Source organism: Streptomyces rectiviolaceus, assembly GCF_039533825.1.
Lineage (GTDB): Bacteria > Actinomycetota > Actinomycetes > Streptomycetales > Streptomycetaceae > Streptomyces > Streptomyces rectiviolaceus.
This window is the reverse complement of record NZ_BAAAUG010000183.1, coordinates 1-57,671: the sequence shown is the minus strand read 5'-3', so window position 1 is coordinate 57,671 and position 57,671 is coordinate 1. Positions and strand designations below refer to the sequence as shown.

Here is a 57,671-nt window from a genome sequence, read left to right as displayed (position 1 = left end):
ACCGCCTCACTCACCGTAGAGCGCCTCGATCTCGCCCGCGTACGCCGTCGCCACCGCATGCCGCTTGATCTTCAGTGAGGGCGTGAGCAGCCCGTTGTCCTCGGTGAACTCGCCCTCCACAAGGGAGAACCTGCGGATCGACTCGGCCCGTGAGACCGCCGTGTTGGCGTAGTCCACGGCCTTCTGGATCTCCGCGGTCATCTTCGGGTCCCGGCACAGTTCGGCGAGCGGGGTGTCCTTGGGGCGCTTGCGCACGGCGAGCCAGTGCTCGACGGCCTCCGGGTCCAGCGTGATGAGCGCGGCGACGTACGAACGGTTGTCGCCGACGACGATGCACTGCCCGACCAGGGCCCGGCCGCGCAGCCGGTCCTCCAGGATCGCCGGGGAGACGTTCTTGCCCCCGGACGTGACGATGATGTCCTTCTTGCGCCCGGTGATCGTGAGGTAGCCGTCGTCGTCGAGCGCCCCCAGGTCACCGGTCGCGAACCACTCGTCCCGCAGCACGGCGTCCGTCGCGGCCGGATTGTTCCAGTACGAGCCGAAGACGATGCCGCCCTTGATGAGCACCTCGCCGTCGTCCGCGATGCGTACGGCGGTGCCGGGCACCGGAAGACCCACCGTGCCGGGCCGGGGCTTCAGCGGCGGCGTGATGGTCGCGGCGGCCGTGGTCTCCGTCAGGCCGTAGCCCTCGTAGATGATGATCCCGGCGGCGTAGAAGAACAGGTTGAGGCGGCGGTCGAGGGGCGAGCCACCGCTGATCGCGTAGCGCAGCCTGCCGCCGACCTCCTTGCGGATCCGGCGGTAGACGAGCAGTTCGTACAGCGCCCAGCCGAGGTAGAGCCCGACCGAGGGGCCGGGGCCGCGCTTGTCGAGGAACTTGTTCAGATACGCCTCTCCGAACCGCACCGCGATCCCCTCGGCCCGGTCGAAGGACGCCCCGCGCCCGATCTTCTCCGCGGTCGCGCGCCCCGTGTCGTGGATCTTCTCGAAGAGGTACGGGACGCCGACGACGAACGTCGGCCTGAACGCGCGCAGTTCGGGCCTCAGCTCGTCAGGCTTGATGCTCGGGCAGTGGCCGAGCTCGATGCGGGCGAGCATGCAGGCGATCTGGATGGTGCGGCCCAGGATGTGGGCGAGCGGCAGGAAGAGCAGCGTGGAGGCGACCTGGCCCGTGATCTCCTTGAAGACGGGGTGCAGCAGGTCGACCGTGTTCGCGGCCTCGGCGTGCAGGTTGCCGTGGGTGAGGACGCAGCCCTTGGGCTTGCCGGTCGTGCCCGATGTGTAGCAGATGGTGGCGACGGAGTCCGGGGTGAGTGCGGACCTGCGCTTGGTCACTTCCTCGTCGGACAACTCCTTGCCCTGAGCCGCGAGTTCGAGCAGGGCGCCGTCGTCCACGCACAGGACGCGCGGTGGCTCGGCGAGGTCCCCGACCGCCGCTTCCGCCGTCGCGACGTTCTCCGCCGTCTCCGCGATCAGCAGCGTCGCGCCGGAGTCCCGCACGATCCACTCGATCTGCTCCGCGGCCGACGTCGCGTACACGGGCACGGTCTGCCCGCCCGCCGCCCAGATCGCGAAGTCCAGTACGGCCCACTCGTACCGCGTACGGGACATCAGCGCGACCCGGCCGCCCGGCTCGAGCCCGGCGGCGATCAGACCCTTGGCCGTGGCGGTGACTTCGCGCGCGAAGGCCGCCGCGGTGACCTGACGCCACTGGCCGCCCTGCTTGCGGCGCAGGACGACCGCGTCGGGCGCCTCGGCGGCGTTGGTGAAAGGAATGTCGGCGGTGCTGCCCGCTGTGGCCTTCGCCGCGAGCCGGGCGGTGCGCGCCTCGCGCACGGTTCCGCGCTCGTCCCGGACGAGCTCCACCGCGGCGCGCTCGCCCAGCTCGCTGTGGCGTTGCGCCCGTTTCAGATCCTTGCGTACGCCCATGACGGCTCCCGGCTCCCGGCTACCAGCTGACGTGCAGAGGTCATGCAGAGGTGATGCGGTGCGTACTTACTGGGAGGTCAACTTACTCAAGCGTAGGGAAAGTTCAATGGGGCGGGCAGCGAAGAAATCAGCGAGCGGCCGTCACGTCGGATCGGACCTCTCGGCCGGCACCCAGACTTCCCCCTCGAGCACCCGCCCCATCCCCACCCACACCATGTTCATCAGGCGCAGGGTGACACCCTCCGGCGACTGGCCGGGATGGCCGCTCATCCAGTCCGTGAGCGAGTCCGCGGCACCGACCAGCGCGTGTGCGACGAAGTCGGCGTCCTCATCGTCGAGTCGGGCGCCACCGGCGCTCTCCGCGATGCCGTCCCAGACCAGGCCCGCGACCTGAGCCATCACCGCGCGTCGCGCGTCGGCCACGGCGGAGGCGATCGCCTCGCTCAGCTCCGAGGCCTGGCGGTGCAGGACGACCCAGCTGTCGCGGTGCTCGGCGACGAAGGCGAAGAACGCCGAGAGGCCCGCGTGCAGGCGCAGTTCGGGTGCGCCGCCACCGGCCTGCGCCGCGCCCTGGAAGGCGGCGACCAGGCGGTCGGCCTCGCGCCGCAGGCAGGCGAGGAAGAGCCCCTCCTTGGAGTCCAGGTAGAGATAGACCATCGGCTTGGAGATCCCGGCCAGTTCGGCGATCTCGTCCACGGACGCGGCGTGGTAGCCGCGCTTGGCGAAGACCGTCACCGCCACATCGATGATCTGCTGCTCGCGCTCCTGGCGCGGAACGCGCCGACGCCGTCCCTCAGTTCTCCCGTTGACCGTCACCCTTGCAGCCTCCCAGACTCGGGGCTACCTTACCCCGTAGTAAGTTTACTGTTGAGTAAGGAGATTGCCATGACGGACGGCATCGGCGGCGCTGACGGCCTGGCCGGCCTCGACTTCGCGAGCGTCACCCCCGAGGAGTTCGCGAAGATCGTGAAGGGCCTGTCCGGCAAGGAGATCACCGAGATCGCCCAGGACGCGGAGCTGCGCGCCCGCGTCCTGCAAGAGGTGTTCGGGCGGATGGGCCGGCAGTTCAAGCCGGAGGCCGCGGGCACCGTCGAGGCCCTGATCCGCTGGAAGATCACGGGAGTCGACGAGGCGGTCTACGAGACGGAGATCTCGGAGGGCACCTGCACCGTCCGCGAGGGCCGGTCGGACGCCGAGCCGCGCGTCACGCTCGTCATGGCCGACGCCGAGTTCCTCAAGCTGGTCTCCGGCAACTCCAGCCCCGTGACGATGTTCATGATGCGCAAGCTCAAGATCGTGGGCGATGTGGCGTTCGCCGCGGGTCTGACCCGCTATTTCGACATCCCGAAGGCCTGAACCGACACGACCCCTCACACCGACTTCCGGAAGGGAACACGCCATGGCCTTCTCGTTCGAACTGACCGAGGAACAGCGGGACCTGCGCGGCTGGGTGCACGGCTTCGCGGCCGATGTGGTGCGGCCCGCGGCCGCCGAGTGGGACGAGCGCGAGGAGACGCCCTGGCCCGTCATCCAGGAGGCCGCCAAGATCGGCCTGTACGGATTCGAGTCCCTGGCCGATCTGTTCGGCGACCCCAGCGGCATCTCGCTGCAGATCGCCAACGAGGAGCTGTTCTGGGGCGACGCGGGCATCGGGATGGCCCTGTTCGGCACGTCGCTCGCGGTGGCCGGGATCTTCTCGGCGGGCACCCCCGACCAGCTCGCCGAGTGGGTGCCGCAGTGCTTCGGCGACGAGGACGATCCCAAGGTCGCGGCGTTCTGCGTCTCCGAGCCCGACGCCGGCTCGGACGTGTCGGCGATGCGCACGCGCGCGACGTACGACGAGGCACGCGACGAGTGGACCCTGTCGGGCCAGAAGGCGTGGATCACGAACGGCGGCATCGCCGAGGTCCACGTGGTCGTCGCGTCCGTCGATCCCGCCCTTGGCTCGCGGGGGCAGGCCGCGTTCATCGTGCCGCCCGGCACGCGGGGCCTCGAAGGCGCCAAGAAGATAAAGAAGTTGGGGCTGCGGGCCTCGCACACCGCGGATGTGTTCCTGGACGACGTACGCGTGCCGGGGCACTGCCTGCTCGGCGGCAAGGAGCGGCTCGACGCCCGGCTCGCCCGCGCGCGGGAAGGGACGAAGGCGGGTTCGGGAGGCCGCGGGCAGGCCGCCATGGCGACCTTCGAGGTGAGCCGCCCGACGGTGGGGGCGCAGGCCCTCGGCATCGCGCGGGCCGCGTACGAGTACGCGCTCGACTACGCGGGCTCCCGGGTCGCCTTCGGCCGCCCCATCATCGAGAACCAGTCCATCGCCTTCGCGCTCGCCGATCTGCGGACCGAGATCGAGGCGGTGCGGCTGCTGATCTGGCAGGCGTCGTGGATGGCGCGGAACGACAAGGCGTTCGACGCGGGGCAGGGCTCGATGTCCAAGCTGCGGGCCGGGGAGCTGGCTGTTTCGGCGACCGAGAAGGCGGTGCAGGTGCTGGGGGGTGCCGGGTACAGCCGGGAGCATCCGGTGGAGCGGATGTACCGGGACGCGAAGATCTACACGATTTTCGAGGGGACGAGTGAGATCCAGCGTCTCGTGATCGCGAGGGCGATTTCCGGTCGGCAGATTCGCTGAGCGGGGCAGGTCGCAGGCCGCAGGGCCGCAGGCCGCAGGCCAGAAGCCGTGCGCACCGCAGGTCACCGGCTTCGCCGAGTTCGTCCTCGATCGCCGGACGGGCTGAATCGCCGGACGGGCTGAATCCCTTAAGCCGCCGCTGACCGGCGCCGATAAAAGATCATGACGTCGACGCAACTCTCCCTCCGCGAGCCCGACGCCGTCCTCGGGCTGCTCAACAGCAGACGCGACGCCACGCGCGGTCTCCGGCGCGGCGTCCTGTGTCTGCTGCCGGCCTGCGTCATCGCGTTCGCCGGGTTCCAGCGTCGGTGGATGTCCGACGACGGGCACATCTACGTCCGTACGGTCCGCCAGATCCTGGCCGGCAACGGCCCCGTCTTCAACGCGGGCGAGCGCGCCGAGTCCTCCACCGGCACCCTCTGGCAGTGGCTGCTCGTGCTCGCGGGGCTGCCGGGCATCGACATCGCGAGGGCCGCGATGTACGGCGGGCTGCTGCTGACCGCCGCCGGGTTCGCGTTCGCCTCGCTCGGGGCGCTGCGGCTGTACGCGGACAAGGCCGCCCTCCCCCTCGGCTGCCTCGTCCTGCTCGCTCTGCCGCCCGTCTGGGACTTCGCCACCTCCGGCCTGGAGACCGGCCTCGCCACCTGCTGGATCGCGGGGGCCTGGCTGCTGCTCGTCACGCGGGCGCATTCGCTCGCCACCTGCGTGGTCATCGGACTCGGCCCCCTCGTACGGCCCGACCTGGCGCTCGTGTCCGCCGTCTTCCTCGGCGCGCAGTGGCTGATGGCGCGGCCCTCGCGCCGGAGCGCCATCGGCGGGCTCGGGGCCGCCCTCGCGCTGCCGGTCGCGTACGAGATCTTCCGGGTCGGGTACTACGGACAGCTGATGCCGCTGCCCGGCGTGACCAAGGAGGCGTCGCAGAGCCTGTGGGGGCGCGGGTTCGGCTACCTCGCGGACTTCGCGGGGCCCTATCTCCTCTGGGTGCCCGCGCTGTTCCTGCTCGCGGCCCTGCTGCCCGCGACGGCGATCCGACGGGACGCCGCTTCCCTCGTCCCCGCGCTCGCTCCCGTCGTCGCGGGGCTCCTGTGCTGGGTCTACGTCATCAAGGTGGGTGGCGACTTCATGCACGGCCGGATGTTCCTGCCGGGTCTCCTTCTCATGGTCCTGCCGGTCTTCCTGGTGCCCGTCACGCGCGCGTGGACCATCGCCGCGGTGGGCGTCGGGATCTGGGCCCTGACCTGCGCGAGCTGGCTGCGGATCCCGTACGAGGGGCGGATCGGTCCCGGTGGCGTCGCGGACGAGCGCGGTGTGTACGTCCAGCAGAACGCGGCCCCCCACCCCCTCCACCACGACTTCGCGGGCTACCCGAGCAACGTCGCGTACGCACGTCTCGTACGCGAAGCCGATCGCGCGGGCACGCCGAGCCTGTTCCTCGCAAGGACCCCGGCCACCGCCAACACCCCCACCGTCACCGGCGTCTACAGCACGCTCGGCTTCAGCGGCACGGTGGTTCCCCTGGACGGCGCCGCCCTCGACCCGATCGGCCTCGCCTACCCGCTGGCCGCCCACTCCGAGCGCATCAACGGCCGAGTGGGCCACGACAAGCGGCTCCCGGACACCTGGATCTTCGCCGACCGCGGCCGCGGGCCCCTCCCCGAAGGCCTCTACCGNNNTCCCCGAAGGCCTCGACCCGGCGGGTGTCGCCGCCGCCCGGCGGGCGCTCGGCTGCGGGCCGCTGGCCGAGCTGCGGGCGGCGACGCGGGATCCGATGACGCCGGGGCGGTTCCTGCGCAACGTCACCGGGGTGTGGGAGCGGACGTCGTTCCGCTTCCCGAACGATCCGGTGCGGGCCGAGCGAAAGCTCTGCGGCGGCTAGCCGGGGAGGGCGGTCGGCGGCTGGATCACGCCGGTCCTGTGCGGCCCGTCGAACGTCAACTTCCGCTGCATCCATGGGTCTTGAATGTTGAGCGATCACGTCTGATGCTGGCGGTTCTTGTTGCCTTACGTTCGGAGTTGCAGCATGAGCGCACATCTGCCGAGCCGCCGGTCGTTCCTCGCCACCGGCACCGCACTGGTCGGCTGGGCCGCGTTCGCCGCGCAGAAGCAGGCATTCGCGGCGGAGGGAGCGGCAGGGGGAAAGGCCCCCGAGTGGAACGCGAACCCGCGCGTGTTCCAGGTCAACAGAGAACCGGCGAGGACCAGACTCGTCCCGTACGCCTCCACCGCCGACGCCCTGCGCGGCGAGCTCACCAAGTCGCCGTACCACCGCTCCCTGAACGGCAAGTGGCGCTTCCACTGGTCGAGGAACCCCGAGCAGCGGCCCACCGGATTCGAGGCTGACGACTACGACGTCAGCGGCTGGGACCACATCCCCGTGCCCTCCAACTGGGAGATCGAGGGCTATCCGGAGCCGATCTACCTCAACATCAAGTATCCGTGGGAGGGCTACGAGAAGCCCGACTTCCCCGACGTACCCAAGGACTTCAACCCCGTCGGCTCCTACCGCCGCACCTTCACCGTCCCGGACGACTGGTCCGGGCGGCGCACGCTGATCTCCTTCCAGGGTGTGAAGTCGGCCTTCTTCGTCTGGGTCAACGGCAAGAAGGTCGGCTACAGCGAGGACAGCTACACCCCGGCCGAGTTCGACATCAGCCCCTACCTCCGCCCCGGCGCCAACTCCCTCTCGGTGGAGGTCTACCGCTGGTCCGACGGCAGCTGGCTGGAGGACCAGGACATGATCGACCTGTCCGGGATCTTCCGGGACGTGTATCTCTACGCGATCCCCCTCGTGCACGTCCACGACCTCTTCGTACGGACGGATCTGGACTCGGCGTTCCGCGACGCGACGCTGTCCGTCACCACCGTCGTACGCGACCGGACCGGCAAGGCGGCCAAGGGTGAACGCCGCGTCGAGGCCCAGCTCTACGACGCGAAGGGCCGTCCGGTCCTGCGCAGGCCGCTGACCGGCGAGCCCGTCTTCGACGAGCCGCTCACCCTGAAGGCCGACGTCAAGGCGCCCGACCTCTGGTCCGCCGAGGACCCGAATCTCTACACCCTCGTCGTCACCCTCACCGACGGCAAGGGCCGCAGCACCGACATCCAGCGCACCCGCGTCGGCTTCCGCCAGGTCGATTTCGGTCCTGGCAAGTGGACGGTCAACGGCAAGCACGTCATGTTCCACGGCACCAACCGGCACGAGTCGACGCCCGAGCACGGGCAGGCCGTCCCCGAGTCGGTCATGGTCGAGGACGTCCTGCTGATGAAGCGGCACAACATCAACGCCGTACGCACCTCGCACTACCCCAACCACCCGCGCTGGCTGGAGCTGTGCGACGAGTACGGCCTGTACGCCATCGACGAGACCAACCTGGAGACGCACGGCGTGCGCGACCGGCTCCCCGCCTCGCTGCCCGAGTGGACCGACGCCTGTGTGGACCGCATCCGCTCGATGGTCGAGCGCGACAAGAACCACGCGTGCGTGGTGGCCTGGTCACTGGGCAACGAGGCCGGCGACGGCGACAACTTCAAGACGATGGCTGACTGGGTGCGCGCCCGCGACGACTCCCGGCCCGTGCACTACGAAGGCATGAACTCCGTCGCCGACGTGCACAGCGAGATGTACACGAAGCCCGCGGACGTCGAGAAGTACGGCAAGTCCGCCAACCCCAAGCCGTACATGCTCTGCGAGTACACGCACGCGATGGGCAACAGCAACGGCAACCTCCCCGAGTACTGGGAGATCTTCGAGAAGTACCCGAATCTGCACGGCGGTTTCGTCTGGGACTGGGTCGACCAGAACATCCGCCGTCCCATCCCCGGCGACGCCAAGCACAGCTATCTGTCGTACGGCGGAGACTGGCACCCCGGCTATCCGACGGACGGCAACTTCAGCTGCAACGGCCTTGTGGCGTCGACCCGTTCGCCCCACCCCGGCCTCATGGAGATCAAGAAGGTCTACCAGCCGCTGTCCGTCACCGCCGATGACCTCGGGGCGGGGACCGTCAAGGTGCGCAACAAGCACCTCTTCAGCGGCCTTGACGCGTACGAGCTGCGCTGGAGCGTGACGCGGAACGGCGAGAGGGTCCAGCACGGCACGCTCCGCGCGCCCGATGTGGCGCCCGGCACCTCCAGGGCCGTGCGCCTCCCGTACAAGAAGCCGGGCACCCTCGAACCCGGCGCCGAGTACTGGCTCGACGTCACCTTCGCCCTGCGCGACAAGACCCGTTGGGCCCCGGCGGGGCACATCGTCGCCGCCGAGCAGCTCCCCATGGACTGGCGCGTCCCCACGCCCGCCGACCCGGCTCCCGGGACGCTGCCCGCCCTCGAACTCTCCGAGAGCGGCACCGAAGTGATGGTCACCGGCCGCGAGGTCGAGGTCGTCCTGTCCAAGGCGTCCGGCACGCTCTCCTCGTACAAGGTCAAGGGGAAGCTGCTCCTGGCGGGCGGCCCTGTGCCCAACTTCTGGCGCGGTCCCACCGACAACGACATCGGCCGCAAGTACCACGAGGAGGCGGCCACTTGGCGTGACGCGGGCGCCAAGGCGAAGGTCACCGAGGTCAAGGCCGCGCAGCCGTCGCCCGGTGAGGTCACGATCGAGGTGACCGCCACGCTGCCGACCTCGCCGTCGCCGTCCGCCTGGCACACGGTGTTCACGGTGCGCGGCGACGGCGAGGTGCGGGTCAGGCACACCCTGAAGGCGGCGGCGGGCCTGCCCGATCTGCCCGTGGTGGGCGCGCTCCTGACCGCGCCCGCCGGTTTCGAGCGGATCGACTGGTACGGGCGAGGGCCGCACGAGAACTACCAGGACCGCAAGTCGTCGGCGTTCGTGGGCCGTTACCGCTCGACGGTGGACGACCAGGTCGCTCCGTACGTCCGTCCGCAGCAGACCGGCAACATGACGGACGTACGGAACCTTTCGCTCGCCGACCGGGCGGGCGACGGCCTGACCGTGCTCGCCGACCCGGCCGACGGTGAGCCGCTCCTGGAGACCAGCGCGCTGCACCACACGCCGTCCGACCTGGACGGACCGAAGCACCCGTACGAGGTGAAGCGGCGCGACGAGACGATCCTCGGGGTCAACCACCGGCAGATGGGCGTCGGCGGAAACGACTCCTGGGGCGCGCCTCCGCTGGAGGCGTATCTGCTGCACTCCGGGCGGACCTACACGTACGCCTACCGGCTACGGGCGCTCAGCCGGGCTTGATCTCCCCGTCTCCACTGCCTCCGCCGCTGTCTTCGCCGCTGCCTCCTGTGAGGCGGTCCGCCTGGCGGACGGCAGTGGCGAGGTCACGCAGGGCAGCGTCTTCGCTACCCTCCCCCAACTCCTCGGTGCGCCTGGCCAGTTCGGGCAGTGAGGGCGCGCCGGGGAGGGGCTGCCAGGTGGAGTAGTCGCTGGTGGAGGAGTCGCTGGTGGACATCGGCTCGGGGGCGGTGGTCGTCGTCGTGCCGGTGTCGGGCCGCACGGCGGGGTCGCCGGGCTCGGTCCGCGCGGAGGACCCTTGCCGCAGCGCGTCCGCGAAGTACGCGGCCACTGCCGCGGTCCGCAGCCCGCGATCCGCGTTCCACAGGCCGCCGTCCAAGTCCCCCGACTCGATCTGGTTCGACTTCTCGTGCGGGACACGGTTGTCGGGGTCGAGCCAGCGGACGTTGGCGGTCGCCACGTGCCCGCTCGCGCCGGGCCTCATCCGGACGGCATACAGCGCGGTCACGGTGTGTCCGGGACCGACCTCTCCCCCGTCCACACTGTCGTCACGGAAGTCGTCGTCGGCGACCGCGCGGTTGTCGTAGCCGATGAGCCGGAACTGCTTGACGGTCTGCGGGTCGAAGGCGACCTGTGCCTTCGCGTCGCGGGCGCGCAGTTCGATGTGGGCCGGGAGCTGCTCGCAGAAGACCTTCCGGGCCTCCTCGCTGTCCGACACGTAGGTGGTGTGGCCGTCTCCCTTGTCGGCGAGGCGTTCCATCAACGCGTCCCCGTAGTCGCTGCCGACGCCCACCCCGAAGAGGGTGATGCCGTGTTCGCGGCGGGCGTCGGAGATGCGCTCCAGGATGCCGTCGGCGCTGGTCTCCCCGGTATTGGCGAGGGCGTCGGAGAGGAGCACGACGCGGTTGGTGGCTCCTTCACGCTGGCCGCGTACGGCGGTGTCGTATCCGGTCCGGATCCCGGCCTCGAGGTTGGTGGACTGGGTCGGCTCCATGGCGGTGACGGCCGAGTGCACCTTGTCACGGTGATCCCCGATGCGGGTCATCGGCAGCACCGTCTTCGCGCTGTCGCTGAAGGTGACGAGCGCGATGGAGTCGTCGTCGCGCAGCTTGTCGGTCATGATCGCGAGCGATTCCTTGACCAGGTCGAGGCGGCCGGGCTCCGCCATCGAACCCGAGACGTCGATCACGAAGGTGAGGGCGGCGGGCGGGCGTTCACCCTCCGGGTCCGCGCGGGTCGCGAGCCCCACCCGCATCAGGGACCAGCCCTCAGCGTCAGTGCGCCCACCATCCACACTCACCGAGAAACCGTCGCCCTCGGGCCGGGGATAGTCCTGCCGGAAACTGTTCACGAACTCCTCGGGCCGCACGGTCGCCGGGTCCGGGAGGCGCCCTTCGGCGAGAGTACGACGGGCGAAGCCGTAGGAGGCGGTGTCCACGTCCAGGGCGAAGGTGGAGAGGTAGTCGGGTGGCGGCGCGAAGCCGCGCTCCTTGCCGTCCTGTTGCTCGCCGGGCGCCGAGGGGGCAGCGGGCGCGGGCAACGGCCCGGTCGCGGAGCCACCGCCCCTGCGGCTCTTGTCCGCGCCTGAGGCGTCACGGGCGTTGCCCCCTCCGCCGCTGCAGCCGGTGAGCAACAGCCCAGTCGCCACAGCGGCGGCGACCAACCCCCGCCGTATCTTCCGGATCCCCATGATGGTCCCCCTTGGTTCGTCAGCACTCGTGACTGTGACGCCGGGGCCATGCCGAGGGATCGCTCCGGGATGTTGCGGAAGGGTCTCGATGTGGCTACGGCGGGCCGTCACGACGAGCTCCGGCAGAAGGTGTTCAGGTCCGTCATCACACAGGTACCCGTCATCACACAGGGATCCGGCGGTGCCAGGTGGAGGCAGTAGTCGGGTGGAGGCAACAGTCAGGTGGAGGCAAGAGTGAAGCGTCCTGACAGGTCGCGCGGTGCACGTCTGACCGCGCATGGCGCCGTCTCCACATCCCTGGCCCTGTGCAGTGATCGCGCGCTGGGCAAGCTCGTGGACGCGGCCGTGCCGATCGGTTCCGGCATCGGCGGGAAGTCGGCCCTGCTGGAGGTCGACGGAACCCCGGTCTTCGTGAAGCGCGTGCCCCTCACCGACCCGGAGCAGCAATCGGGCAACGTCCGGTCCACGGCGAACTTGTTCGATCTGCCGGTCTTCTGCCAGTACGGCATCGGAGGCCCGGGCTTCGGGGCCTGGAGAGAGCTCGCCGTGCACACCATGACGACGGACTGGGTGCTCTCCGGGGAATACGGGGGCTTCCCGCTGATGTACCACTGGCGGGTGCTGCCGGACTCGACGCCGCTGCCCGATGAACTGGCCGATGTGGAACGGGCCGTTGCCTACTGGGGCGGCGGATCGCAGGTGCTCCGCCGGATCGAGGCTCTCCGCCAGGCGTCCGCGAGCGTCGCACTGTTCCTGGAGTACATCCCGCAGAACCTGCACCAGTGGCTTGGTGAGCAGATGGGCGCCGGCGACGGGGCCGCCGACCAGGCCTGCGCCATGGTGGAAAGGGAACTGGAAACCGGCACCTCATTCATGAACAGCCGTGGCCTCCTGCACTTCGACGCCCACTTCGAGAACATCCTGACCGACGGTCAGCGTCTCTACTTCGCGGACTACGGCCTTGCGATCTCCTCCCGATTCGAGCTGTCGCAGGAAGAGTTCGCCTTCTTCGACCGGCATCGGGCCTACGACCGCTGTTACTCGGTCTCCTACCTGGTGAACTGGCTGGTCACCGCCCTCTACGGGTACGGGAGAGAGGACCGCGAGGCGCAGGTGCGCGCGTATGCCCACGGTGAGCGCCCCACGGGAGCCCCAGAGGCGGCCGCGGCAATCCTCACCCGCCATGCGGCGCTCACCGCGGTGATGGCGGACTTCTTCCGCGAGCTCCAGCGTGAGAGCAGGGAGACCCCGTACCCCCTGGAGGAGATCCGCCGAGTCGGCGGGACGCTCCTTTGACGCGCCGGGGGCGGGGGCTTTGCTGGGCCTGTGGCTTTGCTTGGGACCGGGGCCGCCCGGTTGTCCTGAGGTTGGCGGTTCCGGGCCGGGTGTAAAGGGCGCTCCTGCGTCGCGTCGGCTGCGCCGATTCCGCTGCGCTTCACCCTTGACACCCGTCACTCCACCGCGCGAGGGAAGACGACCGGACGGCCCGAGGGGCGGGACTCTCGACCACTGCCGGGGGGTCGTTCGGTCTTCCTGCCGGGTGCGGACTAGTTCGTCGCAGGGCGCCGTCACGGGCAGGGGTGCGCGGCCGCTCCGGGTGTGGGTGCCGGTCTCGTCAAGCGGCTGTCGGCCGGATCTTCCGGGGTGGCCGTCACGGGTGAGGGGTGCGCGCGGTCAGCGCACCTACTTTCGTGAAGTTGCCTTCTGGCAGAAGGGGGGCGCGCGGGTTTCGCGATGCGCCTTCTCGGCATTAGGTGCCGGGCCCCCCTCGGGGTCAACTGGACCTCAGCTGACCACGTCCTTGCGCGCGAACCCCCGGAACGCCAACGCGAACAGCACCAGCGCGTACGTCACCGAGACAGCGGAGCCCTGGATCATCCCGCCCCATTCCATCTTCGGCTGAATGGCGTCCGCCCACGCGAACTGCCAGTGCGCCGGCAGGAAGTCGCGCCAGCTGCCCAGGGCCGTCACCGCGTCCAGGACGTTGCCGACGATGGTCAGGCCGACCGCGCCGCCCACCGCTCCCAGTGGCGCGTCCGTCTTTGTCGAGAGCCAGAACGCGAGCGCGGCCGTGACCAGTTGGGAGACGAAGATGTACGCCACGACGATCACGAGGCGTTGGGCCGCCGTGCCGGCGGGGAGCGCTCCGCCCGTCGGGATCTGCAGTGGTCCCCAGCCGTACGCCACTGTCCCGACCGCCAGGGCGATCAGGGGGAGCAGGATCATCGCCGCCGCGCTGAGGCCGAGGGCGACGGCAAGCTTCGACCACAGGAGGCGGGCCCGGGGGACTGGGGCCGCCAGGAGATAGCGCAGTGAGGACCAGCTCGCCTCCGAGGCCACCGTGTCCCCGCAGAACAGTGCGACCGGGATGACCAGGAGGAAGCCCGCAGACACGAAAAGGCACGTTGCCGCGAAGTTGCCGCCGGACGCCGTGGCCGTGTCCATCAGTGTCACCCTGCCGCTGCGGCCCTCCGGGGACCCGGCGATGGTGAAGGCGAGGACAAGGACGAAGGGCAGCAGGCCCATCACCCCGCCCATCACCAGGGTCCGGCGCCGCTTCAGCTGGCGGACCGCCTCGACCCGCAGCGGCAGCGTGCGGCCCGGGCGGTATCCGGGGGCCGTGGCGCGTTCCGTGCCCGGCTCCGTGGCTGTGGCGGTCATGCGGTGCCTCCGTCGATCAGGGTCAGGAATGCGTCCTCGAGGCGGCGGTGCGGGCCCATGGACTCCACCGGCAGCTCCAGGCGCACCAGTTCGGGCAGCAGCCGTGCGGCGCTGCCTGCCTCCGTGCCGTCGAGCCGTACGAGAACGCCGGCGTCCGCGCGGACCGCCGACGCCACGCCGGGCAGCGCGGCCACCTTGTCGACCATGGGGTCGGGGATGTTGTCCGCGAGGCCCACCAGGAGCGTGTCGCCGGAGCCGATGATCTCCTGGACCGGGCCCGCCTGGATCAGGCGGCCGCGGTCCATGACCACCAGGTGCGTGCAGGACTGCTCGACCTCGGCGAGGAGGTGGCTGGAGACGATGACCGTGCGGCCGCCCTCCGCGTACCGGATCATCACCTCGCGCATCTCGCGGATCTGTGGCGGGTCCAGGCCGTTCGTCGGTTCGTCGAGGATCAACAGGTCCGGCATGCCGAGCATGGCCTGGGCGATCGCGAGCCGCTGCCGCATGCCCTGCGAGTACGTCCGCACCGCGCGGGCAAGCGCGTCGCCGAGCCCGGCGATCTCCAACGCCTCGTCCATGCGGGCGTCTTCGGCGGGGCGCCCGGTGGCCTTCCAGTACAGCTCCAGGTTCTCGCGCCCGGAGAGGTGCGGCAGGAAGCCCGCGCCCTCGACGAACGCGCCGACCCGGGAGAGGACCGGAGCGCCGGGCCGGATCGCCTGCCCGAAGACGCGGATCTCGCCCGCGTCGGGCCGGATGAGGCCCATGAGCATGCGCAGGGTCGTCGTCTTGCCCGCGCCGTTCGGGCCCAGGAGGCCGAGCACCTGCCCCTTCTCGACGCTGAAGGAGACGTCACGGACCGCGTAACGGTCCACCGACTTCGCGTACCGCTTGCTCAAGTCCGTGATCTGAAGGGGTACTTCCGCCAGTTCCGGGTCCGGCGAGGGCGCCGTCGTCCGGCGCCGCGCGGTGATCAGGAGCAGCACCGCGATCACCGCTCCGGACGCGGGAAGCCACCACACCCAGGCGGGCAGCGGCGTCGCCGCCGTCTTCACGCCGGGCGCCGTGGGGACCGACAGGTCGCCCTTCACCGACACGGTGTACGTGGCGGGGTGCGTCGGAGAGGCATAGCCCAGGTCCGTCGAGGCGAGGACGAGGCGAAGCCGGTGGCCCTTCTGCACGTCGTGGTCGACGGCGGGCAGGGTGAGGGTGACGTCCTTGCCCGCCTTCGCGCCCTCCACCCGGACCGGCGAGACCAGCTGCGAGGGCAGCACCTTCTGCCCGCCGCCGGGGCCCACGTCGTACACCTTCCCGAAGAGCACGGCGTCCTCGCTGTCGGACTTGACGTGCACCCGCACCTTCGGTGATCCGGTGACCCGCAGGTCGTCCTTGAGCGGCGCCGACTGGAACGCGGCGTGCTGGCCGGGGAAGTCGAGGGAGACGCCGACGCCGAGCGAGGACAGCTGGTTGAGTCCGCCGCCACCGGCGCCCGGGAGCGCGGAGATGGCGGGCGGCGCGGCGCCCGCGGGGTTCTCGACGCGCTGCGGGTCGCGCCCGCTGAGCGCGATCTTCCGCTGTCCGCTCTCCAGACCGGGGTACTGATCGCCGCTCGCGCCGCGCAGCTGCGCGGCGCCGTCGGTGGAGTCGATGCCGCCGGTGCGGGTGACCCGGAACGCGGGGCCGGTGTCCGCGCCCTTGTCGTCCTTCAGATAGCGGTCGAACCACGATCCGATGCGGCCGTTGATCCGGCCGGTCTCGACGTCGCCGCCGTCGTGGCCGCCCGAGATCCAGTCGACGGAGACGGGCGCGTGGTTGCCGCGGATCGCCTTGGCCGTGGCGTCGGCCTGGCCGAGCGGGAAGAGGGAGTCGGTCTGGCCCTGCACGAGCAGGGCGGGCACCTTGATGCGGTCGCCGACGGCGGCCGGGCTGCGCTCGGCGAGCAGCTTGCGTGCCTCGGCGTCGGGCTTCCCCGCCACCGCGACGCGGTCGTACATCTCACAGAGCCGCTTCTCGAACTTGTCGCAGCCGCCACCGGTGTTGATGAAGAGACCGGCCCAGAGCTTCTTGAACACGCCGTTCGGGAAGAGGGCGTCGCTGAGGTTCCAGTACGTGATCTGCGGGGCGACGGCGTCCACGCGGTTGTCGTACCCGGCGGCCAGGAGGGACACCGCGCCTCCGTACGAGGCGCCGGTCATGCCGACGCGGGGGTCGCCCTTCTTGTCCAGCTGCACCTCGGGCCGCTTCGCGAGCCAGTCGATCAGCCGGGTGGCGTCGTTGACCTCGCCCTTCGGGTCGTTGAGCCCGATCTTGCCGGTGGACTTGCCGAAGCCGCGGGCGGACCAGGTCAGGACCGCGTACCCCTTGCCCGCCAGGCCCTCCGCCTGGGCGCGCAGCTCGTCCTTGCTGCCGCCGAAGCCGTGGCCGATGAGGACGGCGGGGCGCTTCTTCGACGCGTCCCCCGCGGTGAAGTACGAGGTGTCGATCTTCGCGCCGCCCGCGCCCGGCATCTGCATCATGCGGTCCTCGCGGTGCACGGCGGGCCCGTCGTCCGAGGCCACCGCCGTCCAGGTGCCCGCGCCCGCGAGCAGCACGACGGCGGCCACCGCGGCGAGCAGTCTGCGCTTGGGCAGCTTGGGCAGTCGTAGATCCATGCGTCAACCGTACGGGCGAGGGCCGACAACCGAGGCAGCCGGTGGTCTGAACCCGGTTGCCTACCTGGGGAGTAGGCGAGAGGGCCCGCGTACCGCCGACGCGGTACGCGGGCCCTCCCATTGCCCTCAGTGATTGCGCGGGAACCCGAGGTCCACGCCCGCGGGGGCGTCCGACGGGTCGGGCCAGCGGGTGGTGACCACCTTGCCCCGGGTGTAGAAGTGCGTCCCGTCATTTCCGTAGATGTGGTGATCTCCGAAGAGGGAGTCCTTCCAGCCACCGAAGGAGTGGTAGCCGACCGGCACCGGAATCGGGACGTTCACGCCCACCATCCCGGCCTCGATCTCCAGCTGGAAGCGCCGCGCGGCGCCGCCGTCGCGCGTGAAGATCGCCGTGCCGTTCCCGAAGGGCGACGCGTTCATCAGCGCCACGCCCTCCTCGTACGTGTCGACCCGAAGCACGCACAGCACGGGACCGAAGATCTCGTCCTTGTACGCGTTCGCCGTCACCGGCACGCGGTCCAGGAGCGAGAGGCCGATCCAGTGGCCGTCCTCGAAGCCGTCGACCGTGTGGCCGGTGCCGTCGAGGACGACCTCGCAACCCTCAGCGGCGGCGCCGGTGACGTACGAGGCGACCTTGTCGCGGTGCGCCGCCGTGATCAGCGGGCCCATCTCCGATGCCGGGTCGTTGCCGGGGCCGATCTTGATCTTCTCGGCCCGCTCCTTGATCTTCGCGACCAGCTCATCGGCGATCGACGCGACCGCGACGACGGCCGAGATGGCCATGCAGCGCTCGCCCGCCGAGCCGTAAGCCGCCGACACGGCCGCGTCCGCCGCGGCGTCGAGGTCGGCGTCCGGCAGGACGAGCATGTGGTTCTTGGCGCCGCCGAGCGCCTGGACGCGCTTGCCGTTGGCGGTCGCGGTGGTGTGGATGTAGCGGGCGATCGGCGTGGAGCCGACGAAGGAGACGGCCGCCACGTCCGGGTGCTCGAGAAGCGCGTCCACGGCCACCTTGTCGCCGTGCACGACGTTGAAGACGCCGTCCGGAAGACCCGCTTCCGAGAGCAGCTCGGCGATCTTCATCGACGCCGACGGGTCCTTCTCCGAGGGCTTCAGGACGAACGTGTTGCCGCACGCGATGGCGAGCGGGAACATCCACATCGGCACCATGGCCGGGAAGTTGAACGGCGTGATGCCCGCGACGACGCCAAGCGGCTGGCGGATGGACGCTACGTCCACGCGCGATGCCACCTCCGTCGACAGCTCACCCTTCAGCTGGACCGTGATCCCGCACGCGAGGTCCACGATCTCCAGGCCACGGGCGACCTCGCCGAGCGCGTCCGAGTGCACCTTGCCGTGCTCGGCGGTGATCAGCTCGGCGATCGCGTCACGGTTGGCGTCGAGCAGCGCGCGGAAGGCGAAGAGGATCGAGGTGCGCTTGGCCAGGGACGACTTGCCCCACGTGGCGTACGCCTCGCGCGCGGCGGAGACGGCGGCGTCCACCTCGTCGACGGTGGCGAAGGCGACCTGCGTGGTGACGGCGCCGGTCGCCGGGTCGGTCACCGAGCCGTACGTCCCCGACGCCCCCGCAGCGCCCTCAACGGTCTTCCCACCGATCCAGTGATTGACGGTCTTCGTCATGACAAGCATCCCTACTCTCACAGGTGGCGGCGTCGGGCTGAGACGTGCCGGTCGTACTCTTTCCTGGCCTTGATCGCCGACGGTCGGTCCGCGGTCTCGGCCACGGGCACATCCCACCACGCCTGTGCCGGGGGCGGGGGCGACACTGTGTCTGCCGTTTCCGTCTCCACGTAGACACATGTGGGACCGTCGGCCCCGCGCGCTTCGGCGAGGGCATCGCGCAGGTCAGCGACTGTTTTGGCGCGGATCACGCGCATCCCCAGGGAGGCCGCGTTGGCCGCGAGATCGACGGGCAGCGGGGCGCCCGTGTACGTGCCGTCGTCCGCCCGGAAGCGGTAGGCCGTGCCGAACCGCTCGCCGCCCACGGACTCGGAGAGCCCGCCGATGGACGCGTACCCGTGGTTCTGCAGGATCACGACCTTGATCGGGATGTTCTCCTGGACCGCCGTGACGATCTCGGTGGGCATCATCAGATACGTCCCGTCGCCCACAAGCGCCCAGACCGGGCGGTCCGGCGCCGCCATCGCGACGCCGATCGATGCGGGGATCTCGTATCCCATGCAGGAGTATCCGTACTCGACGTGGTACTGCCGGGGCGAGCGCGCCCTCCACAGCTTGTGCAGATCGCCGGGGAGCGACCCGGCCGCGTTGATGATCACGTCCTCGTCCGTGACCAACTCGTCGAGCAGACCGAGGACTTGCAGCTGTGTGGGCCGCACGTCGGGTTCGTCGGCCGCGTACGCCGCGTCGACGCGCTGCTCCCAGCGCACCTTGTCCTCGGTGTACTCGGCGACGTACGCGGGCGGCACCCGCCACCCCTCAAGGGCTCCGGTCAGCGCATCGAGGCCCGCGCGCGCGTCCGCGACGAGGGGCGCCCCCGCCATCTTGTGGCCGTCGAACCCGGTGATGTTGAGGTTGAGGAAGCGGACGCCGGGCTCGGCGAAGAGCGTGCCCGATGCCGTGGTGAAATCGCTGTAGCGGGTGCCGACGCCGATCACCAGGTCGGCGGTGCGGGCGAGTTCGTCGGCCGCGGCCGTCCCCGTGTGCCCGATGCCGCCGACGTCCGCCGGGTGGTCGAACCGCAGGGACCCCTTGCCGGCCTGGGTGGAGGCGACGGGGATCCCGGTCGCGTCCGCGAACTCCCGCAGCGCATCCTCGGCCGCGCTGTGGTGGACTCCGCCGCCCGCGACGATCAGCGGGCGCCGCGCCTCGCGCACGGCCCGTGCGGCGGCGGCGAGTTCACGCGGGTCGGGCGCTTGACGGCGTACGCCCCACACCCTCTCCGCGAAGAACTCCTCCGGCCAGTCGAAGCCTTCCGCCTGCACGTCCTGCGGAAGCGCGAGGGTGACGGCGCCGGTGCCGGCGGGGTCGGTGAGCACGCGCATCGCGGCGAGGGCGGCCGGGATCAGGGCCTCGGGCCGGGTGATCCGGTCGAAGTACCTCGACACCGGGCGCAGACAGTCGTTGACCGACACATCGCCCGCGTACGGGACTTCGAGCTGCTGGAGCACCGGGTCGGCGGGCCGGGTGGCGAAGGTGTCGCCGGGCAGCAGGAGCACCGGGAGGTGGTTGATGGTGGCGAGCGCGGCGCCGGTGACGAGGTTGGTCGCGCCGGGCCCGATGGAGGTCGTGACGGCGTGCGTGGACAGGCGGCCCGACTGGCGGGCGTACCCGACGGCGGCGTGCACCATGGCCTGTTCGTTGCGGCCCTGGTGGTAGGGCATGTCGTCGCCGTACTCCAACAGAGCCTGGCCGATGCCCGCCACGTTCCCGTGCCCGAAGATGCCCCAGGTGGCGCCGATGAGCCGCTGCCGCTCGCCGTCGCGCTCGGTGAACTGCCGGGACAGGAAGCGGACGAGGGCCTGCGCGGTGGTGAGCCTCGTCGAGGTCATCGGTATCCCTCCGTGTGGTCGGGGTGGAAGCAGATCCGCCACTCCCGTTCATCCCCAGGACCGGCCATCACATTCAGGTAGTACATGCTGTGCCCCGGCTGGGCGATCGACGGGCCGTGCCAGCCGTCGGGCACGAGCACGGCATCGCCCGTCCGGACCTCGGCGAGTACGTCGGTGCCGCCGGGCCGAGAGGGGAAGACCCGCTGATAGCCGAAGCCTTCCTGCCCTCCCTGGCTCGCCTCGATCTCGAAGTAGTAGATCTCTTCGAGCTCGGCCTCGACGCCGGGGCGGTGCTCGTCGTGCTTGTGCGGCGGGTACGAGGACCAGTTGCCGCCGGGTGTGATCACCTCGACGGCGATGAGGCGGTCGCAGTCGAATGCGTCGGCGGACGCGAAGTTGCGGACCTCGCGGGCGCAGTTGCCGCTGCCGCGGTGCTCGACGGAAACCTCCGGCGCGGGGCCGTAGCGGGCGGGGAGTCGACGCTCGCACTTCGCTCCTGCCAGGGCGAAGCGGCCTCCCGCGCCGGAGGCGATCTGGATCTGGGCGTCACGGGGCACGTAGGCGAAGTCGCTCACTCCGCTGAACACGCATCGTCGGCCCAGCAGTTCAATGATCTCGCCTTCTGCGTGCACCGTACAGCCGCCGGTCAGCGGGAGCACGATCCATTCACTCTCCCCTGTGGCGAAGGAGTGCGTGGCGCCGGGTTCGATGTCGACCACGCGCAGCGCGGAATAGACCAGACCGGATCGCTTGGGGTCGAGTTCGACGGCATAGGGCCCTTCGGCCGCGCTGCCCTTCGGTACGTATGTCATCCGGCCCTCCTACAGCAGTCCGACGGCGGTGTCGACGGCGCCCGCCACGTCACCGTCGGCCGGGTACAGCAGCGTGCGCCCGGCGACGAGCCCGTGCACGGTGGGCAGTTGGAGCGCCCCGCGCCACTTCTCGTACGCGGCGTCGCTGTCGTCACCGAGGTCGCCTCCCAGGAGGACGGCGGGCAGGGTCGAGGTCTCCATGACGCGCGCCATGTCGTCCGGATTCTCGGTCACCGGGACCTTCAACCACGTGTACGCCGATGTACCGGCGAGCCCCGACGCGATGGCGATGGACGTGGTGACGGCCTCGGCGCTCAGGTCGTTGCGCGGCGGACCGCCGCCGGGTCCACGGCGGCAGAGGAACGGCTCGACGAAGACGGGCAGTTTCCTGGCGGCCATGGCGTCGATGGCGCGGGCGCTGGAGTGCAGGGTGGTGAGGGAGCCGGGGTCGTCGTGGTCGACGCGCAGCAGGAGCTTCCCGGCGTCGAATCCGAGCCGGTCGATGTCCTCGGCCCGATACCCCGTGAACCGGTCGTCCAGCTCGAACGAGGCCCCCGCGAGCCCGCCCCGGTTCATCGACCCCATGACGACCTTGTTGTCGAGGGCGCCGAGCAGGAGAAGGTCTTCGAGGATGTCAGCGGTGGCGAGCACGCCGTCCACGCGAGGGCGCGAGAGCGCAAGACAGAGCCGTTCAAGGAGGTCCCCGCGGTTCGCCATGGCCAGCTTGTCCCCGCCGACGGAGAGGGCGCCCCGCGCGGGATGGTCCGCGGCAATGATCATCAGCCGCCCGGTGCCACCGAGAAGCGGGCGCCGGGGGCGCCGGGCGGCGGCTTCGGCGATGGCCTCGGGCCGCGAGGCCCTGATCCGGGCGAGCCGCGCGACGTCAACCATGGGTCACGGCTCCCGCCGCGAGCGCCGCCTCGACCTCGTCGGGGAACGGCATCGCGGACGAACACTCGAGGCGCGAGGCCACGATCGCCCCCGCCGCGTTGGCGTACCGCATGATCCGCTCCAACCCCCAGCCGGCGAGCAGCCCATGGCACAGCGCCCCGCCGAAGGCGTCCCCGGCCCCGAGGCCGTTGAGCACCGTCACGGGCAGCGGCGGCACCTCGGCGGCCTCGCCCGAGCTGTTCATCGCGAGCACCCCCTTGGGGCCCTGCTTGACCACGGCGAGTTCGACACCGGTGTCCAGCAACGCGCGGGCGGCGGCGAGGGGTTCGCGCACCCCCGTGGCGACCTCGACCTCGTCGAGGTTGCCCACCGCGACGGTGGCCTGCGCGAGCGCCTGCGCGTAGAAACCCCGCGCCTCATCGGCCCGTTCCCAGAACATCGGCCGCCAGTCGAGGTCGAAGACGGTGAGCCCCGCCTTCGCCCGCCGACGGAGCGCGGCAAGCGTCGCCGACCTGCTGGGCTCCGCGCAGAGCCCCGTACCCGTCATCCAGAACACCCGCGCGGCGGCGATCGCGTCGAGGTCGAGTTCCTTCTCGTACATCTCCAGGTCAGGTGCCTTCGGCTGCCGGTAGAAGTAGAGCGGGAAGTCGTCCGGCGGGAAGACCTCGCAGAAGGTGACCGGGGTCGGCAGGCCCGCGACACCGCTCACCCACCGGTCGTCGACCCCGAACTCCCGCAGCTCCCGGTGCAGATAGTCCCCGAAGGGGTCATCGCCGGTGCGCGTGACGACCGCGACCCGGCGGCCGAGCCTGGACGCGGCGACGGCGACGTTCGACGCCGAGCCGCCCAGGAACTTGCCGAACGTGCTGACGTCGGCGAGAGCCACCCCGGCCTGCAGGGGGTACAGATCCACCCCGATCCGGCCCATCGTGATCACGTCGTACGGATCGCCGGCGTCGTACGGATCGGTCACCCTGCATTCCTCCTCGGCATCGCCCCCTGAGTACTCCCCTAGGTCTATTCCGCGCCACGAACCCTGTCAACACATTGTCCTTACATTCGGACCACTCCTTGACACCGTTCTGCGGCGCCCTGAAAGCTGGCGGGCATGACGACGCTGTCACGCATCCGGATCGGCTCGGCTCCCGACTCGTGGGGGGTGTGGTTCCCCGAGGATCCGGGCCAGGTCCCCTGGAGCCGCTTCCTCGACGAGGTGGCGGACTCCGGATACGAGTGGATCGAGCTCGGTCCGTACGGCTATCTGCCCAGCGATCCGGCCGTGCTGACCGCCGAGACGCAGAAGCGCGGCCTGAAGGTGTCGGCCGGAACGGTCTTCACGGGCCTGCACCACGGACCCTCCGTATGGGACAAGACATGGGCCCATGTGGCCGACAACGCCGCGCTCGCCCAGGCGATGGGCGCCGAGCACCTCGTCGTCATCCCCTCCTTCTGGCGCGACGACAAGACCGGCGAGGTCCTTGAGGACCGCACGCTCACCCCGGAGCAGTGGCGTCAGCTCACGCTCCAGACCGAGCGGTTGGCGTACGAGGTGCGCGAGCGCTACGGCCTGCGCGTGGTCGTCCATCCCCATGCCGACACGCACATCGACGACGAGAAGAACGTCACCCGCTTCCTCGACGCGACCGACCCCGACCTCGTCTCGCTCTGTCTGGACACGGGGCATTACGCCTACTGCGGCGGCGACAACGTCAAGCTGATCGAGACGTACGGCGAGCGCATCGGCTATCTGCACCTCAAGCAGGTCGACCCGGCCGTCCTGGCCGAAGTGCGCGCCCAGGAGACGCCGTTCGGGCCCGCCGTGGCCCGTGGCGTGATGTGCGAGCCACCGACCGGGGTGCCCGCCCTGGGGCCGGTGCTCGCGGCGGCCCAGAAGCTGGGCGTCGACCTGTTCGCCATCGTCGAGCAGGACATGTACCCGTGCCCGCCGGACAAGCCGCTGCCCATCGCCCGCCGCACCCGGTCGTACCTGCGCTCCTGCGGGGCCTAGTCCGGTTCTGTGTCCGTGCGCCCGCTGTGCGCCGCACCACCGCGCCGCCTGAATGCATCACAAGCGTCACAAACAACCTCCTCCTGTCACACATGTCCCGCCTACGCGGGTCTTCCGTCACAGCCGGTCGACAGCCGCCCTCCTGCGCTCAGTCCGCGTCGTTCACCGGGCACAGGCTGAGTGATCGCCAGCGTCGTGCCGCAGCTCCCCCGACGGCTCCCCCCGAGTCGCCCCTGCGGCACCCGCAGGGAGGTGCCACTGATGACCGACCGAAGGCTCTGGTCGTACAAGGACATCGCCGCACACATCCGGGTGCAGCCCGACACCGTGCGCTCCTATCGCAAGCACGGCCTACTCCCCGACCCCGACCACGTGGAGTCCGGGAAGCCCTACTGGTACGCGGACACCATCCGCGCCTGGGTCGCGTCCAGGCCGAGCAACCGCGGACGCAAGGACTGACCGCCCGGCGTGACACCGCCCCCGGTCCCCGGCGGCCACCTCATTGAGGTGTACCCCCTAGGGGTATAGTGTGGTGAGTGTCAGGGGGTCTCCGGGAACACCGGGACCACTCCTGCACATTACGACGCATTAGTACGCACACACGCCGCACCCTCTCCGAGGAGAACGACATGAGCGCCCAGACCGAGCTCCCGCAGGCCGAGACCACGGGCTCCTGCTGCTCCCCCAGCGGTTCCTGCCACTCCGACGGCGCCGCCGAGACGCCGCAGGGTGCCGTGACGACCGTGTACGAGGTGACCGGCATGACCTGTGGCCACTGCGAGGGTGCCGTCTCCGCCGAGATCTCGGAGATCGCCGGTGTCAGCTCCGTCAAGGCGGTGGCCGCCACCGGCCTGGTGACCGTGGTCTCCGAGGCCCCGCTCGACGAGGCAGCGGTCCGCGACGCGGTCGACGAGGCGGGCTACGAACTCGCCGGCGTCAGCAAGGCCTGACCCACCCCCTGCCGGGTACCCCGGGCCCTGTGACACCGTCACAGGGCCCACAGCCGCTTCACCCCAGACGTACGAGAGAGCCATGAACGAAGTCGAACTCGCCGTCGGCGGAATGACCTGCGCCTCCTGCTCCGCCCGCATCGAGAAGAAGCTGAACCGCGTGCAGGGCGTGACCGCGTCGGTCAACCTCGCCACGGAGAAGGCGAAAGTCTCGTACGCGGAAGGGGTCGAGGTCGCGCAGCTGATCGCGACGGTCGAGAAGCTCGGCTACACCGCGCAGGAGATCGTCCCGGCTCCCCCCGAGCCCGAGGCGCCTGCCACCACCGCCGACATCACCGAGCCCGACACCCTGCGTCAGCGCCTCATCGGCTCGGCGCTGCTCTCCCTGCCCGTCGTCCTGCTCGCGATGATCCCGGCGCTCCAGTTCGACAACTGGCAGTGGCTCTCGCTGACCCTGGCGGCGCCCGTCGTCGTCTGGGGCGGGTTCCCCTTCCACAAGGCGGCGTTCACGAACCTGCGGCACGCCGCGGCGACCATGGACACCCTGGTGTCGGTGGGCACGCTCGCCGCGTTCGGCTGGTCGCTGTGGGCGCTCTTCCTCGGGGACGCGGGGATGCCGGGGATGCGGCACGGCTTCGAGTTCACCGTCTCGCGCGCCGACGCCGCCTCCACGCTCTATCTCGAAGTCGCCGCGGGCGTCATCACGTTCATCCTGCTCGGCCGCTGGCTGGAGGCCCGCTCGAAGCGGAAGGCGGGCGCAGCCCTGCGCACCCTGCTCGAACTGGGCGCCAAGGAAGCGGCCGTGCTGCGGGACGGCGCCGAGGTGCGTATACCGGTCGCACGTCTCGTGGTCGGCGACCGTTTCGTCGTACGCCCCGGGGAGACCGTCGCGACCGACGGCACCGTCGTCGACGGCGTGTCCGCGGTCGACGTCTCGATGCTGACCGGCGAGTCCGTCCCGGTGGACGTGGCCGCGGGCGACGCGGTGACCGGGGCGACCACGAACGTCTCGGGGCGGCTCGTCGTCGAGGCCACGCGCGTCGGCTCCGACACCCAACTGGCCAGGATGGCCAAGCTCGTCGAGGACGCGCAGACCGGCAAGGCCCGGGTGCAGCGCCTGGCCGACCGGATCGCCGGGATCTTCGTGCCGGTGGTCCTGATGATCGCCACCGCCACGCTCGGCGGCTGGCTCGGCGCCACGGGGGACGTGACCGCCGCCTTCACGGCGGCCGTCGCCGTCCTGATCATCGCCTGCCCGTGCGCCCTGGGCCTTGCCACGCCGACCGCCCTGATGGTCGGCACGGGGCGCGGTGCGCAGCTCGGCATCCTCATCAAGGGCCCCGAAGTCCTGGAGTCGACGCGCCGCGTTGACACCGTCGTCCTGGACAAGACCGGGACGGTGACGACGGGGCGCATGACGCTGCGGGACGTGTACGCCGCCGGGGAGACCGAGGAGAAGCAGTTGCTGCGGCTCGCGGGGGCCCTGGAGCACGCATCCGAGCATCCCGTCGCACGGGCCGTCGCCGCGGGCGCCGCCGCGGAGTTGGGGATCGAGGTGGGCACGCTGCCCGCCGTTGAGGGGTTCGGGAACGTCGCGGGGTCCGGCGTGCGCGGCACGGTGGAAGGGCACTTGGTGCTCGTCGGGCGTGAGCGGCTGCTCGCGGACGCGGGGGTCGAGGGGCTCGCTTCGGTGGCCGCGCTCAAGGCGGAGGCCGAGGCGGCGGGGCGTACGGCCGTCCTGGTCGCCTGGGACGGCGTGGCACGCGGCGTCCTCGCCGTCGCCGACACCGTCAAGGACACCAGCGCCGAGGCGGTGCGCGAGCTGCGCGCCCTGGGGCTGACGCCGGTGCTGCTCACCGGTGACAACCAGGCCGTCGCCCAGGCGGTGGCGAAGGCCGTCGGCATCGACGCGGACGCCGTGTACGCCGAGGTCCTGCCCGAGGACAAGGTCGATGTCGTACGGCGGCTGCGGGACGAGGGCAAGGTCGTCGCGATGGTCGGGGACGGGGTCAACGACGCCGCCGCGCTCGCCACCGCCGATCTGGGCCTTGCGATGGGCACGGGCACGGACGCGGCCATCGAGGCGAGCGATCTGACGCTGGTGCGCGGGGACTTGCGCGGGGCCGCCGACGCGATCAGGCTCTCCCGTAAGACCCTCGCCACGATCAAGGGCAATCTCTTCTGGGCCTTCGGCTACAACGTCGCCGCGCTGCCGCTCGCCGCGGCCGGGCTCCTGAACCCGATGATCGCGGGCGCCGCGATGGCGTTCTCGTCGGTCTTCGTCGCGACCAACAGCCTTCGTCTCAGGACTTTTACATAGTCCCTTCACATAATGGTCGTAGCATTCTCACGCATGAGTCCCGATCGGCATATCAGGCCTCTTGCGCATGTACAGGACATATGATGGAGACGCAGATCACAGCGATCCCAACGTAACCATTCGGGGGGGTCGCGAGTCTAAGAGGGCGGTGCCAGGGACGTCTTGGGGGACGTCTCTAGACATCGGGGACATCTTGGGGGATGTTCCTAGGAATGCGTTGGCCGGGGCACGTGCACCGGGGAGCTTTGAGCGGCCCTCCTGGTACGTACGCGTCCCGGCAGATCGCAGTTGTACGACTGGCGCGCTGCCACCACAGACGCCCGGCCGGATCCCGTGGGGGGAATCCGCACCGGGAAACAGGAAAGCGCCCCGACCGTCGACCCGTGGGGGGATCGGCGGCGGGGCGCTTTTCGCTTGGCCGGCTGGCCGGTCGGCTGGGTCAGCGACCCTCGACCGGCACGAAGTCCCGGAGAACCTCGCCGGTGTAGATCTGGCGCGGGCGCCCGATGCGGGATCCCGGCTCCTTGATCATCTCGTGCCACTGCGCGATCCATCCCGGAAGACGGCCGAGCGCGAACAGCACGGTGAACATCTCGGTCGGGAAGCCCATCGCGCGGTAGATGAGGCCCGTGTAGAAGTCCACGTTCGGGTAGAGCTTGCGCTCGACGAAGTAGTCGTCGGCCAGCGCGTGCTCTTCCAGCTTGAGCGCGATGTCGAGCAGCTCGTCGTCCTTGCCGAGAGCCGAGAGGACGTCGTGCGCCGCCGCCTTGATGATCTTCGCCCGGGGGTCGAAGTTCTTGTAGACGCGGTGCCCGAAGCCCATGAGCTTCACGCCGTCTTCCTTGTTCTTCACCTTGCGGATGAAGTTGTCGACGTCGCCGCCGTCCTGCTTGATGCCCTCGAGCATCTCCAGGACGGACTGGTTGGCGCCACCGTGCAGCGGGCCCCAGAGGGCCGAGATGCCGGCGGAGATCGAGGCGAACATGTTCGCCTGCGACGAGCCCACCAGACGCACGGTGGAGGTCGAACAGTTCTGCTCGTGGTCCGCGTGCAGGATCAGGAGCTTGTCAAGCGCGGAGACGACGACCGGGTCGAGGTCGTACTCGGCGGCCGGCACCGAGAACGTCATGCGCAGGAAGTTCTCGACGTAGCCGAGGTCGTTGCGCGGGTAGACGACCGGGTGGCCCACGGACTTCTTGTAGGCGTACGCCGCGATCGTCGGAAGCTTGGCGAGAAGGCGGATCGTCGAGAGGTCGCGCTGCTCCTCGTCGAACGGGTTGTGGCTGTCCTGGTAGAACGTCGACAGCGCGCTGACCACGGACGACAGCATCGCCATCGGGTGCGCGTCGCGCGGGAAGCCGTCGTAGAACCGCTTGACGTCCTCGTGCAGCAGGGTGTGCTGCGTGATCTCGTTCTTGAAACTGGCGAGCTCGTCGACCTTCGGCAGTTCGCCGTTGATCAGCAGGTACGCCACCTCGGTGAAGGTGGAGCGCTCGGCCAGCTGCTCGATCGGATAGCCGCGGTACCGCAGGATGCCCTGCTCGCCGTCGAGGTAGGTGATGGCGGATTTATAAGCGGCGGTGTTGCCATAGCCGCTGTCCAGGGTCACCAGACCGGTTTGGGCGCGGAGCTTCCCGATGTCGAAGCCCTTGTCGCCGACGGTCGAATCGATCACCGGGTAGGTGTACTCGCCATCGCCGTACCGCAGTACTACAGAGTTGTCGCTCACGTCATCCCTCACCGACGTTGTGCCTCTTCTTCGAGGTGCCCTGACTGTCTCTACCATCCCCCATTTGGCCCTGGAGAGTGCACTCGGGGTCGACCATTGGGCCTATTGGCGGCACTGAGTGCCGCCAACCTACTCATCCTGCCCCTCTCCGCCCCGGTTGCGGAAGTGGTGTGTGACCTTTCCTACTCGTTTGATCGATCAAAATTTCGGGGGGTGGATCCGGGGGCGAACCCTGGGGTGGTTGCCGGGGTGCGCGTTGGGGTGGAACCACGGCCTCCGGCGAGCCGGAAATCCAGGGCCGTACAGCGTCTGCCCGCGGAGACCGTGCGCACCGCTTGTCCCAGAGCCTTGCGCGAACCGACCAGGACGACCAGCTTCTTGGCGCGCGTGACCGCCGTATAGAGCAGATTCCGCTGCAGCATCATCCACGCCCCCGTGGTCACGGGGATCACCACCGCCGGGTACTCGCTGCCCTGGGAGCGGTGGATGGTGACCGCGTACGCATGAGTCAGTTCGTCCAGTTCGTCGAAGTCGTACGGAATCTCCTCGTCCTCGTCCGTCAGGACCGTGAGCCGCTGCTCGTCGGAGTCGAGCGAGGTGACTACTCCGACGGTGCCATTGAAGACGCCGTTCTGCCCCTTCTCGTAGTTGTTGCGGATCTGGGTGACCTTGTCGCCGACGCGGAACACCCGGCCACCGAAGCGCTTCTCCGGTACGTCCGGCCGGCTGGGGGTGATGGCCTGCTGGAGCAGGCCGTTCAGGTTCCCCGCGCCCGCGGGGCCGCGGTGCATGGGTGCGAGCACCTGGACGTCACGGCGGGGGTCGAGGCCGAACTTCGCCGGGATGCGGTGGGCGGCCACGTCCACCGTGACCCGGCCCGCGTCCTCGGTCTCCTCCTCCACGAAGAGGAAGAAGTCCGAGAGCCCCTGAGTGATGGGCGGCACCCCGGAGTTGATGCGGTGGGCGTTCGTGACGACGCCGGACTGCTTGGCCTGGCGGAAGATGTGGGTGAGGCGGACCGCGGGGACGGGGCTCTGCTCGCTGAGCATGTCGCGCAGGACCTCGCCGGCGCCGACGCTCGGCAGCTGGTCCACGTCTCCGACGAACAGGAGGTGGGCGCCGGGGGCAACGGCTTTCACCAGCTTGTTGGCCAAGAGCAGGTCCAGCATGGACGCCTCGTCGACCACCACGAGGTCGGCGTCGAGCGGGCGGTCCTTGTCGTACGCGGCGTCTCCTCCCGGCTTGAGCTCCAGGAGGCGGTGGACGGTGGAGGCCTCGGCGCCGGTGAGCTCGGCGAGGCGTTTGGCGGCGCGGCCGGTGGGGGCGGCGAGGACGACCTTGGCCTTCTTGGCGCGGGCCAGCTCCACGATGGACCGGACCGTGAAGGACTTGCCGCAGCCGGGGCCTCCGGTGAGGACGGCGGCCTTCTGCGTCAGCGCGAGCCTGACCGCCGCTTCCTGCTCGGGGGCGAGGTCGGCGCCCGTACGGGTGGCCAGCCAGGAGAGGGCCTTGTCCCAGTCGACGTCCTGGAAGGCGGACAGGCGGTCCTCAGGGGTCCTGAGGAGGCGCAGGAGCTGGGCGGAGAGGGAGAGTTCCGCGCGGTGGAAGGGGACGAGATAAACGGCGGTGACGTCCTCTTCCCCGTTGGGGCTGCCGTTGGGGCTGCCGTCGGGGCCGGTTCTGGGGCCCGGGACCCTCTCGCGTACGACGCCTTCCTCTTCCGTGGCCAGCTCCGCCAGGCAGTCGATGACCAGGCCCGTGTCCACCTGGAGCAGCTTCACCGCGTCGGCGATGAGGCGCTCCTCAGGGAGATAGCAGTTGCCCTGGTCGGTGGACTGGGAGAGTGCGTACTGGAGGCCTGCCTTGACCCGTTCCGGGCTGTCGTGCGGGATGCCGACGGACTGGGCGATGCGGTCCGCGGTGAGGAAGCCGATGCCCCAGACGTCGGCGGCGAGGCGGTAGGGCTCGTTCTTCACTATGGAGATGGAGGCGTCCGCGTACTTCTTGTAGATGCGGACGGCGATGGAGGTGGAGACACCTACTCCTTGCAGGAAGACCATGACCTCCTTGATGGCCTTCTGTTCCTCCCAGGCCGCGGCGATCATCTTGGTGCGTTTGGGGCCGAGGCCGGGGACTTCGACGAGGCGTTTGGGTTCCTTCTCGATGATGTCGAGGGTGTCCACGCCGAAGTGGGTGGTGATGCGGTCGGCCATGACGGGGCCGATGCCCTTGATGAGGCCGGAGCCGAGGTAGCGGCGGATGCCTTGGATGGTGGCGGGGAGGATGGTGGTGTAGTTCTCCACCGTGAACTGCTTGCCGTACTGCGCGTGGGAGCCCCAGCGGCCCTCCAGGCGGAGGGACTCTCCCACCTGTGCGCCCAGCAGTGCGCCGACGACGGTGAGGAGGTCGCCGCCGCCGCGGCCCGTGTCCACGCGGGCGACCGTGTACCCGTTCTCTTCGTTGGCGTAGGTGATCCGCTCCAGGACGCCCTCGACCACTGCGGCTTTCGCCGCTGCTGGTGCCGTTGCTGGTGTCGCTGCTTGTGCCGCTGCTGTGCTCGACATGAGCCGACGCTATCGCTCGGCGCTGACAGCGTGGGAAGCCTGTGGATAACCGCAGGTTCAGGGGCGGAAAAGCTTCGAGGGGGCCCGGTCTTTCGACCGGGCCCCCTCGGGTCTCCCCTCCCCTGTCGGTACTCCGCGATCCCCCCAGATCCCCCCTACGGAAGTCCCGACGCACAGTACGACCCGCGTCGGGCGGGAAGGGTTGCACGGGCAAGGCCACGAGTTTTCGGGGTGCCGACGAAGTGGGGCAGAAGTAACTTTTACCCCATGAACGAAAAATCTCCCGAATCCTCTCCCGAATCCTCTCCCGAATCCTCTCCCGAATCCTCTCCCGGAACCGCACCTGGAACCTCGCCTGAAACCTCGCTGGAGAAGGACGTACTGGACGAACTCGGCGACGACAAGCTTCAGGAGATCGCGGGGCTGCTCGGTACGGATGCCGCGGGGGCGCAGGACGTGGTGGGGACCACGGTGAACGCGCTTTCGGGGGACCTGCAGGAGAAGGCGGAGGATCCGGTGGAGGCGGAGGAGGTCCAGCAGGCCTTCGCCGAGACGACGCCTCCGCAGGGGATTGCCGGGTTCGGGGGGTTCGGGGGGCTTGCGGCGGGCGGGATGTTGTCCGGGGTCCTGGCGAAGATGAGCAGGCCGGTGGCGAATGCGGTGGCGAAGAAGACGGGGCTGCCGGCGGCTTCTGTGACGCGGGTGATCGAGCTGCTGATTCCGGTGTTGCTGACGGTGCTGACGAAGCGTGCACGAACGTCGGGCAAGCCGGCGGGTACGGGGTCCGGCGGGGGCGGGATCGGCGACTTGCTGGCCCAAATCCTGGGCGGCAAGAAGAGATAACCCTGCGGGCCGCAGGGCTACTTCGCCCCCGAAACGCCCCGTCCCCTCACGAACTCGCGGTGCGGGTCCGCCTGCGGGCACGATGCCGCGCCGCTATGCCCGCCCTCACTATCGCCCGGTGCCCGCTGGGCGACTACGGCTCCGGAGCGCCACGTCCCCTCACGAACTCGCGGTACGGGTCCGCCTGCGGGGACGGCGCCGCGCCGGTATGTCCGTCCTCGCTATCGTCCGGTGACCGCAGGGCTACTTCGGCCCCGGAGCGCCGCGAACCGTGCTCCGGGCGGACATACCGCCACGTCCCCTCACGAGCGACGCCGACTGCAGGTCCGTGGGGACTGCGGTGCGGTCCGCCTGCGGGTACGGCGCCGCGCCGGTATGTCCGTCCTCGCTATCGCCCGGTGACCGCAGGGCTACTACGGCCCCGGAGCGCCAGGAACCGTGCTCCGGGCGGACATACCGCCACGTCCCCTCGCGTCTCGATGCCGACTGCGGATGAGTCGTGGGCCCGCTTTCTATGGCTGGCGGAACATCGCAACCGGCCGACGTGCACCGCCCCACCCCACCACTACGCACTCCCCACCCACCCCAGAACTGAACGCCCTCCCCCACCACGACGCAGATCACCCACCCCCCACTCCCTTGCGCGCCCCCACCCCTGACACCACGGGGCAATCGGGCGGGTGGGTGGGAAAGGTCTGTTCGGGCAGAGGTGGATGCGGGGTGATCGGGTGGGTGGGTGGGAGAGGATTGTTCGGGGAGGGGTGGATGCGGGGTGCGGTGGGAGGTGCGGAGCCCCCCGGCTAGCAGGCGTGCTGCAGGTAGTTCCGTGACGTTTCCGACAGGACCTCGTGGCCGGCCCTCGACCACAGCGCCTCGTTGAAGAGCTCCACCTCGATGGGGCCCCCGTAGCCCGCCTCCTCCACCAAGGCGCGCCACGACCGCAGGTCGACCGAGCCCTCCCCCAGCTGGCCCCGCCCGTTCAGTACGCCCTCGGGCAACGGCGTGACCCAGTCGGCCAGTTGGAAGGCGTGCAGGCGTCCGCCCCGCCCCGCGCGGGCGATCTGCGCGGGCGCCTGGTCGTCCCACCACACGTGGTACGTGTCCACGCAGACCCCGACCTGGGAAGCCGGAAAGCGCTCCGCCAGGTCGAGCGCCTGGGCCAGCGTGGAGACCACGCAGCGGTCCGACGCGAACATGGGGTGGAGGGGTTCGATGGCCAGGCGGACACCCCGGGACGCCGCGTACGGGGCGAGGTCCGCCAGCGCGTCGGCGATACGGGAACGCGCCCCGTGCAGGTCCTTGCTGCCGGCAGGCAGGCCCCCGGACACCAGGACCAGCGTGTCCGTACCCAGCGTCGCCGCCTCGTCGATCGCCGCCCTGTTGTCGTCGATGGCCCGCACGCGCGCGTGCGGGTCGGTCTCGGTCAGGAAGCCGCCTCGGCAGAGCGTCGTGACCGTCAAGCCCGCGTCACGCATCAGCTTGGCGGTCTTCTCCAGGCCGTAGGACCGGACCGGCTCCCGCCAGAGGCCGATCCCGGGGATCCCCAAGTCCGTGCACGCGGCAGCCAGTTCCGGCAGCGACAACTGCTTGACCGTCATCTGGTTGATGGAGAAGCGCGCCAGGGCCTCGCTCATTGCTGGACTCCGTACGTGGTGAGCAGGGACTTCATGCGGGACTCGGCCAGGAGCGGGTCCGGGAACAGGCCCAGGGCGTCCGCCAGTTCGTACGCGTGGGACAAGTGCGGCAGCGAACGTGCCGACTGAAAGCCGCCCACCATCGTGAAATGGGTTTGGTGGCCTGCCAGCCAGGCCAGGAACACCACCCCCGTCTTGTAGAAGCGGGTGGGGGTCTCGAAGAGGTGGCGGGAGAGTTCGACGGTGGGGTCGAGGCAGGCGCGGAACGCCTTGGTGTCGCCGGTGTCCAGCGCGCGTACCGCCTCCGCCGCCAGCGGAGCCAGCGGGTCGAAGATGCCCAGGAGGGCGTGGCTGAAGCCCTGGTCGTCGCCCGCGATCAGCTCGGGGTAGTTGAAGTCGTCGCCCGTGTAGCAGCGGACGCCGTCCGGCAGACGGCGGCGCACCGCGATCTCGCGCCCCGGGTCGAGGAGGGAGATCTTGATGCCGTCGACCTTGTCCGGGTGCGCGGCGATGACCTCGAGGAACGTATCAGTCGCCGCGTCCAGGTCCTCGCTTCCCCAGTAGCCGGTGAGCGCCGGGTCGAACATCGGGCCGAGCCAGTGCAGGATCACCGGCTCGCTCGCCTGGCGCAGGAGGTGGCCGTACGTCTCCAGATAGTCGTCCGGTGACTTCGCCACCGCGGCGAGCGCCCTCGACGCCATCAGGATCACCTGTGCGCCGCTCGACTCGACCAGGGCCAGTTGTTCCTCGTATGCGGAACGGACCGTCAGGAGGTCTGCGGGTTCAGTTAGTTGGTCCGTTCCCGCGCCGCAGGCGATCGCGCCGCCCACCGACCTCGCCTCCGCCGCGGACCGCGTGATCAGCTCCGCCGCGCCCTTCCAGTCAAGACCCATTCCGCGCTGCGCCGTGTCCATCGCCTCGGCCACGCCCAGGCCCTGCGCCCACAGGTGACGGCGGAAGGCGAGGGTCGCGTCCCAGTCGACGGCCGCCGGGGAGTCCGGTGAGACGTCGGCGTAGGGGTCCGCCACGACGTGCGCCGCCGAGAAGACCGTGCGGGAGGTGAGGGGCGCGCCCCCGGGCGCCACCCGCGAGGGCGCCCTGCGGGGCTCGTACGGGCGCGTGGTGCCGTCCGCGCGCGGCAGCAGGAGCGTCACTGGGTGATCTCCGGGACCTCGATGCGGCGGCCCTCGGCGCTGGACTTCAGGCCGAGTTCGGCGAGCTGCACGCCGCGCGCGCCCGCGTGCAGGTCCCAGTGGTAGGGCGCGTCCGCGTACACGTGCCTCAGGAACAGCTCCCACTGCGCCTTGAAGCCGTTGTCGAACTCCTGGTTGTCGGGGACCTCCTGCCACTGGTCCCGGAAGGAGTGGGTGGCGGGCAGGTCCGGGTTCCACACCGGCTTGGGGGTGGCGCCGCGGTGCTGTACGCGGCAGTTGCGCAGGCCCGCGACCGCCGAGCCCTCCGTGCCGTCCACCTGGAACTCGACCAGCTCGTCGCGGTTCACGCGGACCGTCCAGGAGGAGTTGATCTGCGCGATCGCGCCGCCTTCGAGTTCGAAGATGCCGTACGCGGCGTCGTCCGCCGTCGCGTCGTAGGGCTTGTTCTGCTCGTCCCAGCGCTGCGGTACGTGCGTCGCGGCCAGCGCCTGGACGCTGCGTACGCGGCCGAACAGCTCGTGCAGGACGTACTCCCAGTGCGGGAACATGTCGACCACGATGCCGCCGCCGTCCTGCGAGCGGTAGTTCCAGGAGGGGCGCTGGGCGCTCTGCCAGTCGCCCTCGAAGACCCAGTAGCCGAACTCGCCCCGGATGGACAGGATCTTGCCGAAGAAGCCGCCGTCGATGAGGCGCTTCAGCTTCAGGAGTCCCGGTAGAAAGAGCTTGTCCTGGACCACGCCGTGCTTGATGCCCGCCGACTGGGCAAGGGCGGCCAGTTCCAGGGCTCCCGCGAGGCCTGTGGCGGACGGCTTCTCCGTGTAGATGTGCTTGCCCGCCGCGATGGCCCGCTTGATGGCCTCCTCGCGCGCGGACGTGACCTGCGCGTCGAAGTAGATGTCGATGGTGGGGTCGGCCAGGACCGCGTCCAGATCGGTCGAGACGCTGGATTCGGCGTCAAGTCCGTGGCGTTCCGCGATCTCCCGCAGTGCGTGCTCTCTGCGGCCCACGAGGACCGGCTCGGGCCACAGCACCGTGCCGTCGGCGTCGCCCAGGGCCAGTCCGCCCTGCTCGCGCAGGGCGAGCAGCGAGCGGACGAGGTGCTGGCGGTATCCCATCCGTCCCGTCACACCGTTCATGGCGATGCGCACCGTCTTGCGAGTCACAGGGGTCCCTCCGTACGCAGGTAAGCGGATAGCAAGCGCTTTCTATCCAAGAAGAAGCTAGCCTGCCGCACAAGGTTCGGACAAGTGCTTCGGACCAGAGCCGTGACCGGAGGACGACGAGATGACCGTGACCCTGTCGGACGTGGCGGCCCGCGCCCAGGTCTCCCCCGCTACCGTCTCCCGCGTGCTGAACGGCAACTACCCGGTGGCCGCCGCCACCCGGGAGCGTGTCCTTCGGGCCGTGGACGACCTCGACTACGTCCTCAACGGCCCCGCGAGCTCGCTCGCCGCGGCCACCTCCGACCTGGTCGGCATCCTCGTGAACGACATCGCCGACCCCTTCTTCGGGATCATGGCGGGCGCCGTCCAGTCCGAGATCGGCGGCCCCGGCGGGCGCGCCGGCGGCGAGCGGATGGCCGTGGTCTGCAACACGGGGGGCTCCCCGGAGCGCGAGCTCACCTATCTGACCCTGCTGCAGCGGCAGCGCGCCGCCGCGGTCGTCCTGACCGGCGGCGCCCTGGAGGACCCCGCCCACGCCGCCGCGGTCTCCGCGAAGCTGGCCCGCCTCGCGGACGCGGGCACCCGGATCGTGCTCTGCGGGCGGCCCCCGCTGGAGGACTCGGACGCGGCGACGGCCACCCTCACCTTCGACAACCGCAGCGGCGGGCGGCGGCTCACGGAGCATCTGCTGACGCTGGGGCACCGCAGGATCGGGTACGTGGCGGGGCCGATGGAGCGGACGACCACCCGGCACCGGCTTGAGGGCCACCGGGATGCGCTCGCGGCCTCCGGCACCGGGAGCGCCGGGAACGGCGACCAGGAGGAGCTGACCGTCCACGGCCCCTACACCCGCCAGTCCGGCTACGAGGCCACCCTCGAACTCCTGCGCCGCGCCCCGGACCTGACCGCCATCGTGGCCGCCAACGACACGGTCGCCCTCGGCGCGTCCGCCGCCCTGCGCGAGCGCGGCCTGCGCATCCCCGACGACATCTCGGTGGCGGGCTTCGACGACCTGCCCTTCTCGGTGGACGCCGTCCCCGCCCTGACGACCGTACGACTGCCGCTGCACGAGGCAGGCGCCCGCGCGGGCCGCCTGGCCACGGGCGCGGAGGCGCCACCGCCGGGGGGTGTGGCGACGATCGGGGCCGAGCTGATGGTGCGGGGGTCCACGGCGCCGCCGTGTCGGTGAGCTCTCGATGTCGTTGACACCACCGGGATAAGGAGGCTCATATGTCAGTCATGGTCATGGATGCACCCAGCGCCTGGGACGTACTGGACGGCGTCAACCTTCCCCGCGGCTACCGCGTCGAAATCACGGAGGGGAAGATCATCATGACGCCGCAAGGTGAGTACCAGTGGAAAGTCATCCTGAAGGCAGCCCCTCAGATCGAGCAGCAGCTTGCCGCACATGGTGAGATTCTCTCGGACGTCATGATCGACTTCCCATCCAGCCAGTACGGCTACGCCCCGGACCTCGCGATCGTCGCCCCCGGAGGCGAACGCAACAGCCGCGGCCGCTTCGAGTGGCACAGTCTGGAGGCGGTCATCGAGGTCGTCTCGCGGAGCAGCCGGGACAACGACTTCGCCAAGAAGTTCCACCTCTACGCGGAATGCGGCATCCCGGTTTACGTGGTGATCGACCCCGAGGACGGTGTCTGCATCGTCCACCGCGGCCCGACCAGGACCGGGAGCTACGAAGACGCCACGAAGATCCCCTTCGGCCAGGACCTGACCCTGCCCCTCGAGGGGCGCGAGATCACCGTCGCGACCGACGGCTTCCCGAAGGCCGGGGATCTGGGCTGAAAGGCATGGCGATCAGGGGCGACGCGGCGTACCGTTGACTCAGTCAAGGGTAATTCGCCTCGATGCCCTCTGCCCCTTGGAGTGATCTCCGATGCCGCACGCCTCCGCCACGCCCGTCCAAGAGATCCGCGCCTTCAACCGCTTCTACACGAACCTCATCGGCGCCCTCGACTACAGCCGCCAGCTCTACGTGCCGTACACCCTCACCGAGGCCCGCGTCCTCTACGAGCTCAACCACGCCTCCCACCTCGATGCGGCCGACCTTCGCTCCGAACTCTCTCTCGACGCCGGGTACTTGAGCCGTCTGCTCGGCAAGCTCGAAAAGGCCGGGATCGTCGAGCGCGCGCCCTCCGCGCGCGATCCGCGGCGTCAGCGCATCACCCTCACCGCGCGGGGGCGCGAGACCGCGGCCCTGCTCGACGAGCGGTCCAGCGAAGCCGTCGGTTCGCTGCTGTCGAACGTCCCTTCCGCCCTGCGGCCCCGCCTCGCGGACGCGATGCGCACCGTGCGGGGGATCCTGAGCGGGGGCGGGGCGGCGCCACGCCCCCGTCTCCGCGAGCCCGGTCCCGGCGATCTCGGGTGGATCGTGCAGCGCAACGCCGCCCTGTACGCGGCCGAGTACGGGTTCAACATCGACTACGAAGGCCTGGTCGCCCGGATCGTCGCCGACTTCGCGGAGGATCACGACCCTCACCTGGAGCGGACATGGATCGCCGAGCTCGACGGGCGGCCCGTGGGGTGCGTGATGTGCGTGCGCGACGACGCGCCGGGGACCGCCCGGCTGCGGCTGCTTCTCGTCGAGCCCGACGCACGGGGAATGGGAATCGGCGACCAACTCGTCGGTGCCTGCGTCGAGTTCGCCCGGGACGTGGGCTACCGCGAGATGACCCTGTGGACCAACGACATCCTCGGCGCCGCCCGCGCCATCTACCTTCGGCACGGTTTCGTCCTCGTCGACGAGAAGCCGCACCGCTCGTTCGGCGTCGACCTGCTGGGGCAGGACTGGCAACTGCGCCTGGGGGACACCCCCTAAGGTCGGCGTCATGAAACTCGCCTTCTCCACCCTCGGCGTCCCCGGGCTCCCCATCGCCGACGTACTGAACCTGGCCACCACCCACGGCTACCACGGCATCGAGCTGCGCGCGCACCCCGAAGAGCCGGTCCACCCGGGGATCGACCTGGCCGAACGGGCCGATGTCGCCGCCCAGTTCAAGACCGCGGGCATCGAGATCCTCGGAATCTCCGGGTACGCGCGCGTGGCGGCGCCCGGCGACGACGAGCCCGTCCTCGAAGAGATACGTTCCCTGCTCACTCTCGCCCGCGACCTGGGCGCCCCCTTCATCCGCGTCTTCCCCGGCGGCGGCACCGAACAGAGCGCGGCCGAGGCCGACGCGACGGCGGCCCGACGGCTCGGCACCGCGGCCGAGTACGCCGCGGACTTCGGCGTACGCATCCTCCTGGAGACCCACGACTCGCACCGCACCGGCGCCGCGGCGACCCGCGTGCTCGGCGCGGTCGGCCACCGCCACGCGGGCGCCCTGTGGGACGTGATGCACACCTGGCTCGGCGGCGAGTCCCCCGCCGAGAGTCATGCGGCGCTCTCCCCGTACCTCGGCTACGTACAGGTGAAGGACATCGCGTCGACCGAGGACACGACGCCGCTTGGACTCGGCGAGGGCGTTCTGCCGCTCGCCGCGTGCGTGGACGCGCTGCTCAGCGGGGAGCACCGGGACGGCTGGCTGTGCTGGGAGTACGAGAAGCGGTGGTACGAGGGTGCGGAGCCGCTGCCCGAACTCCTGGGCCCGGGGCGGGACTACCTGTCACGGCTCCTGAACCGCCAGGCCTGACACCGGAACCGCCACGCCTGACACCGGCCAGGGACGTCAGGCCGACCCCGACGACCAGGAGCGCCGCCGCGCACCACCCGAGCGTGCTCACCGACTCGTCCAGGACGAGACCGGCGGCGGACATCCCGAACACCGGGACCAGGAGCGAGAAGGGAGCCACGGTCGACGCGGGGTGGCGGCGCAGCAGATAGCCCCAGGCGCCGAAGCCGAAGACCGTCGTGATCCACGCGACGTAGACGATGATGCCCACGCCCTGCAGGTCCAGTGAGCTCAGGGCGTCGAGGTCCGCCGTCGGGCCCTCGAAGAGCAGCGAGAGCCCGAGCAGCGGCAGGACCGGGACCGTGCTCACCCACACCATGAAGTTCAGCGCGTCGGGCGGTGACGCCTTGCGGGTCAGGACGTTCGACGCGCCCCAGCAGGCCGCAGCGCCGATCAGCAGGGCGAAGGCCGTGAGCGGGCCCGCCTCCCCCTCGTCGACCGCGGCGACGCCGATGCCCGCTAGCGCGATCAGCATCCCCGACAGGCGTACGCGGCCGGGTCGTTCACCCAGGGCCACGAAGGCGAAGAGCGCCGTGAAGACCGCCTGGATCTGGAGGACGAGGGAGGACATCCCGGCCGGCATCCCGGCGTCCATGCCGATGAACAGCAGGCCGAACTTGGCGACCCCCAGCACGAGTCCGACCCCCACGATCCACTTCCACGCGACCTTCGGCGGCCCCACGAAGAAGACCGCGGGCAGCGCCGCGACCAGGAAGCGCAGGGCGGAGAAGAGCAGCGGCGGGAAGTGGTCGAGGCCCACCTCGATGACGACGAAGTTGACGCCCCATACGGCGGCGACGAGGACGGCCAGGAGGACATGTGCGGGTCGCATGCGTCGAGGATCACCCGCCGCGACCATGTAGGACCAGCGCGGATCTCTGCATGATGGGATGTAGCAACGCTTACGAATCAGGCGACTCAAGCGACGCGGACGCCTAAGACGACGAAGACGACGCGGACGAGCATCGCCGATCAATGGGGAGGACTTCCCGTGCTCGATCTCGCTCGGCTCCGCGCCCTGCACGCCGTCTCCGTGCACGGCACCGTCGGCGCGGCCGCCACGGCGCTCGGCTACACCCCGTCCGCCGTCTCCCAGCAGATAGCCAAGCTGGAGCGCGAGACCCGCACCACCCTCCTCGAACGGCAGGGCAGGGGCGTGGCGCTCACCGAGGAGGCGCGCCATCTCGCTTCCACGGCACAGGAGTTGATGGCGATCGTGGAGCGCGCCGAGACCGAACTCGAGGAGCGGCGCGGGCTGCCGGCGGGCCGCCTGACCATCGCCGCGTTCGCCTCGGCCGCGCGCGGTCTGCTGCCCGGCGTCCTCGCGGATCTCGCCCGGCGGCACCCCGCGCTCGACGCCCGGATGTCGGAGGTCGACCCGCATCTCTCCGTGGACCTCGTGACCAAGGGGGCGGTGGACATGGCGGTCGTGCACGACTGGGACATCGCACCGCTGCCCACGCCGCCCGGCGTCGAACAGGCCGTCATCGGCGACGACTACTGCGACCTCGTGGTGCCCGCGGGACACCCGCTCGCGGGGCGCGGCTCCGTGCGCCGCGAGGAGCTGAAGGGCGAGCGGTGGATCACCCAGCCGCCGGGGCTTGTCTGCCACGAGTGGCTGGTCCGCACGCTGCGCGAGGCGGGCTGCGAGCCGGACATCGCGCACACGGCGGAGGAGAATCCCACCCTGGTCGCACTGGTCGCGGAGGGGCTCGGCATCGCCCTGATCCCGCGCCTCGGCCGCGGCCCGATCCCGGAGGGCGCGGTCACCGTGCGGCTCGATCCGCTGCCGGTACGGCGGCTGTACGCGCTGTGGCGGGCCGGGGCGTCGCGGCGACCCGCGATCGCCGAGACGGTGCGGACCCTGCAGGGCCACTGGCCCCGTGCGGCCCCCGAGAAGCAGGCCTCCTGAACCTCAGGATTCCCGTTCGCACCACTTTCCGGAAATAGCCCTCTGTCGGGAACCCACGCGAAGGCGCCAGCGTCCAAATGGCGTGCTGCCGGGTGAGTCTCCGCGAGGCGGTGTCGGCATCGCTGCTGGCTGCGAACGCTGACCACCCTCTCTGCCGCCCGCGGCCGACAGCATGCCGTCACCGGTGCGCCCCCCTCCAACAGCGCCGGTGACGGCCCCTCTCCTCCACCGTGACTGCCGACTTCGGCTGCCGACTCCCTTGACCGGCAGAAATCTTCGGGATATCCGTGACTCTCGGAAAGTTTCCTTCAGCCGGTTTCCCCAGCCCGGCTCCGGTCCGGCATCCGTCCCGTAGGACGTCCCCGAAGGAGCGCACATGTCCCACCGCAACGCCTCCAGACGCACCCTGCTCACCGCCACGGCCGTCGCCGCGACGGCCCTTGCAGCCCCCTCCGACGCCCACGCGGCGGGCAGCGGCGACCGCGGGCGCGACCGGAAGCTGCGGGAGCTCATCTCCCGCATGAGCCTCGAGGAGAAGGTCGGCCAGCTCTTCGTGATGCATGTGTACGGCCACTCCGCCACCGAGCCCGACCAGGCGGACATCGACGCCAACCTCAAGGAGCTGGGCGTCCGCACCGCCGCGGAGGCGGTCGCGAAGTACCACCTCGGCGGCATCATCTACTTCGGCTGGGCCCACAACACCCGTGCCCCGCACCAGATCGCCGACCTGTCGAACGGCATCCAGCGCGCGGCCCTCACCCCTCATGCCCCGGAGCAGTCCCCCACCGCCCGCATCCCGCTGCTCATCTCCACCGACCAGGAGCACGGCGCCGTCGCCCGCGTGGGCATCCCCGCCACGCTCCTGCCCGGCGCGATGGCCCTGGGCGCCGCGGGCTCGCAATCCCTCGCGCGCAAGGCGGCCCGCATCGGCGGCACCGAGCTGCGCGCGCTCGGCATCCGGCAGAACTACGCCCCGGTCGCCGACGTGAACGTCAATCCGGCCAACCCCGTCATCGCCGTACGCTCCTTCGGCTCGGACCCCGAAGCGGTCGCCGATCTGGTCGCCGCCCAGGTCAAGGGCTACCAGGGCGCGGACATCGCGTCGACGTCCAAGCACTTCCCCGGGCACGGCGACACCAAGGACGACAGCCACTCGAAGCTGCCGTACATCCACCACACCCGTGAGCAGTGGGAGACCCTGGACGCCCCGCCGTTCCGGGCGGCAGTGGAGGCGGGCATCGACTCGATCATGACCGCGCACATCGTGGTCCCGGCCCTCGACCCGGCCGAGGACCCGGCCACGCTCTCCCGCCCCATCCTCACCGGCATCCTGCGCGAGGAACTCGGCTACGACGGGGTCGTGGTGACGGACTCGCTCGGCATGCAGGGCGTGCGCACGAAGTACGGCGACGACCGTGTGCCGGTGCTCGCCCTGAAGGCGGGCGTCGACCAGCTCCTGAACCCGCCGAAGCCGGAGATCGCCTGGAACGCGGTGCTCCAGGCGGTGCGGGGCGGCGAGTTGACGGAGGCGCGCCTGGATGAATCGATCCTGCGGATCCTGCGCCTCAAGGCGAAGCTTGACCTGTTCTCCGACCCGTACGTCACCTCGCGCGGCGTCGACCGCGCGGTCGGCACGCGCGCGCATCTCGCCGCCGCGGACCGGATCGCCGACGAGACGACGACGCTGCTGCTCAACGAGGGCGGGCTGCTCCCGCTGTCGCGGCGCACGCGGCCGAAGGTGCTCGTCGTGGGCGCCGATCCGGCGTCGCCGTCGGGGACGACGGGGCCGCCGACGACGGTCCTGGGACGCGAGCTGACGGACCTCGGCTTCTCGCCGACGGTCCTTCCGACGGGCACGGCCCCCTCCGCCGCGAAGATCGCCGAGGCGGTAGCGGCGGCCGCGGGCAAGGACGCGGTGCTCGTGGGCACGTACAACGTGGGGGCGGGGAGCGCGCAAATCGCGCTGGTGGAGGCGTTGGTGGCGACGGGCGTGCCGGTCGTCGCGGTGGCGATCCGCAATCCGTACGACGTGGCGCGGCTCCCGTCCGTGGGCGCTTCGCTGGCCGCGTACTGCTGGACCGATGTCGAACTGCGCGCCGCTGTACGGGTGATCGCGGGGCGCGTCGAGCCGCAGGGGAAGCTGCCCGTGCCGGTGCAGCGGGCGGATGACCCGGCGCAGGTGCTGTACCCGGTCGGGTACGGCCTGACGTACTGATCCGTACGCCGCGCGACCGGCGCACCACATCCACCTGACCCAAAGCACCCCACGCACCTGGCGTGCGCCCGCCCGCGCGGGTCACGCTGGGTGCACATATCGGGGGGTTTGCCATGCATGCCTTGCTTGGCAGGAACACGGCGTGGTCCGTGGTGGTGCGGGGGGTACTGGTGCTGCTCGCGGTGACGGCGTTGTCCGCCGCCGCGACCGGCTGCCAGAAGTCATCGGATCCGGGGTCGGGTTCGTCGCGCCTGGAGGACCGGCAGCCGTCCTCGTCGGTGCCGTCCGGTTACGGAGCCGTCTTCCTCGCCGTGGACGAGTGCAGTTCGCGGGGGCGCGAGACCTTCACGGAGGTCTCGTGCACGAGTGAGCGGGCGGCGGCGAGGGTCATCGCCCGCTACGACGGCAAGGTCGCGGAGGGCCCCGCGTGCCCCGCCCGCACGGACTTCGTGCTCCACATCAGCGAGACCCGGCCCGTGGTGGCCGAGGACGAGGACGGGAACGGGGAGGTGCCGCGGGGCTACGCCTGCATGCGGAATCTGGAGTCGCCGCATCCCGGGGATCCCGGGGGTGGAGGTGGCCCCCGGACTGCCGTCGGGGACTGTGTCTACAGCGCGGGGCGGGGTGAGGTGCGGGAGACGGCGTGCGACGGGTCCGGGGCGAAGGCCCCTGAGTACCGGGTGACGGTGGCGGTGGCCTCCCGTGCGGGGTGCCCTGCTGCGACGGAGCTGTACGTGTCGCTGGAGGGTGGGAAGCCGGTGGGGTGTGCGGTGCGGGTGTGAGCGCTCAATCGCCGGACGGCTGAAGGATCTCCCCGAGCCGGGGAAATCTCAGCCCGTCCGGCGATTGAGGACGAACTCGGCGAAGCCGGTGATCAACGGCGGCCAAGGCCCCCGCGCCGGTTACGGCCGCAGGGTCAGCTCCTTCTGCTGCTCCTTGCGGTCCAGCTTCGCGTCGTACGGAGCCAGCGGCTTCGGGGCCGCCGGAGTGGAGACCCCGGCCCAGGCCTGGATCCGCTCCGTCGCCTTCGCCTTCTCCGCGGGGATCAGACCGGCCACGTTCGCGCCGTGGTTGGCGCCCGGCGCGGTGAAGACGTGGGAGTCGTGCTTCGCGCCCTTGGCGGGACGGAACGGCTCCGCGCCCCACGGGTCGTTCTCGCCGTAGACGTACAGCATCCGCTGCGAGTTGTGCCGCACCCAGCGGTCCACGTCCTTCATGGCATCCGACTGGAACTTCATCGGGATGTCACGCGGCACGAAGTTCCGCGGCGGCTGGTAGCCGTAGCGGCTCAGGTCGCCGAGCCAGGGCTGGGAGATGTCGGGCGAGCCCAGCTGCGTACCGGCCTGGTAGTAGTACGGCGTGTACGGGGTCAGGCCCTGGTCCGTGTAGGAGGTCCAGCCGCCCACCTGGTCGACGTAGTCGAAGATCGCCTGGTCCGACGCGGTCTTGGCGTCGGGGACGTCCGCGCACGCGGCCTCCGGCTGGTACTGCCAGAAGCCCCACACCAGGTCGAGTACGACGGCCTCGTACGCCTTGTCGAGGTTCCCGACCGTCTTGAAGGTGTAGTTGCCCGCATCGGCGAACGCGGCGTACTTCTTCTCCAGCGGCTCACGGCGCACGAGCGCCTCGCGCTGCACGGCCTCCAGCTTGGCGCGGCACTCCTTGGTGCCGACCGTCTCGAAGAACTCGTCGTAGCGCGAGTCCTCCTTGTTCACCACGTCGTTCGGGGCGACGTACGCGACGACGCCGTCCATGTCACGCGGGTAGAAGCGCTCGTAGTACGTGGCCGTCATGCCGCCCTTCGAGCCGCCGGTCGCCACCCACTTCTTGTCGTAGATCGGCTTCAGCGCCTTGAAGATGCGGTGCTGGTCGCTCGCGGCCTGCCAGATGTCGAGCTTGGACCAGTCGGCCGGCTCGGGGCGTGACGGCGTGAAGTAGCGGTACTCCATGGAGACTTGGTTGCCGTCGATGATCCGCGTCGGCTCGCTGCGGCTGGGGTTCGTCGAGACGCCGTAGCCGCTGGTGAAGAAGGCCGTGGGGCGGGCGGTGTCTTTGTGCAGGACCGTCAGGCGCTGCTTGAAGGTGCCCTTGGAGGGGTGCCGGTGGTCGACCGGCTGGGTGTAGTTGAGGACGAAGTAGCGGTAGCCGGTGTACGGCTTCTCCTCGATCAGGCTCATGCCCGGTATCGCGAGGAGCCGGTCCTTGATGTCGGTGGCCTGCGGCTTCGCGGCGGTGGCCGCCCCTGCCGCACTCGCTGTGCCCGCGGTGCCTATGCCTATGAGCACCACTAGCGACAGCAGCCATCTGAGCGCCTTGCGCATGCACTCTCCCCTGAGTGGTTCACGGTTGCGTCCGCCGGAACTTATCGGAGCAACTCGCTCACCACTAGGGGCTCTTGCGTCACACCCGAACGCAGTACGTCACAAAGGGGGCCTCATTACCGCAAGCTTCCGATGGTGCCCTCACTCAGCAAAGGATCCAGCCCGAGCTGGTACTCCCCCCGCCCACCTTCCCCTTCACCCACACACACCGGTGTCCCGCGTGCACCGTCACCGGGCCCGCGTGATGCGTGTAGCGGCCCTTGTCCCTGGCCGGGCGGTTGCCGCGGGCCTGGACGCTGACGTACATCGTCTTGCGGGCGCCGGGGCGCTTGGCGACGGTGACGGCGCAGACATAGCCGCGGCTCTTGTAGACGACGACCTTGCCCGTGCTGAAGGAGAGGGTGCGCACCTTGTGCCCGGCGCAGCGCCCGGCCGAGGCCTGCGCCTGCGCCGCGCCGGCGCCCGCGACACCGAGCAGGACGGCAGCCGCAAGGACGACGGCACCGAGCGCAAGGCTCCGCCGTATTCGACCACTGCTCACCAGTTTCCCCTCCCGACACATCCGCATCAGCGTACTGATGTACGGACGCGGACCGCGGGCCGTCCGGTTGCGAAACCGCCCCGATTCGTTCGGCAGGCATTCAACGAGCCGCCGCCGAGTAGCCGCCGAGCACCCGCCGGGCTACGCGGCCGACGGCTCGGCCTCCCCCACGAACGTCCGCCACAGCGTCGCGTACCGCCCGTCGAGCGCCAGCAGCTCCTCGTGCGTGCCGTCCTCCGCGACCCGGCCGTGGTCCATCAGGATCACGCGGTCCGCGCGGGCGGCCGTGGTGAGGCGGTGGGCGACGACCAGGGTGGTGCGCTTGCCCGCGATGCGGTCGGTGGCCTGGTTGACCTGCGCTTCCGTGGCGAGGTCGAGGGCCGCTGTCGCCTCGTCGAGGAGCAGGATGTCCGGGTCGACGAGCTCCGCGCGGGCCAGGGCGATCAGCTGGCGCTGCCCCGCGGAGAGGTTGCGGCCACGCTCGGAGACCTCGTGGAGGTAGCCGCCGTCCAGGGTGGCGATCATGTCGTGCGCGCCGACCGCGCGGGCCGCGGCCTCCACCTGGGCGTCGGTGGCGTCGGGCCGCCCGTAGGCGATCGCGTCGCGCACCGTTCCCACGAAGAGGTAGGCCTCCTGCGGCACGACACCGAGGCGGTGGCGGTACGAGGTCAGGTCGAGGGACCTCAGGTCCGTGCCGTCCACCGTCACCCGACCGCCGGTCGGGTCGTAGAACCGGGCGACGAGCTTGACCAGCGTCGACTTGCCCGCGCCGGTCTCGCCGACGAAGGCGACGGTCTGGCCCTCGGGGATGCGCAGGCGGACACCGCTGAGGGCCTCCTCCTCATCGCCGTACGCGAAGTCCACGTCCTCGAAGGCGATCTCCCCGCGCAGGGACAGGACGTCGAGCGGCTCGTCCGCTGCCTCGGTCGAGGTCGGCTCACGGAGCAGTTCCTGGATGCGGCCGAGCGAGACCGTGGCCTGCTGGTAGCCGTCGAAGACCTGGGAGAGCTGCTGGACGGGCGCGAAGAACAGGTCGATGTAGAGGAGGTAGGCGACCAGGGCGCCGGTCGTCAGCGTCCCCGCCTCCACGCGTCCCGCGCCGACCATCAGGACCGCGGCAGCCGCGACCGCCGAGAGCAGCTGCACGAACGGGAAGTAGACGGAGATCAGCCACTGCCCGCGGATACGGGCGCTGCGGTAGTCGGCGCTGGCCTGCGCGAACTTCTTTCCGCCCGAGCGCTCGCGCCGGAACGCCTGCACGATGCGCAGCCCCGCGACGGACTCCTGGAGCTCGGCGTTGACGACCGAGACGCGCTCGCGGGCCAGCTCGTACGCCTTGACGCTGGAGCGGCGGAAGAAGAACGTGCCGATGATCAGCGGCGGCAGCGTCGCGAAGACGACGAGCGCGAGCTCCACGTCGATGACGAGGAGGGCGACCATGATGCCGAAGAAGGTGACGACGGAGACGAAGGCGGTGACCAGACCCGTCTGGAGGAAGGTGGACAGGGCGTCCACGTCCGTCGTCATCCGGGTCATGATGCGCCCGGTCAACTCCCGCTCGTAGTAGTCGAGTCCGAGCCGCTGGAGCTGGGCGAAGATCTTCAGGCGGAGGGAGTAGAGCACCCGCTCGCCCGTCCGCCCGGTCATCCGCGTCTCGCCGATCTGCGCCGTCCACTGGACGAGCACGGCGACCAGCGCGAGCCCGGAGGCCGCCCAGACCGCACCGAGCGCGAGCTGCGAGACGCCCTCGTCGATGCCGTGCCGGATCAGCACGGGAAGCAGCAGGCCCATGCCCGCGTCGACCGCGACCAGGAGCAGGGCGAGCAGCAGCGGTTTGCCGAATCCGGCGAGGAGGCGGCGCAGCCCGTACGACTCCTCCGTGCTGACCGCGCGCGCCTCGTCGACGCCAGGGGTGTCGGTGGCCGGGGGCAACGCGTCGACCTGCGCGAGGAGTTCGGGGGTCGCGGGCATCCCGGACATCGCGGTGTCCTTGGGCTCGCGGTCGCCGACCCAGAGCGGCGGGGTGATGCCGCGCTCGGCGTCGAACTCGGCGTCGAGCTCGTCGCGCAGCGATGTGTCCTCGGGAAGCTCGACCGGGACCGTGCGGCCCGGCGAGACACCGCCGAGCTCGTCGGGGTCGGTCAACAGGCGCCGGTAGAGCGCAGATTGTTCCGTCAGCTCCTCGTGGGTGCCGATGGCCGCGAGCTTTCCGCCGTCGAGCACGGCGATGCGGTCGGCGAGGTTCAGGGTGGAGCGGCGGTGGGCGATGAGGAGGGTCGTGCGCCCCGCCATGACGCCGCGCAGGGCCTCGTGGATCTCGTGCTCGACCCGTGCGTCCACCGCCGATGTCGCGTCGTCGAGGACGAGAAGGCGGGGGTCGGTGAGGATCGCGCGGGCGAGGGCGACACGCTGGCGCTGGCCGCCGGAGAGGGTGAGTCCGTGCTCGCCGACGGTGGTGTCGTACCCGTCGGGCAGCTCGGATATGAAGCGGTCGGCCTGGGCGGCGCGGGCCGCGGTCTCGATCTCCTCCTGGGTGGCGTCCGGCTTTCCGTACGCGATGTTGGCGCGGATGGTGTCGGAGAAGAGGAAGGAGTCCTCGGGCACGAGCCCGATGGCGGCCCGCAGCGAGTCGGTGGTCAGCTCGCGCACGTCGTGCCCGCCGATGAGGACGGCGCCGTGTGTCACGTCGTAGAAGCGGGGCATCAGCAGCGAGACGGTGGACTTGCCGCTGCCCGATGTGCCGACGACGGCGAGGGTCTCGCCGGGCCGGATCTCGAAGGAGAGCCCGTCCAGGACGGGGCGGCTGTCCTCGTAGGCGAAGGAGACGTCGTCGAACTCGACGGTGGCCGGGGCGTCGGCGGGCAGCTCCTTGGTGCCGTCCTTCAGCGTCGGCTCGGTGTCGATGAGCTCCAGGACGCGCTCGGCGCCCGCGCGGGCCTGCTGGCCGACGGTGAGGACCATGGCGAGCATGCGCACGGGCCCGACGAGCTGGGCGAGGTAGCTGGAGAAGGCGACGAACGTGCCGAGCGTGATCTGCCCGCGCACCGCGAGCCAGCCGCCGAGCGCGAGCATCGCGACCTGCCCGAGGGCGGGCACGGCCTGCAGGGCGGGCGTGTACTTGGAGTTGAGGCGGATGGTCCGCAGCCGCCCCGCGAAGAGCTTGCGCCCGACCTCGCGGAGCTTCCCGGTCTCCTGGTCCTCCTGGCCGAACCCCTTCACGACGCGTACGCCGGAGACGGAGCCGTCCACGACCCCGGCGACGGCGGCGGCCTGGGCCTGCGCGTACCAGGTGGAGGGGTGCAGGCGGTTGCGGCTGCGCTTGGCGATGAACCAGAGGGCAGGGGCGACGGCGAGCGCGACGAGGGTGAGCGGGATGGAGAGCCACGCCATGATCACGAGGGAGATCACGAAGAGGAGGATGTTGCCGATGGTCATCGGCAGCATGAAGAGCAGACCCTGGATGAGCTGAAGGTCGCTGGTGGCCCGCCCGACGACCTGTCCCGTGGACAGCTCGTCCTGCCGCCGCCCGTCGAGCTTGGTGATCGTCCCGTACATCTCGGTCCGCAGGTCGTGCTGGACGTCGAGGGCGAGACGGCCGCCGTAGTAGCGGCGGATGTAGGTGAAGACGTAGACGAGGACGGCCGCGCCGATGAGGGCGCCGACCCAGGGCCCCATGGACCGCGTCTTGTCCCCGATGACGTCGTCGATGATCACCTTGGTGATCAGCGGGACGAGCGCCATGACGGCCATACCGGCGAGCGAGGAGCCGAGCGCGAGCACGACGTCCTTCGGGTAACGCCACGCGTACCCGGTCAGCCGTTTCGCCCAGCCGGATTTCTCCGCCTCGGCCCCACCCCGTTGCTCCGTCACGTGCTGCCTCCCGTCGACCTGACCTGCCGAGAGGCACAACCCGGGGGGATGCGGATTTCATCCCGCCGCAACAAAGAGGGGTCGAAGGACCTAGGACCCCGTCAGCTGCCGGGTACCGCCACGAACGCCTCGCGCGGCGTCTGCGTCGGGGTGTAGCGCCGGGCCGCGGGGGCCTGGGGCGTCAGGTCCTTGTGGATGGCCTTGGCCACGCCCTGGATGGTGGTGACGCCGTAGTTCATGGTGCTGTTGCCGTGGGTGAGCACGGAGATCGTGTAGTCGTGGCCGCCGCCCTTGAACGCGCCGATGCTGTGCACCCGCCAGCCGTGGGTCGACCGCTGCAGCCAGCCGTTCTTGACGTGTATCGCGACGCCGGACGGCGCGCCTGCCGGGGTGCCCCAGCGCTGCGAGGAGACGACCTTGCCCATCAGCTTGAGGATGTAGGCGCGCGCGTTGTCGCTCAGGACGGAGTTCTTGGCGGTGATCAGGGCCAGGAGCTTCTGCTCGTCGGCCGCGTTGATCCGGGTCAGGCCCCAGTAGCCGCCGGATCCCGGCACGGTCTTCGTCATGTCGGCTGCTCTGAGGAAGCCCTTCACCTTGGCCGTGCCGAGTTGGCTCCAGAGCTTGCTGGTCGCCGCGTTGTCCGACTTGGTGATCATGGCGTACGCGAGGTCCGACTCACGGGCCGACAGCTTCCGGTCGGTCTTCTTCGCGTCCCACAGCAGCGTCGCGAGGACGGTCGTCTTGACGACGCTCGCCGAGTCGAACGAGGTGCCCGAGCGCAGGGTGCAGGTGGTTTTGGTGGTGCGGTCGTGCAGGCCGACCGCGACGGTGCCCTTGCGGTTCTTCAGCGCCGCCGTGATGTCCTTCGTGAGCTTGGCGGCCAGGCCTGTCTGTGCGGAGGTACAGGTGACCCTCGGCGCCGCCGCGGCGACGGCGGGCGTGGCGGTCGCGGCGGTGCCGAGCGGCACGAGCACTCCGGCGGCGAGGCCCGCCGAGAGCACGCGGGCACGCTTGGACGTCCCGGATATCGGGTGCGTCATGAAGTCTTCCCATCCCCTTGGGTCCGTACAAGACCCTCGGGGCCCGTACAAGCGCGCCCCCCGGCACGCTCACCTCTCTTGACTCACCGACACCGCACGAGGTTGTACAAATAGGGAACAGATGACCGATCCGTAATCAGCGCGGGCTCAGAGGTGGGTCGGCTCGAACATGCGCAGGAGGGCCGGGAGTACGACTACCGAGGGGCCCGGTTCCGCAAGGGCCTTCGCGAGGTCGTCGCGGAGGGTCTCCGGAGTCGTGCGGACGCCGGGCACCCCGAAGGACTCCGCAAGCGCGACGAAGTCGGGCCGGGAGAGCTCCGTCGCCGTCGGTTCGCCGAAGGCCTCGGACATGTACTCCCGGAGGATTCCGTAGCCCCCGTCGTCCACGATCAGCCAGGTGACCGGCAGGTCGTGCTGCTTGGCGGATGCCAGTTCCGCGATGGAGTACATCGCGCCGCCGTCGCCCGAGACGGCGAGGACCGGCTTCGTGGGGTCGGCGGCCGCTGCTCCCAGCGCCGCCGGGAAGCCGTAGCCGAGGCCGCCCGCGCCCTGCGCCGAGTGCATCGTGTTCGGGTGCCGGGCGTCGAAGGCGGACCAGGCCCAGTACGCGAGGATCGTCATGTCCCAGAAGGACGGCGCGGCATCCGGCAGGGCCTCGCGCACCGAGGCGAGTACCTGCTGCTCCAGGGTGAGCTCCTGGGCCGCGATGCGGTCCTTGACCTTGGTGAGCACGGACCGCACCCGCTCGGGGGCCGAGGGGTCCTCACGCGGGGCGTCGATCGTCTCCAGGAGCGCGGAAAGGGCGAGCCGCGCGTCCGCGTGGATGCCGAGCGCCGGATGGTTGGACTCCAGCTTTCCGGCGTCGGCCTCGATCTGGATGACCCGGCCGCGCGGCTTGAACGTGTGGTAGTTCGAGGAGAGTTCGCCGAGTCCGGAGCCGACCACAAGGAGGACGTCGGCGTCCTCCAGGAAGTCCGTGGTGTACCGGTCCTCCAGCCACGACTGGAGCGACAGCGGGTGCTCCCAGGGGAACGCGCCCTTGCCGCCGAAGGTCGTGACGACGGGAGCGTTCACCAGCTCGGCGAGCGCGAGCAGCTTTCCGGAGGCGTCGGAACGTACGACTCCGCCGCCCGCGATGATCGCCGGGCGCTCGGCCCGGGACAGCAGGTCGGCCGCCACCGCGGTCAGCTCGGGGCGCGGGACGACCTCGTCCGGGGTCGCGTCCATGGCGGTGACGACGGGCAGGGTCGTCTCGGCGAGCAGCACGTCCTGCGGGATCTCCACCCAGACCGGGCCGTGCGGGGCGGTGAGCGCCGACTCCCAGGCCGCCGCGATGGCGGAGGGGATCTGCGATGCCGTGCGGACCGTGTGGACGGACTTCACGATGTCGCGGAAGGAGGCCTGCTGGTCGCGCAGCTCGTGGAGGTAGCCGTGCCGGCCGCCGCCGAGCCCCGCGACCGGGACCTGGCTGCCGATCGCGAGCACGGGCGATGACCCGGCCGCCGCCTCCTGGAGCGCGGCGAGCGAGGTCAGCGCGCCGGGTCCGGTGGACAGGAGCAGCGGGGCGACTTCGCCGGTGATGCGGCCGTACGCGTCCGCCGCGAAGCCCGTGTTGTTCTCGACGCGCAGCCCGACGTACGACAGGGACGAGCGCCGCAGGGCGTCGAACATGCCGAGCGCGTGCTGGCCGGGGAGACCGAAGACGGTCGTCGCGCCGAGGCCCTGGAGGGTCTCGACGACGAGGTCGCCGCCGGTGCGCCCCGCAGGCGGGTTCAGGGCCGCTTCCTGCTGCGCCTCCGTGGGCCGCAGGACTACGTCGTGGTCGTGCGTCACTTGGCCGCCCGCCCCTCCGCGATCTGGCGGGACATGATCGTCGTCAGTTCGTACGCGGTGTGCGAGGCGGCGACGGCCGTGATCTCCGCGTGGTCGTAGGCGGGGGCGACCTCGACGACGTCGGCCGACACGAGGTTGCAGGAGGAGAGCCCCCGCAGAATCTCCAGGAGCTCGCGCGACGTCATGCCGCCCGCCTCCGGGGTGCCCGTGCCGGGCGCGTGGGCCGGGTCCAGGCAGTCGATGTCGATGGAGATGTACAGCGGGCGGTCGCCGATGCGCTGGCGCAGCTGGTCGGCGACCTCGTCGGCGCCGCGGCGGTAGATGTCCGCCGACGTGACGATGCCGAAGCCCATCTTCTCGTCGTCGGTGAGGTCCTGCTTGCCGTACAGCGGGCCGCGCGTGCCGACGTGGGAGAGCGCCTCGGTGTCGAGGATGCCCTCCTCGACGGCCCGGCGGAACGGCGTGCCGTGGGTGTACTCCGCGCCGAAGTACGTGTCCCAGGTGTCCAGGTGCGCGTCGAAGTGCAGCAGGGCGACCGGGCCGTGCTTCTTGGCGACCGAACGGAGCAGCGGCAGGGCGATGGTGTGGTCGCCGCCGAGCGTCATCATGCGGGCGCCGGAGCCGAGGAGGTCGTCCGCGGCGGCCTCGATCGTCTCGACCGCTTCGTTGATGTTGAACGGGTTGGCGGCGATGTCGCCCGCGTCCGCGACCTGCGCGAGCGCGAAGGGCGACGCGTCCTGCGCGGGGTTGTACGGACGCAGGAGGCGCGAGGCCTCGCGGATCGCGTTGCCGCCGAAGCGGGCGCCGGGGCGGTACGAGACACCGGTGTCGAAGGGCACGCCGACCACGGCGATGTCCGTCTTGCCGCCCACCTCGTCGAGCCGGGGCAGCCGGGCGTAGGTCGCCGGGCCCGCGTACCGAGGGACGCGGGAGGAGTCGACAGGGCCGCGGGGGGTCGGGGTCTCGGCGCTGCTCATGGTCGGTTTCCTCCTGCTGGTACGAATGCTGCGTTGCTGCTGGGACAAGTGTCGCGCGGCCCACCGACAGTGGGCCGCGCGAGAGAGCTAGACGGTTACCGGAGTCTCCGGCTCCGCCTCTTCGGACCCCCGGCCCGCGAGCCGCTCGCGCCAGGCCGCGAGGACCTGCGCGTCGGTCGGCTTCGTGGCGAGGGAGACGACGACGTACACGCCGAGCGAGATCAACAGGCCGTAGTAGACCGGCTCGTTGGCGAGGATTCCGTACCACCACATGAGCCCGATGACCGAGAGCCCACCGGCGGTGACCGCCGCGAGCGCACCGGGCGCCGTGCCGCGCTTCCAGAGCAGCCCGCCGAGGATCGGCACGAGCAGCCCGGCGACGAGCAGGTTGTAGGCGACGGTGAGCGCCTGGACGACGTCGTTGAGGGCGATGGCGATACAGATGACGGCGATGCCCATGATCAGGATGAAGAGGCGGTTGCCCTTCACCTCGTCGTGCGCCTCGTCATCCCCCTTCGGGGAGACGGCGCCCCGCAGCCGCGACCAGATGTCGTTGTTGGCTACGGTCGCGCAGGCGATGAGCGCTCCGGAGGACGTGGACATCACGGCGGCGAGCGCCGCTGCGAGCACCAATCCCCGTACGCCCATGGGCAGTTCGTCCTTGACGATGGTCGCGAAGGCCGCGTCCGCGCTCGGCAGCTTCGGGTACATGACCTTGGCCGCGGTGCCGATGACGGCGCCCGCGACGGCGTACACCAGGCAGTACGTACCGGCGACGGTGCCGCCGTAGCGGGCGACCTTGTCGCTGCGCGCGGTGAAGACGCGCTGCCAAATGTCCTGCCCGATGAGCATGCCGAACGTATAGATCAGGACGTAGGTGAAGATCGTCTCGCCGCCGATGCCCAGCGGGTCGAAGTACTCCGTGGGCAGCTTGGCCTTCATCTCGCTGAAGCCGCCGGCCTTGACGACCGCGATGGGCAGCAGCAGAAGCAGCACGCCGATGGTCTTCACCACGAACTGCACCATGTCGGTGAGCGTGATGGACCACATGCCGCCGAGCGTCGAGTACGCGACGACGATCGAGCCGCCGAGGATGATCGCGATCGTGCGGTTCATGTCGAACAGGACGTCGAAGATCGTGGCGTACGCGATGGTCGAGGTGACCGCGAGCATCAGCGTGTACGCCCACATGACGACTCCGGAGATGACGCCCGCGCGCCCGCCGTAGCGGAGGTCGAGCATCTCGGAGACGGTGTAGACCTTCAGGCGTGCGATGCGCGCCGAGAAGAAGACGCTCAGCGCGAGCAGGCCGAGGCCGATCGTGAAGACCATCCAGGCGCCGGAGAGCCCGTACTGGTAGCCGAGGCCGACGCCGCCGATGGTGGACGCGCCGCCGAGGACGATGGCGGCCATGGTCCCGGAGTACATCCACGGTCCGAGGCGGCGTCCCGCGACCAGGAACTCGCTCTTGGACTTGGCGCGGCGCATGCCCCACCAGCCCATGGCGAGCATGCCGGCGAGATAGACGACGATCACTGTGTAGTCGACGGCCATAGGGCCCTCCTTCGCGCACCTCGGTGGCGTGTCGTGCAGATGGGGGTGATGCCAATGGGGGGTGGCAACCAGCCGCGGGGACATCCGCCCGTACCCGCGGCCTGGGGTCGGCACGACCTTAGGTGGCCGGAAAGCAACGCTGAAGTGTACGTTTCATCCACTCTTCACGACCAAGATGGATGGAACGTCCACCGTGCCGGACCCTGCCGCCTCATCCGCCTCATCAGCTGCCCTTTCCGTGACTCCCCCCACCCCGCCCGTCGCGCTGACCGCGCTGCTCGCCCGGGAGGACCTTGGCCTGCGCCAGATCGCGGGCCCCGACGCCGGGGAGAGCGGGGCGGCCGTCCAGTGGGTGCACACCTCGGAGATGGCGGACCCGTATCCCTACCTCCTGGGCGGCGAGCTGCTCCTGACGGCGGGCGTGCACATCACCGACCCGGCGGGCGCGGGCGTCTACCTCGACGACTACGTGGCGCGGATCGTCGAGGCGGGCGGATCAGCCCTCGGCTTCGGTGTCGCGCCCGTGCACGACACGGTGCCGCGCGCCCTGGTGACGGCCTGCGACCGCTACGGCCTGCCCCTCCTGGAGGTGCCGCCGCGCACGACGTTCAGCGGGGTCGCCCGCGCGGTGTGGCAGCTGGTGGCGGAGGCAAGGCACGCGGAGCTGCGCCGCGTGACGGAGGCCCAGCAGGGCCTCGCCACGGCCGCCGCGCGCCCTGACCCGGTGCCCGCGGTCCTTCGCCAGCTGGCGGCGCGCCTGGGCGGCTGGGCGGTGCTCTACGCACCGGACGGCGCGGTGCTCCACACGGCGGGGACGGCTCCGGGCGCGGGGGTGCGGCAGGCGGTGCGTGGCCTCTCCGAAGTCGTACGGCCGCAGGGGCGGCCCGGGCCCACCCCCGCGTCGGCCACCGACTCCGTGGGCGGTGCCCACCTCGCCGCTTACGCGCTGGGCGGCGGGCAGGGGTTCGCGCTCGGGGTCGCCGCCGAGCAGCGTGAACCGGGGGACCACACCATCACCGGGGTGGCCGTCGTGCTGCTCTCGCTCCTGACCGGGAAGCATCAGGGAGCCGCCGATTCCGTGCGCTCCGCGGCGCTCGTACGGCTGCTCCTGGGCTCGGCGGTGGGCGATGTCGCGCCTCTCCTGGGGGCCGATGAGTGGACCGTGGTGCACGCGCGCGGGGATGCCGGTGACGACCCGGTGGCCCACTCCGTCGCCGCATCCGCGCTGGCCGCCGCGCTGGGCAGCGGCCTGGTCGACGCGGACGCGGGGCAGGAGCGCGGACGCCTTCTGCTCCCCGCCGACCACGGGCTCACGGGGCAGCCCGGCTGGACCCTCGGCGTCTCCGCCCCCGCGTCACCCGGCGACC

General features: G+C 70.5%; 40 protein-coding genes and 2 pseudogenes (1 of these 42 running past the window's edge). 18 read left to right on the top strand and 24 right to left on the bottom strand.

All coding sequences use genetic code 11. From position 1 onward, the window contains the following. From ABD378_RS38460 to ABD378_RS38450, 3 genes are all read right to left on the bottom strand, one after another. Positions 1 to 59, bottom strand: partial view of a GMC oxidoreductase gene (locus ABD378_RS38460; RefSeq protein ID WP_425583956.1) — the start only. Its footprint begins 1,798 nt before the window's first position; the window shows 59 of its 1,857 coding nt (coding positions 1-59); its start codon is at positions 57 to 59; its stop codon lies off the left edge, out of view. Beyond that, positions 7 to 1,929, bottom strand: a complete 1,923-nt coding sequence (locus ABD378_RS38455; protein WP_344529055.1) for an AMP-dependent synthetase/ligase — start codon at positions 1,927 to 1,929, stop codon at positions 7 to 9. Before ABD378_RS38455 ends, ABD378_RS38460 begins: the two co-directional genes overlap by 53 nt. A 141-nt stretch (positions 1,930 to 2,070) precedes the next feature. Continuing rightward, positions 2,071 to 2,745: a TetR/AcrR family transcriptional regulator gene (locus tag ABD378_RS38450; protein WP_344529053.1), complete on the bottom strand. Its 675-nt coding sequence runs from the start codon at positions 2,743 to 2,745 to the stop codon at positions 2,071 to 2,073. A gap of 69 nt (positions 2,746 to 2,814) precedes the next feature. Here ABD378_RS38450 and ABD378_RS38445 point away from each other — a divergent pair, with 69 nt between their 5' ends. From ABD378_RS38445 to lacZ, 4 genes and pseudogenes are all read left to right on the top strand, one after another. Continuing rightward, the gene (locus ABD378_RS38445) at positions 2,815 to 3,285 is read left to right on the top strand and encodes an SCP2 sterol-binding domain-containing protein (RefSeq protein ID WP_344529051.1); all 471 of its coding nucleotides are present in this window, start codon (positions 2,815 to 2,817) and stop codon (positions 3,283 to 3,285) included. Between the two features lie 43 nt (positions 3,286 to 3,328). Beyond that, entirely contained in the window at positions 3,329 to 4,552 is a 1,224-nt protein-coding gene (locus ABD378_RS38440; RefSeq protein ID WP_344529049.1) for an acyl-CoA dehydrogenase family protein, read from the top strand. Between the two features lie 162 nt (positions 4,553 to 4,714). Next, positions 4,715 to 6,178: pseudogene (locus ABD378_RS44340) on the top strand (arabinofuranosyltransferase AftB family protein); the annotation flags it as partial. Between the two features lie 394 nt (positions 6,179 to 6,572). Beyond that, a complete protein-coding gene (gene lacZ / locus ABD378_RS38435) occupies positions 6,573 to 9,755 on the top strand; it encodes a beta-galactosidase, LacZ type (protein WP_344529047.1) in 3,183 nt (1,060 codons plus the stop codon). Here lacZ and ABD378_RS38430 read toward each other — a convergent pair. Beyond that, positions 9,742 to 11,442 (bottom strand): vWA domain-containing protein, encoded by a 1,701-nt coding sequence (locus tag ABD378_RS38430; protein ID WP_344529045.1) that lies wholly within the window; start codon positions 11,440 to 11,442, stop codon positions 9,742 to 9,744. The two genes, lacZ and ABD378_RS38430, sit on opposite strands and share 14 nt — an antisense overlap. A gap of 234 nt (positions 11,443 to 11,676) precedes the next feature. On the opposite strand from ABD378_RS38430, the gene ABD378_RS38425 reads away from it, so the two are divergent. Next, positions 11,677 to 12,738 (top strand): BUD32 family EKC/KEOPS complex subunit, encoded by a 1,062-nt coding sequence (locus ABD378_RS38425; RefSeq protein WP_344529043.1) that lies wholly within the window; start codon positions 11,677 to 11,679, stop codon positions 12,736 to 12,738. A 489-nt stretch (positions 12,739 to 13,227) separates the two neighbouring features. Here the strand turns inward: ABD378_RS38425 and ABD378_RS38420 are convergent, their stop codons facing one another. The 7 genes from ABD378_RS38420 to iolC all read right to left on the bottom strand — a co-directional run bounded on the left by ABD378_RS38420 (position 13,228) and on the right by iolC (position 22,960). Further along, on the bottom strand, positions 13,228 to 14,103 hold the full coding sequence (locus ABD378_RS38420) for an ABC transporter permease (RefSeq protein WP_344529041.1): 876 nt from the start codon (positions 14,101 to 14,103) through the stop codon (positions 13,228 to 13,230). Continuing rightward, on the bottom strand, positions 14,100 to 16,754 hold the full coding sequence (locus ABD378_RS38415; RefSeq protein ID WP_344529039.1) for an alpha/beta fold hydrolase: 2,655 nt from the start codon (positions 16,752 to 16,754) through the stop codon (positions 14,100 to 14,102). The genes ABD378_RS38420 and ABD378_RS38415 overlap by 4 nt, the downstream gene beginning before the upstream one ends. Positions 16,755 to 16,880: 126 nt before the next feature. After that, entirely contained in the window at positions 16,881 to 18,392 is a 1,512-nt protein-coding gene (gene mmsA / locus ABD378_RS38410; RefSeq protein ID WP_344529037.1) for a CoA-acylating methylmalonate-semialdehyde dehydrogenase, read from the bottom strand. Positions 18,393 to 18,409: 17 nt separating this feature from the next. Further along, a complete protein-coding gene (gene iolD, locus ABD378_RS38405) occupies positions 18,410 to 20,284 on the bottom strand; it encodes a 3D-(3,5/4)-trihydroxycyclohexane-1,2-dione acylhydrolase (decyclizing) (protein WP_344529035.1) in 1,875 nt (624 codons plus the stop codon). Then, a complete protein-coding gene (gene iolB / locus ABD378_RS38400) occupies positions 20,281 to 21,096 on the bottom strand; it encodes a 5-deoxy-glucuronate isomerase (RefSeq protein ID WP_344529033.1) in 816 nt (271 codons plus the stop codon). The genes iolD and iolB overlap by 4 nt, the downstream gene beginning before the upstream one ends. Positions 21,097 to 21,105: 9 nt before the next feature. Beyond that, the gene (locus ABD378_RS38395; RefSeq protein ID WP_344529031.1) at positions 21,106 to 21,987 is read right to left on the bottom strand and encodes a Cgl0159 family (beta/alpha)8-fold protein; all 882 of its coding nucleotides are present in this window, start codon (positions 21,985 to 21,987) and stop codon (positions 21,106 to 21,108) included. Next, complete coding sequence (gene iolC, locus ABD378_RS38390; RefSeq protein WP_425583955.1) at positions 21,980 to 22,960, bottom strand: 5-dehydro-2-deoxygluconokinase; 981 nt, start codon at positions 22,958 to 22,960, stop codon at positions 21,980 to 21,982. The genes ABD378_RS38395 and iolC overlap by 8 nt, the downstream gene beginning before the upstream one ends. Before the next feature lie 135 nt (positions 22,961 to 23,095). Here iolC and ABD378_RS38385 point away from each other — a divergent pair, with 135 nt between their 5' ends. The 4 genes from ABD378_RS38385 to ABD378_RS38370 all read left to right on the top strand — a co-directional run bounded on the left by ABD378_RS38385 (position 23,096) and on the right by ABD378_RS38370 (position 27,265). Then, a complete protein-coding gene (locus ABD378_RS38385) occupies positions 23,096 to 23,995 on the top strand; it encodes a sugar phosphate isomerase/epimerase family protein (RefSeq protein WP_344529029.1) in 900 nt (299 codons plus the stop codon). A gap of 261 nt (positions 23,996 to 24,256) precedes the next feature. Next, the gene (locus ABD378_RS38380) at positions 24,257 to 24,454 is read left to right on the top strand and encodes a MarR family transcriptional regulator (RefSeq protein ID WP_344529027.1); all 198 of its coding nucleotides are present in this window, start codon (positions 24,257 to 24,259) and stop codon (positions 24,452 to 24,454) included. Between the two features lie 170 nt (positions 24,455 to 24,624). Further along, positions 24,625 to 24,945 carry a heavy-metal-associated domain-containing protein gene (locus tag ABD378_RS38375; RefSeq protein ID WP_344529025.1) on the top strand — a complete coding sequence of 107 codons (321 nt, stop codon included), beginning with the start codon at positions 24,625 to 24,627 and terminating at the stop codon, positions 24,943 to 24,945. A gap of 82 nt (positions 24,946 to 25,027) precedes the next feature. Further along, positions 25,028 to 27,265, top strand: coding sequence for a heavy metal translocating P-type ATPase (locus ABD378_RS38370; protein WP_344529023.1), 2,238 nt, complete (start codon positions 25,028 to 25,030; stop codon positions 27,263 to 27,265). A 439-nt stretch (positions 27,266 to 27,704) separates the two neighbouring features. On the opposite strand, the gene ABD378_RS38365 is transcribed toward ABD378_RS38370, so the two are convergent. Both ABD378_RS38365 and recD2 read right to left on the bottom strand, forming a co-directional pair. After that, positions 27,705 to 29,051, bottom strand: a complete 1,347-nt coding sequence (locus ABD378_RS38365) for a citrate synthase (RefSeq protein ID WP_249589823.1) — start codon at positions 29,049 to 29,051, stop codon at positions 27,705 to 27,707. A gap of 125 nt (positions 29,052 to 29,176) precedes the next feature. Further along, positions 29,177 to 31,558: an SF1B family DNA helicase RecD2 gene (recD2, locus tag ABD378_RS38360; protein WP_344529020.1), complete on the bottom strand. Its 2,382-nt coding sequence runs from the start codon at positions 31,556 to 31,558 to the stop codon at positions 29,177 to 29,179. Between the two features lie 231 nt (positions 31,559 to 31,789). Here recD2 and ABD378_RS38355 point away from each other — a divergent pair, with 231 nt between their 5' ends. Beyond that, a complete protein-coding gene (locus tag ABD378_RS38355) occupies positions 31,790 to 32,401 on the top strand; it encodes a DUF937 domain-containing protein (protein WP_344529018.1) in 612 nt (203 codons plus the stop codon). 800 nt (positions 32,402 to 33,201) lie between these two features. Here ABD378_RS38355 and ABD378_RS38350 read toward each other — a convergent pair. The 3 genes from ABD378_RS38350 to ABD378_RS38340 are packed head-to-tail and all read right to left on the bottom strand — an operon-like array spanning position 33,202 to position 36,352. Further along, positions 33,202 to 34,035: a sugar phosphate isomerase/epimerase family protein gene (locus ABD378_RS38350; protein ID WP_344529016.1), complete on the bottom strand. Its 834-nt coding sequence runs from the start codon at positions 34,033 to 34,035 to the stop codon at positions 33,202 to 33,204. Next, positions 34,032 to 35,189, bottom strand: coding sequence for a dihydrodipicolinate synthase family protein (locus ABD378_RS38345; protein ID WP_344529014.1), 1,158 nt, complete (start codon positions 35,187 to 35,189; stop codon positions 34,032 to 34,034). The genes ABD378_RS38350 and ABD378_RS38345 overlap by 4 nt, the downstream gene beginning before the upstream one ends. After that, entirely contained in the window at positions 35,186 to 36,352 is a 1,167-nt protein-coding gene (locus ABD378_RS38340; protein WP_344529012.1) for a Gfo/Idh/MocA family protein, read from the bottom strand. The genes ABD378_RS38345 and ABD378_RS38340 overlap by 4 nt, the downstream gene beginning before the upstream one ends. A 121-nt stretch (positions 36,353 to 36,473) precedes the next feature. Here ABD378_RS38340 and ABD378_RS38335 point away from each other — a divergent pair, with 121 nt between their 5' ends. The 4 genes and pseudogenes from ABD378_RS38335 to ABD378_RS38320 form a co-directional block, all read left to right on the top strand. Continuing rightward, positions 36,474 to 37,541, top strand: coding sequence for a LacI family DNA-binding transcriptional regulator (locus ABD378_RS38335; protein ID WP_344529010.1), 1,068 nt, complete (start codon positions 36,474 to 36,476; stop codon positions 37,539 to 37,541). Between the two features lie 41 nt (positions 37,542 to 37,582). Further along, on the top strand, positions 37,583 to 38,155 hold the full coding sequence (locus ABD378_RS38330; protein WP_344529008.1) for a Uma2 family endonuclease: 573 nt from the start codon (positions 37,583 to 37,585) through the stop codon (positions 38,153 to 38,155). A 91-nt stretch (positions 38,156 to 38,246) separates the two neighbouring features. Next, entirely contained in the window at positions 38,247 to 39,188 is a 942-nt protein-coding gene (locus tag ABD378_RS38325; protein ID WP_344529006.1) for a bifunctional helix-turn-helix transcriptional regulator/GNAT family N-acetyltransferase, read from the top strand. A 10-nt stretch (positions 39,189 to 39,198) separates the two neighbouring features. Next, positions 39,199 to 39,891: pseudogene (locus ABD378_RS38320) on the top strand (sugar phosphate isomerase/epimerase family protein); the annotation flags it as partial. Here ABD378_RS38320 and ABD378_RS38315 read toward each other — a convergent pair. Further along, complete coding sequence (locus ABD378_RS38315; protein ID WP_344529004.1) at positions 39,869 to 40,873, bottom strand: EamA family transporter; 1,005 nt, start codon at positions 40,871 to 40,873, stop codon at positions 39,869 to 39,871. The pseudogene ABD378_RS38320 and the gene ABD378_RS38315 overlap by 23 nt on opposite strands. A gap of 159 nt (positions 40,874 to 41,032) precedes the next feature. Here ABD378_RS38315 and ABD378_RS38310 point away from each other — a divergent pair, with 159 nt between their 5' ends. From ABD378_RS38310 to ABD378_RS38300, 3 genes are all read left to right on the top strand, one after another. Further along, entirely contained in the window at positions 41,033 to 41,953 is a 921-nt protein-coding gene (locus ABD378_RS38310) for a LysR family transcriptional regulator (RefSeq protein WP_344529002.1), read from the top strand. Positions 41,954 to 42,329: 376 nt separating this feature from the next. After that, the gene (locus ABD378_RS38305) at positions 42,330 to 44,168 is read left to right on the top strand and encodes a glycoside hydrolase family 3 protein (protein ID WP_344529000.1); all 1,839 of its coding nucleotides are present in this window, start codon (positions 42,330 to 42,332) and stop codon (positions 44,166 to 44,168) included. Between the two features lie 113 nt (positions 44,169 to 44,281). Then, complete coding sequence (locus ABD378_RS38300) at positions 44,282 to 44,950, top strand: hypothetical protein (protein WP_344528998.1); 669 nt, start codon at positions 44,282 to 44,284, stop codon at positions 44,948 to 44,950. Between the two features lie 120 nt (positions 44,951 to 45,070). On the opposite strand, the gene ABD378_RS38295 is transcribed toward ABD378_RS38300, so the two are convergent. The 7 genes from ABD378_RS38295 to ABD378_RS38265 form a co-directional block, all read right to left on the bottom strand. Then, positions 45,071 to 46,489, bottom strand: a complete 1,419-nt coding sequence (locus ABD378_RS38295; RefSeq protein WP_344528996.1) for a S28 family serine protease — start codon at positions 46,487 to 46,489, stop codon at positions 45,071 to 45,073. A gap of 145 nt (positions 46,490 to 46,634) precedes the next feature. Further along, positions 46,635 to 47,030: a hypothetical protein gene (locus tag ABD378_RS38290; RefSeq protein WP_344528994.1), complete on the bottom strand. Its 396-nt coding sequence runs from the start codon at positions 47,028 to 47,030 to the stop codon at positions 46,635 to 46,637. A gap of 141 nt (positions 47,031 to 47,171) precedes the next feature. Continuing rightward, the gene (locus tag ABD378_RS38285; protein WP_344528992.1) at positions 47,172 to 50,900 is read right to left on the bottom strand and encodes an ABC transporter ATP-binding protein; all 3,729 of its coding nucleotides are present in this window, start codon (positions 50,898 to 50,900) and stop codon (positions 47,172 to 47,174) included. A gap of 101 nt (positions 50,901 to 51,001) precedes the next feature. Further along, the gene (locus ABD378_RS38280; protein WP_344528990.1) at positions 51,002 to 51,940 is read right to left on the bottom strand and encodes a serine hydrolase; all 939 of its coding nucleotides are present in this window, start codon (positions 51,938 to 51,940) and stop codon (positions 51,002 to 51,004) included. A 147-nt stretch (positions 51,941 to 52,087) separates the two neighbouring features. Beyond that, the gene (locus ABD378_RS38275) at positions 52,088 to 53,773 is read right to left on the bottom strand and encodes a thiamine pyrophosphate-binding protein (protein WP_344528988.1); all 1,686 of its coding nucleotides are present in this window, start codon (positions 53,771 to 53,773) and stop codon (positions 52,088 to 52,090) included. After that, positions 53,770 to 54,750 carry an agmatinase gene (gene speB / locus ABD378_RS38270; protein ID WP_344528986.1) on the bottom strand — a complete coding sequence of 327 codons (981 nt, stop codon included), beginning with the start codon at positions 54,748 to 54,750 and terminating at the stop codon, positions 53,770 to 53,772. Before speB ends, ABD378_RS38275 begins: the two co-directional genes overlap by 4 nt. 87 nt (positions 54,751 to 54,837) lie before the next feature. Continuing rightward, positions 54,838 to 56,304 carry a sodium:solute symporter family protein gene (locus ABD378_RS38265; protein WP_344528984.1) on the bottom strand — a complete coding sequence of 489 codons (1,467 nt, stop codon included), beginning with the start codon at positions 56,302 to 56,304 and terminating at the stop codon, positions 54,838 to 54,840. Between the two features lie 175 nt (positions 56,305 to 56,479). On the opposite strand from ABD378_RS38265, the gene ABD378_RS38260 reads away from it, so the two are divergent. Continuing rightward, the coding region (locus ABD378_RS38260) for a PucR family transcriptional regulator ligand-binding domain-containing protein (protein ID WP_344528982.1) at positions 56,480 to 57,671 on the top strand (1,192 nt) is incomplete at its 3' end.

Coding starts and splice junctions, on each gene's coding strand:
- speB (WP_344528986.1), bottom strand. CDS start 54,750: ATGAGCAGCGCCGAGACCCCGACCCCCCGCGGCCCTGTCGACTCCTCC.
- ABD378_RS38335 (WP_344529010.1), top strand. CDS start 36,474: ATGACCGTGACCCTGTCGGACGTGGCGGCCCGCGCCCAGGTCTCCCCC.
- ABD378_RS38440 (WP_344529049.1), top strand. CDS start 3,329: ATGGCCTTCTCGTTCGAACTGACCGAGGAACAGCGGGACCTGCGCGGC.
- recD2 (WP_344529020.1), bottom strand. CDS start 31,558: ATGTCGAGCACAGCAGCGGCACAAGCAGCGACACCAGCAACGGCACCA.
- ABD378_RS38420 (WP_344529041.1), bottom strand. CDS start 14,103: ATGACCGCCACAGCCACGGAGCCGGGCACGGAACGCGCCACGGCCCCC.
- ABD378_RS38370 (WP_344529023.1), top strand. CDS start 25,028: ATGAACGAAGTCGAACTCGCCGTCGGCGGAATGACCTGCGCCTCCTGC.
- ABD378_RS38445 (WP_344529051.1), top strand. CDS start 2,815: ATGACGGACGGCATCGGCGGCGCTGACGGCCTGGCCGGCCTCGACTTC.
- mmsA (WP_344529037.1), bottom strand. CDS start 18,392: ATGACGAAGACCGTCAATCACTGGATCGGTGGGAAGACCGTTGAGGGC.
- ABD378_RS38385 (WP_344529029.1), top strand. CDS start 23,096: ATGACGACGCTGTCACGCATCCGGATCGGCTCGGCTCCCGACTCGTGG.
- ABD378_RS38315 (WP_344529004.1), bottom strand. CDS start 40,873: ATGCGACCCGCACATGTCCTCCTGGCCGTCCTCGTCGCCGCCGTATGG.
- ABD378_RS38265 (WP_344528984.1), bottom strand. CDS start 56,304: ATGGCCGTCGACTACACAGTGATCGTCGTCTATCTCGCCGGCATGCTC.
- ABD378_RS38415 (WP_344529039.1), bottom strand. CDS start 16,754: ATGGATCTACGACTGCCCAAGCTGCCCAAGCGCAGACTGCTCGCCGCG.
- ABD378_RS38300 (WP_344528998.1), top strand. CDS start 44,282: ATGCATGCCTTGCTTGGCAGGAACACGGCGTGGTCCGTGGTGGTGCGG.
- ABD378_RS38295 (WP_344528996.1), bottom strand. CDS start 46,489: ATGCGCAAGGCGCTCAGATGGCTGCTGTCGCTAGTGGTGCTCATAGGC.
- ABD378_RS38375 (WP_344529025.1), top strand. CDS start 24,625: ATGAGCGCCCAGACCGAGCTCCCGCAGGCCGAGACCACGGGCTCCTGC.
- iolD (WP_344529035.1), bottom strand. CDS start 20,284: ATGACCTCGACGAGGCTCACCACCGCGCAGGCCCTCGTCCGCTTCCTG.
- ABD378_RS38325 (WP_344529006.1), top strand. CDS start 38,247: ATGCCGCACGCCTCCGCCACGCCCGTCCAAGAGATCCGCGCCTTCAAC.
- ABD378_RS38380 (WP_344529027.1), top strand. CDS start 24,257: ATGACCGACCGAAGGCTCTGGTCGTACAAGGACATCGCCGCACACATC.
- ABD378_RS38280 (WP_344528990.1), bottom strand. CDS start 51,940: ATGACGCACCCGATATCCGGGACGTCCAAGCGTGCCCGCGTGCTCTCG.
- ABD378_RS38305 (WP_344529000.1), top strand. CDS start 42,330: ATGTCCCACCGCAACGCCTCCAGACGCACCCTGCTCACCGCCACGGCC.
- ABD378_RS38365 (WP_249589823.1), bottom strand. CDS start 29,051: ATGGTAGAGACAGTCAGGGCACCTCGAAGAAGAGGCACAACGTCGGTG.
- ABD378_RS38330 (WP_344529008.1), top strand. CDS start 37,583: ATGTCAGTCATGGTCATGGATGCACCCAGCGCCTGGGACGTACTGGAC.
- ABD378_RS38395 (WP_344529031.1), bottom strand. CDS start 21,987: ATGGTTGACGTCGCGCGGCTCGCCCGGATCAGGGCCTCGCGGCCCGAG.
- ABD378_RS38430 (WP_344529045.1), bottom strand. CDS start 11,442: ATGGGGATCCGGAAGATACGGCGGGGGTTGGTCGCCGCCGCTGTGGCG.
- iolB (WP_344529033.1), bottom strand. CDS start 21,096: ATGACATACGTACCGAAGGGCAGCGCGGCCGAAGGGCCCTATGCCGTC.
- ABD378_RS38350 (WP_344529016.1), bottom strand. CDS start 34,035: ATGAGCGAGGCCCTGGCGCGCTTCTCCATCAACCAGATGACGGTCAAG.
- lacZ (WP_344529047.1), top strand. CDS start 6,573: ATGAGCGCACATCTGCCGAGCCGCCGGTCGTTCCTCGCCACCGGCACC.
- ABD378_RS38455 (WP_344529055.1), bottom strand. CDS start 1,929: ATGGGCGTACGCAAGGATCTGAAACGGGCGCAACGCCACAGCGAGCTG.